General features: G+C 55.2%; 42 protein-coding genes, 1 pseudogene and 1 riboswitch. Of the genes and pseudogenes, 10 read left to right on the top strand and 33 right to left on the bottom strand.

The annotated features are described in order from the left end of the window. Positions 1-312 precede the first annotated feature (312 nt). The 5 genes from OEL83_17635 to OEL83_17615 form a co-directional block, all read right to left on the bottom strand. A complete protein-coding gene (locus OEL83_17635) occupies positions 313-1,155 on the bottom strand; it encodes a 4Fe-4S binding protein (GenBank protein ID MDK9708867.1) in 843 nt (280 codons plus the stop codon). Then, complete coding sequence (locus tag OEL83_17630) at positions 1,152-1,745, bottom strand: 4Fe-4S dicluster domain-containing protein (GenBank protein MDK9708866.1); 594 nt, start codon at positions 1,743-1,745, stop codon at positions 1,152-1,154. The genes OEL83_17635 and OEL83_17630 overlap by 4 nt, the downstream gene beginning before the upstream one ends. After that, a complete protein-coding gene (locus OEL83_17625; GenBank protein ID MDK9708865.1) occupies positions 1,742-2,047 on the bottom strand; it encodes a chaperone NapD in 306 nt (101 codons plus the stop codon). Before OEL83_17625 ends, OEL83_17630 begins: the two co-directional genes overlap by 4 nt. A 65-nt stretch (positions 2,048-2,112) precedes the next feature. After that, positions 2,113-4,500, bottom strand: coding sequence for a molybdopterin-dependent oxidoreductase (locus tag OEL83_17620; protein ID MDK9708864.1), 2,388 nt, complete (start codon positions 4,498-4,500; stop codon positions 2,113-2,115). Positions 4,501-4,535: 35 nt separating this feature from the next. After that, entirely contained in the window at positions 4,536-4,913 is a 378-nt protein-coding gene (locus OEL83_17615; protein ID MDK9708863.1) for a multiheme C-type cytochrome, read from the bottom strand. 465 nt (positions 4,914-5,378) lie between these two features. On the opposite strand from OEL83_17615, the gene OEL83_17610 reads away from it, so the two are divergent. From OEL83_17610 to OEL83_17600, 3 genes are all read left to right on the top strand, one after another. Further along, positions 5,379-6,983 (top strand): ATP-binding protein, encoded by a 1,605-nt coding sequence (locus tag OEL83_17610; protein ID MDK9708862.1) that lies wholly within the window; start codon positions 5,379-5,381, stop codon positions 6,981-6,983. Beyond that, complete coding sequence (locus OEL83_17605) at positions 6,961-8,298, top strand: sigma-54 dependent transcriptional regulator (protein MDK9708861.1); 1,338 nt, start codon at positions 6,961-6,963, stop codon at positions 8,296-8,298. The genes OEL83_17610 and OEL83_17605 overlap by 23 nt, the downstream gene beginning before the upstream one ends. Before the next feature lie 110 nt (positions 8,299-8,408). After that, positions 8,409-11,882: an ATP-binding protein gene (locus tag OEL83_17600; protein MDK9708860.1), complete on the top strand. Its 3,474-nt coding sequence runs from the start codon at positions 8,409-8,411 to the stop codon at positions 11,880-11,882. 251 nt (positions 11,883-12,133) lie between these two features. Here the strand turns inward: OEL83_17600 and nrfA are convergent, their stop codons facing one another. Continuing rightward, entirely contained in the window at positions 12,134-13,645 is a 1,512-nt protein-coding gene (nrfA, locus tag OEL83_17595) for an ammonia-forming cytochrome c nitrite reductase (protein ID MDK9708859.1), read from the bottom strand. Positions 13,646-13,864: 219 nt separating this feature from the next. After that, positions 13,865-14,782, bottom strand: coding sequence for a chemotaxis protein (locus OEL83_17590; protein MDK9708858.1), 918 nt, complete (start codon positions 14,780-14,782; stop codon positions 13,865-13,867). Between the two features lie 212 nt (positions 14,783-14,994). Here OEL83_17590 and OEL83_17585 point away from each other — a divergent pair, with 212 nt between their 5' ends. Continuing rightward, positions 14,995-15,972: a quinone oxidoreductase gene (locus OEL83_17585; GenBank protein MDK9708857.1), complete on the top strand. Its 978-nt coding sequence runs from the start codon at positions 14,995-14,997 to the stop codon at positions 15,970-15,972. Positions 15,973-16,017: 45 nt separating this feature from the next. Here OEL83_17585 and OEL83_17580 read toward each other — a convergent pair whose 3' ends face one another. Then, positions 16,018-17,601, bottom strand: a complete 1,584-nt coding sequence (locus OEL83_17580) for a hypothetical protein (protein ID MDK9708856.1) — start codon at positions 17,599-17,601, stop codon at positions 16,018-16,020. Between the two features lie 17 nt (positions 17,602-17,618). Continuing rightward, positions 17,619-19,049, bottom strand: a complete 1,431-nt coding sequence (locus OEL83_17575) for an MBOAT family protein (GenBank protein ID MDK9708855.1) — start codon at positions 19,047-19,049, stop codon at positions 17,619-17,621. 354 nt (positions 19,050-19,403) lie between these two features. Here OEL83_17575 and OEL83_17570 point away from each other — a divergent pair, with 354 nt between their 5' ends. After that, entirely contained in the window at positions 19,404-21,869 is a 2,466-nt protein-coding gene (locus tag OEL83_17570) for a bifunctional aconitate hydratase 2/2-methylisocitrate dehydratase (GenBank protein MDK9708854.1), read from the top strand. Positions 21,870-21,913: 44 nt separating this feature from the next. Here the strand turns inward: OEL83_17570 and OEL83_17565 are convergent, their stop codons facing one another. Together OEL83_17565 and OEL83_17560 are read right to left on the bottom strand one after the other, a co-directional pair. Then, positions 21,914-23,839, bottom strand: coding sequence for a potassium transporter Kup (locus OEL83_17565; protein ID MDK9708853.1), 1,926 nt, complete (start codon positions 23,837-23,839; stop codon positions 21,914-21,916). A gap of 55 nt (positions 23,840-23,894) precedes the next feature. After that, a riboswitch (cyclic di-AMP (ydaO/yuaA leader) is annotated at positions 23,895-24,033 on the bottom strand. 267 nt (positions 24,034-24,300) lie between these two features. Beyond that, positions 24,301-24,588 (bottom strand): annotated as a pseudogene (locus OEL83_17560) (YajD family HNH nuclease). Between the two features lie 214 nt (positions 24,589-24,802). Between OEL83_17560 and OEL83_17555 the strand changes: the two are divergent. The 4 genes from OEL83_17555 to OEL83_17540 all read left to right on the top strand — a co-directional run bounded on the left by OEL83_17555 (position 24,803) and on the right by OEL83_17540 (position 28,258). Then, positions 24,803-25,030, top strand: coding sequence for a hypothetical protein (locus OEL83_17555; protein MDK9708852.1), 228 nt, complete (start codon positions 24,803-24,805; stop codon positions 25,028-25,030). Positions 25,031-25,722: 692 nt separating this feature from the next. Continuing rightward, entirely contained in the window at positions 25,723-26,670 is a 948-nt protein-coding gene (locus OEL83_17550) for a 2-dehydropantoate 2-reductase (GenBank protein MDK9708851.1), read from the top strand. Positions 26,671-26,812: 142 nt separating this feature from the next. Further along, complete coding sequence (locus OEL83_17545; GenBank protein ID MDK9708850.1) at positions 26,813-27,268, top strand: universal stress protein; 456 nt, start codon at positions 26,813-26,815, stop codon at positions 27,266-27,268. Positions 27,269-27,271: 3 nt separating this feature from the next. Continuing rightward, a complete protein-coding gene (locus OEL83_17540; protein ID MDK9708849.1) occupies positions 27,272-28,258 on the top strand; it encodes a hypothetical protein in 987 nt (328 codons plus the stop codon). Positions 28,259-28,360: 102 nt separating this feature from the next. Here OEL83_17540 and OEL83_17535 read toward each other — a convergent pair whose 3' ends face one another. Both OEL83_17535 and mraZ read right to left on the bottom strand, forming a co-directional pair. Beyond that, entirely contained in the window at positions 28,361-28,780 is a 420-nt protein-coding gene (locus OEL83_17535; GenBank protein ID MDK9708848.1) for a hypothetical protein, read from the bottom strand. A gap of 57 nt (positions 28,781-28,837) precedes the next feature. Next, positions 28,838-29,299, bottom strand: a complete 462-nt coding sequence (mraZ, locus tag OEL83_17530) for a division/cell wall cluster transcriptional repressor MraZ (GenBank protein MDK9708847.1) — start codon at positions 29,297-29,299, stop codon at positions 28,838-28,840. Between the two features lie 791 nt (positions 29,300-30,090). On the opposite strand from mraZ, the gene OEL83_17525 reads away from it, so the two are divergent. Beyond that, positions 30,091-31,068 (top strand): class I SAM-dependent methyltransferase, encoded by a 978-nt coding sequence (locus OEL83_17525; GenBank protein MDK9708846.1) that lies wholly within the window; start codon positions 30,091-30,093, stop codon positions 31,066-31,068. A 42-nt stretch (positions 31,069-31,110) separates the two neighbouring features. Here the strand turns inward: OEL83_17525 and OEL83_17520 are convergent, their stop codons facing one another. From OEL83_17520 to OEL83_17425, 20 genes are all read right to left on the bottom strand, one after another. Then, entirely contained in the window at positions 31,111-33,957 is a 2,847-nt protein-coding gene (locus OEL83_17520; protein MDK9708845.1) for a PAS domain S-box protein, read from the bottom strand. A 164-nt stretch (positions 33,958-34,121) separates the two neighbouring features. Beyond that, positions 34,122-35,537: an FAD-dependent oxidoreductase gene (locus OEL83_17515; protein MDK9708844.1), complete on the bottom strand. Its 1,416-nt coding sequence runs from the start codon at positions 35,535-35,537 to the stop codon at positions 34,122-34,124. 11 nt (positions 35,538-35,548) lie between these two features. Then, complete coding sequence (gene gltB, locus OEL83_17510) at positions 35,549-40,015, bottom strand: glutamate synthase large subunit (protein MDK9708843.1); 4,467 nt, start codon at positions 40,013-40,015, stop codon at positions 35,549-35,551. A gap of 17 nt (positions 40,016-40,032) precedes the next feature. Further along, positions 40,033-41,199 (bottom strand): radical SAM protein, encoded by a 1,167-nt coding sequence (locus OEL83_17505; protein MDK9708842.1) that lies wholly within the window; start codon positions 41,197-41,199, stop codon positions 40,033-40,035. 268 nt (positions 41,200-41,467) lie between these two features. Then, complete coding sequence (locus OEL83_17500; GenBank protein ID MDK9708841.1) at positions 41,468-41,986, bottom strand: rhodanese-like domain-containing protein; 519 nt, start codon at positions 41,984-41,986, stop codon at positions 41,468-41,470. Beyond that, on the bottom strand, positions 41,983-42,456 hold the full coding sequence (locus OEL83_17495) for a DoxX family protein (protein ID MDK9708840.1): 474 nt from the start codon (positions 42,454-42,456) through the stop codon (positions 41,983-41,985). Before OEL83_17495 ends, OEL83_17500 begins: the two co-directional genes overlap by 4 nt. 272 nt (positions 42,457-42,728) lie before the next feature. Next, a complete protein-coding gene (hypD, locus tag OEL83_17490; protein ID MDK9708839.1) occupies positions 42,729-43,841 on the bottom strand; it encodes a hydrogenase formation protein HypD in 1,113 nt (370 codons plus the stop codon). 65 nt (positions 43,842-43,906) lie between these two features. Continuing rightward, positions 43,907-44,158, bottom strand: coding sequence for a hypothetical protein (locus OEL83_17485; GenBank protein MDK9708838.1), 252 nt, complete (start codon positions 44,156-44,158; stop codon positions 43,907-43,909). Positions 44,159-44,428: 270 nt separating this feature from the next. Beyond that, a complete protein-coding gene (locus OEL83_17480; GenBank protein ID MDK9708837.1) occupies positions 44,429-45,781 on the bottom strand; it encodes a Ni/Fe hydrogenase subunit alpha in 1,353 nt (450 codons plus the stop codon). 3 nt (positions 45,782-45,784) lie between these two features. Beyond that, entirely contained in the window at positions 45,785-46,726 is a 942-nt protein-coding gene (locus tag OEL83_17475) for a methyl viologen-reducing hydrogenase (protein MDK9708836.1), read from the bottom strand. A 68-nt stretch (positions 46,727-46,794) separates the two neighbouring features. Continuing rightward, a complete protein-coding gene (locus OEL83_17470) occupies positions 46,795-47,211 on the bottom strand; it encodes a hydrogenase iron-sulfur subunit (GenBank protein MDK9708835.1) in 417 nt (138 codons plus the stop codon). Between the two features lie 23 nt (positions 47,212-47,234). After that, the gene (locus OEL83_17465) at positions 47,235-50,291 is read right to left on the bottom strand and encodes an FAD-dependent oxidoreductase (protein ID MDK9708834.1); all 3,057 of its coding nucleotides are present in this window, start codon (positions 50,289-50,291) and stop codon (positions 47,235-47,237) included. A 116-nt stretch (positions 50,292-50,407) separates the two neighbouring features. Further along, positions 50,408-51,859 (bottom strand): heterodisulfide reductase-related iron-sulfur binding cluster, encoded by a 1,452-nt coding sequence (locus tag OEL83_17460; protein MDK9708833.1) that lies wholly within the window; start codon positions 51,857-51,859, stop codon positions 50,408-50,410. Further along, a complete protein-coding gene (locus OEL83_17455) occupies positions 51,856-52,365 on the bottom strand; it encodes a hydrogenase maturation protease (protein MDK9708832.1) in 510 nt (169 codons plus the stop codon). The genes OEL83_17460 and OEL83_17455 overlap by 4 nt, the downstream gene beginning before the upstream one ends. Before the next feature lie 523 nt (positions 52,366-52,888). Continuing rightward, positions 52,889-53,536 carry a flavodoxin family protein gene (locus OEL83_17450; GenBank protein ID MDK9708831.1) on the bottom strand — a complete coding sequence of 216 codons (648 nt, stop codon included), beginning with the start codon at positions 53,534-53,536 and terminating at the stop codon, positions 52,889-52,891. A gap of 245 nt (positions 53,537-53,781) precedes the next feature. Further along, complete coding sequence (locus OEL83_17445) at positions 53,782-55,317, bottom strand: transposase (GenBank protein ID MDK9708830.1); 1,536 nt, start codon at positions 55,315-55,317, stop codon at positions 53,782-53,784. Between the two features lie 184 nt (positions 55,318-55,501). After that, positions 55,502-55,918: a hypothetical protein gene (locus OEL83_17440; protein MDK9708829.1), complete on the bottom strand. Its 417-nt coding sequence runs from the start codon at positions 55,916-55,918 to the stop codon at positions 55,502-55,504. 102 nt (positions 55,919-56,020) lie between these two features. Beyond that, positions 56,021-56,395 (bottom strand): hypothetical protein, encoded by a 375-nt coding sequence (locus OEL83_17435; GenBank protein MDK9708828.1) that lies wholly within the window; start codon positions 56,393-56,395, stop codon positions 56,021-56,023. 232 nt (positions 56,396-56,627) lie between these two features. Further along, the gene (locus OEL83_17430) at positions 56,628-57,080 is read right to left on the bottom strand and encodes a hypothetical protein (protein ID MDK9708827.1); all 453 of its coding nucleotides are present in this window, start codon (positions 57,078-57,080) and stop codon (positions 56,628-56,630) included. A gap of 188 nt (positions 57,081-57,268) precedes the next feature. Beyond that, the gene (locus OEL83_17425) at positions 57,269-57,466 is read right to left on the bottom strand and encodes a hypothetical protein (GenBank protein ID MDK9708826.1); all 198 of its coding nucleotides are present in this window, start codon (positions 57,464-57,466) and stop codon (positions 57,269-57,271) included. Positions 57,467-57,671: the final 205 nt, after the last annotated feature.

The raw sequence follows: 57,671 nt of genomic DNA, 5'->3' as shown, positions 1-57,671 counted from the left end.
TGGTACCAGAAGAAATATTCGTTGTGGTTACAAACATTGTTTATTTTCATATCCAGCCAGAAAAGTTATAAAAATAGTTCCTGTGACAGGCTACTCGTAAAAATCGTATATTTCAAATTTTTTTATGTTGTCAGGTATAACATGCTCATAATCCGGCAACTGCTCTCCTCCTTTCCGGAATAGTGGTGCCGGAGAGGGTTCTTTATCCTTATCAAAGCGGCATGGAAAGAGTCGTCTGAGAAACGAACGTACGATGCCAAATAGCTCCGCTCTTCGCAGTTACTGAAACAGCCGTTTGACCTGAAACCGCAATCACAGCCAACGAAACCGCAGGGCGTCATGCCGGCAGCTATCGACGCACTCGCCGCAGTTCCAGCAATACGCCGACATCCCTTCGCCGGCGGTTGGCTGCAGGCCCATCGGGCAGGTTTTGCTGCACTTTTCACAGGCAACGCAGGCATCCGGCTGAAAACTTACCCGTAAGCGCCTTTTCCGACCGAGAAAGGCAAGAAGGCCGCCAAGAGGACAGAAACTGCGGCAGAAAAACCGGCGAGTCAGCAACTCAAGAAGGACGACGACGATGATCAGGACACCTTCCAGGGCAAGTTTATGGAAGAACACCGCCATCATGATCTCCCGGCCGACAAGCCCGGGCGGCGAGAGAAAGACAAAGAGGGGGGCGCCGAGGACCAGACTGGCGATCAGCTCGGCAATGAGGGAAAACCACAACACCTTTTTAGCGACAAGCAGTTTATTTTTTAGAAATGGCCTGGCCGAGACCCGGCGACGCAGCCGATCAACGCATTCCAACAGAAAGGAAATCGGGCAGAGCCACGAACAGAACACCCGGCCAAGAAAGAGGGCGATGGTCACCGGGATGGCCATGCCAATAAGAGACGGCAGATACAGCGACTTGGTGATCAACAGACTCTCCAGGCCCTCCAGCGGCGAGACGAACCACAGCTTGCCGACACCTAAGGACTGATACCAGCCCTGCACGAAGTTTTCGTGCAAGTAAAAATTGATAAAAGGGTTGATGGCGACCAGGAGAAAGGCGCCGGTGAGAATGGCAAAACGCCGGGAACCGTAACGGGTCCTTGCGCCGTTTACCTGCCTTGGTGCGGGCGGCAAGGCGCCGCTTTCTTCCTGTATCATCCTGTCACCTTGCCAGCGGCAAAGATCGGTTCGATATTCACCGCCTTTTTGCCGTCCGGGGTATTTACCGGACAGGCATTGGTGCATAGGCCGCAACCGGTGCAAACTTCCGGGTTTATGACCGGCCGCAGCTGGTCGAGGCGAATCGCCTTGTCGGCATAGGGGCATTTGTCGTAGCAGGTCCGGCACAGGGTGGTGCCGATCCAGGCGGCGCAGATGAAGCGGTTGACCACCGCCAGGCCCATACGAGTGTCCTCCTGGCGGATGCGCTGCAGGCTGCCGGTGGGACAGACATCGACGCACTTCATACACAGATAACAGGGAATCTTCTCCACCTCGATAAGCGGTGTCCCCGCTGACAGCCCGGCGCGGATGTCAAGCATACTAATGCAGCGATAGGGACAGACCTCGACACACCGGCCGCAACGGATGCACTTGGCCGGGAAGATCTCCTCCGGCACCCCGCCCGGCGGCCGGAGGCGGTTGGTGGTAACCGGGGAATCCAGCATCTTTGCGGCTAGCGACTGGGGCGCAAACGACAGCGAACTCAGTCCGGTACCCAGCAACCCGAGAAACTGGCGGCGTCTCACTGTCCGCCCGCCAGGGGTTTGCGGTAACCAAAGGGCCGCGCCACCGGACGGCCGTCAGCCATCTCCTCGGCCTCGTCCTCGGTGTTCAGGTAGGTCATGCCGACGTGGAGGACCAGAGGGTCCTTGTTAATCCGGTCAATGAGCTTTTCCATCTCCTCCGAGGTCTTCGTTTCCAGAACGGCAACGATATTGCCCTGCCCGTCATCGCCATGTACCTCGATGCCCGGCACCGCGGCCAGGGCATGAAGCACCCTGGCCTTTTCTGCTGGCCTCGATGTAATCACCACACCGCTTATCGGCATATGGTCTCCTTATAAAAGGTAAATCCAGCCGGAAGGCGTCAAGCGCCAACCGGCCGGGAAAGGTATCAAACGATATACGGTTTCAGCGGCTGCGGGCCGGAGACCTTTTTCACCTGCACCGCGCAGATCTTGAATTCAGGCTCCTTCGATGCCGGATCGACGGCATCCTTGGTGACCTTGTTGATCATCCGGTCCGGATGCTGATCATGCCAATAGGCAAAGACCATCCCCTCCACCGGCCCTTCATAGACCTTGGCCGGCAGGAGGTTGACGCCGCGCCGCGACTTCACCTCGACCATGTCGCCGGGTTTGATGCCGAGGCGAGCGGCATCTTTCGGATTGATCTCGACGTAGGCATAGGGGTTGGCACGCAGCAGCTCCGGCACCCGCCCAGTCATCGACATGGTATGCCAATGATCGATAATCCGTCCAGTGGAAAGATAGAAGGGATATTCGCTATCGGGGATCTCCTCCGGATCGGCCTGATCGCGGTGCCAGACCCAAAGGGTCCGGTCCTCGTGGGCCGGGCCGTAGAACTGGTACGGCAGATCGTTTTTCGACAGGCTGGTGGCGAGCGGGTCGCGGCCCTTGACAAACTTCTTCACCGTGCCGCCGGTGAGGGCAAACTCGGCGGTCGGCGCCGGCCACTGCACACCGTCGGCCATTTTTTCCAGCACCTCGTAGGTGGCGCCGCGCAGGTCGTTGTCACGGTTCGCCGTCAGCTTCTGGGTATACTCATCCCAGATGGCCTTGGGCAGGGCGTAGCCCTCTTCCAGGCCGACAAAGGGCTTGATGCACTGGTCGATGACCGGGTCGTTTAACTTTACCGCCAGCTTGGCCGCCCACTCCCGGATCATCCACACCTCAGGCTTGGCCTCGCCGGGGGAATTAATGGCCTTTTTGGTCAGCTGCGAACGGCGCTCGGTGCAGCCGTAGACGCCGGTTTTTTCGAAATGGAAGGAGGCGGGCAGCACCAGATTGGCCTTCTGGGTGGTCAGGGTGTGGAAGATGTCGGAGCAGACGATGAAGACGTCGTCACGGTCCATACCCTTATTGTACAACTCGCAGTTCGGCAGGCTCTGCACCGGGCTGGTGCAATTGACCCACAAGGCCTTGATCTTGCCCTCGTTGATCGCCGAGAACATGGCCATGGTATGCAGGCCGGGCTTATCGGGAATGCGTCCTGCCGGAATCCCCCAGGCCTCCTCCACCTGGCGGCGCATCGGTTCCGCCTCGACCGGCCGGTGACCTGGGAGGATATGGCAGAGGCCGCCACCCTCGCGCACCCCGCCGCAGGCATTGGGCTGGCCGGTGAGCGACAGGCTGTCGGCGCCGTCCTTCATCAGCTGGCCGGTGAGGATATGCAGGTTATGCATGAGATTGTTGGCCCAGACGCCTTGCTTGCGCTGGTTAAGTCCCATGGTCCACAGACTGACCGTGCCCTTCGAACCGGCAAACCAGCGGGCGGCGGTGCGCACTTCGTCCGGCTTGAAGCTGCCGCCGCAGGCCCGCGCCGCCTCCTCCGGGGTGTATTTGGCGAGGTGGGCGCGCAGCTCATCAAAGGTCGCCGCCTCGCCCTTGCCCTTACGGAAGGTTGCGTAGTTTTTCAGGAATTCCTCGTCGTAGAGTTTTTCCTCGACAATGACGTGGGCCATGGCGTTCAACAGGGACAGGTCGGTACCCGGCTTGAACTGCAGGTGCAAATCAGCGATCCGCGAGGTCTGGGAGATACGTGGATCGACGTTGATGACCTTAACCGTGTCGGGATTATCGAGCTTGCGGCGCATAATCCGCCGGAACAGCACCGGATGGGCCTCGGCGGTGTTCGAGCCGACGATGAAAAAACAATGCGCCTTCTCCAGATCGGAGTAGCCGCCGATCGGCTCGTCGGCGCCGAAGGAGGTCATATAGCCGCCAACCGCGCTGGCCATGCACAGCCGGGGATTGCCCTCGACGTTATTAGATTGCAGGCCGCCGCGCATGACCTTCTGAAAGAAATAGGTCTCCTCGGTCAGCGCCTGACCGGAACCGTAGTAGGCCACCGCCGCGCCGCCACCGGCCTTGAACGCCTCGGCGAACCTGCCGGCGGCGATATCCAGGGCCTTATCCCAGGAGATCTCCTGGAATTTGTCGGTCTTCTTCTCCCGAAACAGAGGCTTGGTCAGGCGGTCGGGGTGGCGCATGCATTTCCAGAAGTGCATGCCCTTCATACAGACGTAGCCGAAGTTGGTGCGCGACTCAGGCACGCCGCGCAGCCCCATGGGCACGCCGTCCTTTACCCCCAGTTCCACCCGGCAGCCGACGCCGCAGAGGCGACAGCTGCCACGGTGCCAGACTACCCCTTCATCGGCCCTGGCAAGACTAATCGGCGCGATCGGCAGATTCATCCCCACATACGAGGCGGCCGACAGGGCCGCCGCCATTTTAATAAAATCCCGTCGTGTTTGCGTCATTATGATCTCCTTCCTGCCTTCCGGCGAGGCAATGGTTATTTCTGCTTCTTGAAGGTATGCGGTGCATGACAATCCCAGCACGGCGTATCCTTCTTACATTTCTCCAGCATGTCGGTGTGACAGGTACCGCAGGTTGCCTTGGTGGGCGTAAGGGTAAAGGTCTCGAAGGTGCCGTGGCATTGATAGCACTTGACCATGGCCAGGCCGTGCCGCGAGTTGAACCACTGCTTTTCGATCTCCGGTGTTGCCTCACGGTGACAATCGGCACAATCCAGCAACATCTCCTGCTCCGACAGCTGCGGATGGGCAGCTTTTTCCTTGTCCCCGGCCTGAGCCGAGATCACCAGCCCCGCCAGTCCCAGCAGGGTCATGATAAACACTGAAAACAATACGCTTTTTTGATTTTTCACCATATGCCTCCTCATAAAGTTCCCCTTTCCCAATGGTTATGCCGCCTGGCCGGTATAAGCGCCCGGCCGGCTCCCCTTCGAATGCTCAGCTCGTTTGCGAGTACAAAGAAGTCTCCCTATCTCCCTTCTTGTGCAATCTCCGTTCCAAGAGCGGTTTGGAAAGATTCTGCAGTCATTGCAGCCTGCGGCCGCCGGTTGCTGCTACCATCCGGTAACATTCCCTTGCCCCAGCCGCTACCATCCGGTAACGAGGTCTTTGCATCATTCTGTGGACGGCGAGAAAAAGTCCTCCGTTTCCGGCCGGAGCAGAAGCCTGAGATAGCATCTTCCCCAAACAGCCATCTTCCTTTATATAGATGGATGCGCTGGCGCGAAAATTGCCTCTCTCAGAGCAGCTGCCCATCGTAGCCAACGGCAGTTTCACAAAAACAAACAGACCATTCTTAATACCGACATTGTGAAAATCTCATGATCAAACCCTTCACCACCCACCTGTCGCTGCGCAGCAAGTTCATCATCTTCATCGGCGCCATTATCTCGGCATTCTATCTCTTTATGCTGTATCGCACCGCCGCCTTCGACGAGAAGATGATCCTCAAACAGGCGGAGCAGCAGGCACGGATGCTTTACAAACAGATTCTCCTGACCAGGCAGTGGGCGGCTGATCACAATGGGCTCTTTGTCCTTGAAGGCAAAGGAGTTGGCCCCAACCCCTATCTTGAACTGCCGGAGGTAACCGACGCCCAAGGGCAAACCTACTACCTGCGCAACCCAGCAATGATTACCAGGGAACTTTCGGTTTATGCCAAGCGGGACGGTCTCGGCCATTTCCGTGTCACTAGCCTCAAGCCGGTCAATTCCGAGAACCAACCCGATGACTTTGAACGAACCGCCCTCCAGTCCTTTAACGAAGGGGCCGAGGAGTTCATCGGCGTCGACGAAACCGATCTCGGCCGGGTGGTACGCTTCATCGCCCCCCTGCGGGTCAGTACGGCCTGCCTCGGCTGCCACGCCCGACACGGCTATGCCGAGGGCGATATCCGCGGCGGCCTGTCGATTACCATCCCCATCAACTGGGCGCACGACTTGATCACCCGCAACATCAACTCGCTGATTTTTATCGGTGTCGCCAGTATCCTGATCGTCACCATCGCCCTGTTTCTGATGTTCGAATCACTGATCGTCAGGCGAATTCGCGGCCTGTCGCAGGCGATGGAAAGATTTCCCGACGACCCTCCGGAGAGGTACCTGCTGCCATCGGTATTCAAGGACGAGCTGGATAGTGTCAGCGGCACCTTCGTGCTCTTTTGCGACCGGCTGAAGAAATCCCAGGACGAATTGTTGCGGGCCAAGGCCCAGACCCATCTCAGCGAGAAGATGGCATCCCTTGGCATCCTTACCGCCGGCATCGCTCACGAGGTCAACAACCCCCTGGGCGGCATGCTCAACTGCGTCAAGTCGATGCGCGAGACCCCCGGCGACCGCCAGCTGGTCGAACGCTATCTGCCCCTCCTTGACAAGGGCCTCCGGCAGATCGAGACAATCATGCGCCAACTCCTCAACTTCGGCAGGACCGAGCCGCTGAATATCCGCAGGGTGAATCTCCAGGTGCTTTTTGACGAGTGCACCCTGCTCCTTTCCTACAAACTGAAAAACATCCAGCTGGAGTCCAGTATCAAGGTCACCAGGGACTACATGCTTGATGCTGAGGCCCTCAAACAGATCATCATCAACATCGGCCTGAACGCCATCCAGGCGATGCCGAGTGGCGGTAAGCTGACCATCACCTGTCATGAATCGGCGGAGCAACTGACCCTGGCCTTTATCGATACCGGAGTTGGGATATCGGCGGAAAACATGCCGCATATCTTCGACCCCTTCTTTACCACCAAGGGCGTCGGCGAGGGCACCGGCCTGGGACTTGCCGTCACCTATTCCCTGGTACAGCGGATGAACGGCAGCATTGCCGTCGACAGCACGCCCGGCCAGGGCACCGCCTTCACCATCACCCTGCAGGTCTCCGAAAACCTCCCCCAGAAGGGCAACGACAATGCCACGAATACTCCTTGCTGAAGACGACGAGATCATGCGCATCTCGATTTACGACCGCCTGCGCAAATACGGCTGGCAGGTTGACGAGGCGGAAGACGGCCTCAAGGCCATGGCCCTTTTTGAAAGAAATCAGTACAACCTGATCATCTCCGACATCCGCATGCCCGGCATGGACGGCCTTGCCCTCCTCGGTCAGGTACGCAAACAAAATCCGGAGACCGACGTCATCATCATGACCGCCTACGGCTCCATCGACGATGCCATCAACTGCCTGCGCACCGGTGCCGCCGATTATATCCTCAAGCCCTTCGACCTCGACGACCTGATCATCCGCGCCACCCGCCTCCTCAGCCATCAGGCGGTCAGGGCCCGCTGCGAGGTCCTTGAGGCCACCTGCCGGCAAACCCATGACAAGGAGCTTATCGGCAGGAGTCCGGTGATGCAGCAGGTCTACGCCCTCATTGCCCAGGCGGCGCCCACCAATGCCACCATCCTCATCACCGGCGAATCGGGCACCGGCAAGGAACTGGCGGCCAGGGCCATCCATAAGGCCAGCCCACGCCGTGACAAACCCTTTGTCTCGATCAACTGTGCAGCCATCCCCGAGGGCCTCATGGAATCCGAGCTGTTCGGCCATGAGCGGGGGGCCTTTACCGGTGCTGATCTGCGCCGCAAGGGCAAATTCGAGTTGGCCGACAACGGCACCCTGCTTCTCGATGAGCTGGGCGATCTGCCCGGCCCCCTGCAGGCCAAACTCCTCAGGGTCCTGCAGGAAAGCCAGTTTGAACGGGTCGGCGGCAGCAAGTCGATCCGGGTCGATGTGCGGATTCTCGCCTGCACCGCAAAAGATCTGCAAAAAGAAGTCACCGAGGGACGGTTTCGCCAGGATCTCCTCTATCGCCTGCAGGTTATTCCGCTCAGAATGCCGCCGCTGCGCGAACACAAGGAAGACATCGACGAACTCTGCGCCGCCTTTTTACAGGAATTCAACGCCCTGCACGGCCGTTCGGCACGGATCACCAGCGAGGCCCTGCAGTGTCTGAAGCAGTACGACTTCCCCGGCAATGCCCGGGAGCTGCGCAACCTCATGGAAAGGGCCTCGGTGCTCAGCCGCGGCCCGGAGATCACCCCCGCCGACCTGCCCTTTGAACTCACCCAGGCAGCGAGCCAGCCCACCGCCGATCTCAATCTCAGCGCCCAACTGGCCGTCGCCGAGAAGGCCTTCCTGCAAACCGCCCTGCGACAAAGCCACGGCAACCGCACCGAGGCAGCGCAACTCCTCGGTATAAGCAGGAAAAACCTCTGGGAAAAGATGAAGACCTACAACCTGGAATAACCACGGGGGCGGATTGTTGTTTCTCGGTTTTTTCCTGTAATTTACCACCGCCTTTGTGATACCCTTGCCTTAGTTACAACAAGCAGATTTTTTCAAGGGAGAGCGGCGGGGTGGATGAGGAAAAGGCAAAAATTGACGCATCACAGGGTTCTGGGAGATTCTTCCGGCTACCGCAACGACCGATTTTTTATGGCATCCGCCAGAAACTGATCGCCATTTTCGTCGTTATCAAGGTCTTGCCGCTTATTGCCCTGGCCCTCTTTGCCGCCAACCAGATCGGCATGCTCGGCGATACCGTCAAGGAAAAGTCGGAAGAAATGGTCGGCGACACCCGCAACCTGGTGACCACCATCGGCGGCCTGGCCTCGGAGAACTCGGTCAGGGCCCTCGACCTGAAATCGCGAGAGGCAATCGAACGGCTGACCACCGATACCGCCCTGGCAGTGGCCGATTTTCTCCATGCCCGGGATAATGACATCCTTCTCGCCTCGGAATTGCCGGTTGATACATCGAATTACCAGCAATTCCTGGCAATGCGCCTGAAAAAGGTCATCTTTCACCGGGACTGGGTACTCAATCAGGACGGCAACCAATGGGTCCCTCCCCCGGATGACACCGAGCCTGCCCCGAATGTCTCCGCCTCGACTGCCGACAACGAAAGGGATTTCCACTATCGCCAGCCACAACGTTTTCCAATCTCGCTGAAACTGCCGCTGTACCACGAAATCACCTTTATTGATCTGCAAGGCCAGGAGAAGATCAAGGTCTCCAACTCCAGCCTCCTCGGCAGGGAATTGCGTGACGTCTCCAAACCGGAAAACACCTGGTGCCGCGCCGAGACCTACTTCGCCGAGCTCACCAAGCTGCTCCAGGGGGAGATTTACGTCTCGCAGGTCATCGGCCCGTATCTGCCCTCGCCGGTCATCGGCCCCTATACCCCAGCCGCGGCAGAGAAGAAAAACATCCCCTTTGAACCGGAAAAAGCCGGCTACGCCGGCAAGGAAAACCCGAGGGGCAAGCGGTTCCAGGGCATCATTCGCTGGGCCTGCCCGGTGTATCGGGACGGCACCCGAATCGGTTATGTCACCCTAGCCCTTGACCACACCCATGTCATGGAATTTACGGATCATCTGATGCCGACCGATGAGCGGTACTCGGATATCTCCGATGCCGGTGCCGGCAACTATGCCTTCATGTGGGACTTTGCCGGGCGGAATATCTCCCATGCCCGCGACTACTTTATTGTCGGCTATGACCCTGAGACCGGCGAACAGGCAGTGCCCTGGCTGCCCTCCGAGCATTACCAGCTGTGGCTGAGTCAGGGCAAATCATTCAGCAAATTCGAGCAGTTGGCCCCGCGATTTCAGCAGCAGTCACTGCAGAAAAAACCAGCCAAACAGCTCACCGACGCCGGGATGCTCGGGCTTGACTGCCGCTATCTCGACTTCGCACCGCAATGCACCGGCTGGAATGACCTGACCCAGCACGGCGGGTCGGGATCCTTTCTTATCCTCTGGAGCGGCCTGTGGAAGCTGACCACCGCCGCGACCATTCCCTACTTCACCGGGATGTACAAAAACACCCCGCGAGGCTTCGGATATGTGACCATCGGCGCCAATGTCGACGAGTTTCATGCCGCTGCCACCGAAACCGGCACCCGGATCAATGCCCTCACCAAGGAATATGAGGAAAACCTCGATCAAAGAAAGACCGGCATCCTGCAACTCATCGATTCTCTACTTGGTACCACCATCAGTAACCTGACCATTTCAACCGCCTTGATGGTGGTAGCGGTCGTCCTCATTGCCATCTGGATGGCATCGACCTTTACCGGCAAGATTACCGCGATTATCGATGGCATAAAACGCTTTCAGGCGGGAAACTTCGAGGCGCGGCTGCGGGTTACCAGCCGTGACGAGCTTGCCCAGCTGGCGGATGCCTTCAACGAAATGTCGGATAATATCCAGGATTCGATAACTGAAATCCGTACCGCCAAGGAAAGTGCCGAACAATCGGACAAGGCCAAGAGCATGTTCCTCGCCAATATGTCCCATGAGATCAGGACCCCGATGAACGCCATCATCGGCATGAGCAGACTCGCCCTCGACCGCAGTGAAAACCCCGAGCAGCAGAAACTGCTTGAAGCGGTGAAGTCCTCCGCCGATTCTTTGCTGTCGGTGATCAACGATATCCTCGATTTTTCGAAGATCGAGGCCGGTCAGCTCGATCTCGACAACCACACCTTCTCCCTCCACTCCCTGGTGCAGTCGACCATGAAATCGGTGTCGGTTCTGGCCGAGGGGAAAAACCTGGAGGTAGGCTACGGTATTGCTGAAAATGTCCCGGATTTCATCCGGGGCGATCAGATGCGCCTGCGCCAGATCCTCCTCAATCTGCTTGGTAATGCGGTAAAATTCACCAAGAGGGGGCTGGTCAGTCTGGAGATCAAAAAAACCGGCGAGACGGCGGGACAAATTCGTCTCAGTTTTACCGTCCGCGACACCGGTATCGGCATTGCCGAGGAACACCTGGAAATGATCTTTGACAGATTTTCCCAGAGCGACGAGTCAATCTCCAGAAGACATCAGGGGGCGGGGCTCGGCCTGGCCATCAGCAGAAAGCTCTGCCACTTGATGGGTGGTGATATTATGGTAACCAGCGAGGTTGGCGTGGGGAGCACCTTTATCTTTACCCTGCTGTTTGATGAACCGGCCGCAGAGGAAAAAATAGCCCAGGAAACACCGGTTGATCCCGAGGCGGCACATGCCCGCTGCCTGCACATCCTGCTGGTTGAGGACAGCGAGGTGAACAGGGATCTGGCGCGGATGGTGCTTGAGAATGAAGGGCACTCGGTGACCACCGCCGAAAACGGCATGAACGCCCTGCAAAAACTCGGCGAAGTGGAGGTCGACGTCGTCCTCATGGATATTCAAATGCCTGAATTCGATGGCTTTACCACGACCCAGATCATTCGTAGCTGCGAGACCGGCAGCCGCCTCGTGCGGCCCATCCCCGAAGGAATTGAACGCAATCTGCGGGATCGCCTGCACGGACGGCATCAGCAAATTATCGCCCTGACCGCCCATGCCATGCGTGGCGACAAGGAAAAATGCCTGCTGGCCGGGATGGACGATTACCTGACCAAGCCCTTCATGCCGGACCAAGTAGCAGCGGTTCTCCAGCAGCGTGTGGTTGCTACGGTGCCGAAACCGGCGGCAAACACCGAGGCCGGTCCCTCCATAGAAGCTGGATACCGCCCCGGCAGCCTGTATGAAAGGGCCAGGCACAACCTTGCCGCCGCCTACTCCTTGGACGACGAGAAAATTTCCGGCCTGCTGCGGAGCAGTAGTACCGTTACCCAAGACACCCTGGCCAAGATGTTTGACGCTGCAATCACTGGAAATTTGCCGGAACTGCGTTCCCTCGCCCACTCTTTAAAAGGACTTCTCCTCAATCTTCGCCTCCATGAAGAGGCAGGGCTTGCGGAAAAACTGCAAAACAGCATTGATGCCGGCGAGGAGATTGACGCCCTGGCAATCGTTCAGGAACTGCGCAAGGCCTTGGAGGATTTTACCGGAGAATAGTCCAGGACCTTTATCCTCCGGATATCCCGGCGATCCTGCAGGCAAGGTCGTAGGTGCTGAAGGGCTTTTGCAGGGTGGGGATTGCCTCGTCATGGATTTGCTTGGTGACGGGAAATGTTATCCTCTGCGTGGAGTTCAAAGGCTGGAAGCTGGGCAAGCGGCAAATCGAGGACTGCGGGGAAAAATGAAACCGCCCGGCGCAAGCTGTGTGAACGCTGCGCCGGACGGTTGGCTGGCTGGGCAATTGCCCTTTATTTGGTGTAGGAACTCTTGTCGCTCATACCTTTGCGCGAATCCATATTCAACCGGCCTTTAGCCACCGCTTCCTTATTCCATTCCTGGAGGAGGGCACCCTTGAAGGCTTGTTTCTCGGCTATCTCTTTCTCCATATTGATTCCGGCCAGGGCCTGCGCCTTCTCCTTGGTGGAGAAATCGGGAACCTGATAGCCAACCACCCCGTGCTTGGCGAGCACCGCCGCCAGTTTCACCCGAGCCTGCTGGGCCTTGTCACCCGCCTGGGCGAGAAGACGCAGGGTCTCTTCCGGGTTATGGAAGTAGCTGCCATGTCCGGCGATGGAATAATCCCAGCGCCACTGGCCATGCCGGATGTCCTGGAGAATGTCCTTCATCTCCTCGGCAGTAGCACCGGCTTCCCAGGCCTTGCCGGCCTCAAGGTGGGCCTTGGCCAAACCGTTCATCGCCAGATCCATCAGCTCGTCCTTGCGCTGCAGCTTGATGGTCAGCCAGTCCTTGAACTCTTCTTCCGACTGGTCGTGACAGTTCAGACAGGTGTTGGCGATGTTGCCGTCGAGCGGGCTGGCAATGCGGTGGTCGGAGAAGGTGACGTCGCCGTCCTTCTTCGTCGGCATATGGCAGTCGGCGCAGGACAGGCCGCGGCGGCCGTGGATGCCGCTGACGAACAGCTCATAGTCAGGGTGCTGGGCCTTGAGCATCGGCGCCTTGCTGATGGCGTGGGTCCAGTCGGAGAAATTGATGGCATCGTAGTAGGCCTCGACATCCTCACCCTTGAAGCCTTTATCCCACGGGAAGGTGACGGTCATGGTGACCTTCTTGTCACCTTTGGCATCGGCCTCTTCAGTCTTCTTGAAGTAGTACTCGGAGTGGCACTGGGCACAAACCAGTGAACGCATATCGCTCTTGCTGACCTTGGCGACATCGACTCCGGTGGCGGCAAGACCGCGTTTCAGATAATCGCGGGTCAGGGTCAGCTCACCGGTCTTGCTGTCGTGGCAATCGCCGCAGCCGATCGGATTGACCACCTCACTGCCGTATTTTGCCCATTTCCCGGTAAAATATTCCTTCTCACCGACTTCTTGAATCAAACGGGGCACATCGGGCGACTTACAGGTCCAGCAGGCGGTGGGCAGCGGGCCAGTGATCGGGCTTACCGGCGCGCCGGTACGCAGGGTGTTGACGTTGTCCTGAATGGCATAAAAGTGACCGCGCGGGGCGTTATAATCCTTGGCGAAGGGATAGCCGGCCCAGAGTACCGGCAGCTGCGGCTTTTTCTTCAGCATGTCCGTCAGCTCCTCACTCTTGCTGGTCTCTTTCCAGGTGGCGTACTGGCGGGGATAGTGCTTCGCCCACTCCTCGTTTTTCGCCTCAACACCCTTTTCCTTCACCACCGGATTCTTGCTCTCAGCTTTTTGATCGGCCGCACCGGCCAGATACGGTGAGCTCAGCAGGGCAAGCGAGGCAAACGTCGCCAGGGTGGCACGCAACAGCTTCTTCGATGTCTTCATTCCTTCCTCCTTTGATTGTTAATCAGTACCGACTCTCCTAAAAAATCAGTTCCCCCATTGAAGCAAAATACATTCCAGAACGCAAGTAGCGGCAACAGAAGGGAAAGCGACGGACCGTAACGGCCAATCGCTACCAACCGGTAGCACAAGCGGGCTCTCCTGTTACCGTTTGGTAACACAAAGGTTTTTAAAACAGCTCTTTCTCTCCCCTGTCGGCTATCAGGGCGCCAATCCGCATAAGGTGGCGATACGTTCGGCAAGGAAGGCCGGATCAAATTTGGCGACAAAATCATTGGCACCGACCTGTTTTGCCTTGATCAGATTGGTGGGGTTGCTCATCGAACTATGCAGCATGATCTTCAGATCCCGGAAGGCCGGGATCTCCCGGATCGTCCGGGTCAGGGTGAAACCGTCCATACCGGGCATTTCAATGTCGGAGATGACCATGTCGACCGGAACCCGGCCTTCTCCCTGACCGGACCCGAGAAAGTCGAGTGCCTCCGATGCCGACTGCACGGAGGTATATTTGCAGCCCAGCGTATCGAGGAGGGTTTGCAGCATGAGCAGGGCGGTTCGCGAATCATCCACCAGCAGAATGCGAAGTGACGACCAGTCACGGCTGTCACCGGTGCGCGCCGGTCCATCCAGGCCCTTGTCAAGACCTACCACCTCGACCAAAATTGTTTCAATATCGAGGAGCATGACCGCCTCGTTGTCGTCATTATAGGCAATCGCCACCAGGGATTTGGCCCGCACCCCCTTGGGTTTGTGGATATCGCTCCAGCTCCTGGTCATCAGGGTATCCGGCGAGTCGATGATAAAGGCGGTGAGCTGCCGGTTATATTCGCAGATGATGAGATAGGCCAGCTCGTCGACGGTGTTTTTGGCCGGCAACCCTACCGCCTGCGACAAATCGATGACGACAATTGCCTTACCGCGAAAGTCGACAACACCACGGATCGCCGGATGCGACTCGGGCATGCGATCGATTCGTTTCGGACATTCGACAATCTCGATGATCTTAAAGACATTTATGCCGTAGAGCTGCTTATCGGTCAGGCGGAAGACGAGCATCTCCATCTGATTTGACAGTGACAGATTGGTTCGTTGTACGGCCTCTTCGATACTTGACGACATGGCGTTCTCCTTTCCTAAAAAACCGGCATCCCTTGAAGACTATCATAAAATTTCCATGATGACGTAGGGGATTCTTAAATTTTTCGCGACAACCAGAGTGTAGAAAACGGGATTAAAGAAAGGATTGCCGGCTTGACGGGCCGGCAACCCTGTTGCACCATATGGAGACAGGAATATCGCCACCCGCCAAAATTTCACCGAGGAGAAAGTCCATGCCCCATGCAATCAGAATGTATTCGACCGGCGGCCCGGAGGTCCTTCAATGGCAAGCTTATGATCCAGGGCCACCGGGGCCGGGAGAGGTGCGGCTGGTCCATGAGGCCATCGGTCTCAATTTTATCGACGTCTACCACCGCAGCGGCCTGTATCCCCTGCCAGCGCTTCCGGCAACCCCCGGACTTGAAGGGGCCGGCCTGGTTGAGGAGGTCGGTGACGGGGTTAGCGATTTCCAAAAAGGTGATCGGGTCGCCTACGCCGGCGTACCACCGGGGGCCTATGCCGAGGTACGCTGCATCCCCGCCCACCGGCTGGTTAAACTGCCCGAGACCATTACCAGCCGCGATGCGGCAAGTATCATGCTGCAGGGCATGACGGCGCGCTATCTGTTGAAAGGCTGTTATCCGGTTGGTCCTGGAACTACCCTGCTCATCCATGCGGCGGCCGGCGGTGTCGGCTCACTGGTCTGCCAGTGGGCAAGGCACCTCGGCGCCACCACCATCGGCACGGTCGGCAGCCCGGAGAAGGCCCGCCAGGCCGAGGCAAACGGCTGCACCCACACCATCCTCTACGGCCAGGAGGATTTTGCCGCCCGGGTGAAAGAACTCACCAAAGGACAAGGAGTGGATGTGGTCTACGACTCGATCGGCCGATCGACCTTTATGAAGTCCCTTGATTGTCTGCGGCCCATGGGCACCATGGTTTCCTTTGGCCAGTCCTCCGGCCCTCTGGGACCATTTGACATCGGTCTTCTTGCCCAGAAGGGCTCGCTGTTTTTGACCAGGCCCAGCCTGATGCACTACACTGCCAGGCGCGAGGATCTCCTGGCCCACGCCGCCGATCTTTTTGCGGTCGTTAGCGCCGGGGCGGTAAAAAGCCAGATCAGGCAGGAATACCCCCTGCGCGACGCTGCCCGGGCCCACCGCGATCTTGAAGAGCGAAAGACAACGGGGAGCTCGATCCTTATTCCCTAGAGGGATTGTTTTAACGGATTGGGTGAAGCCCCTAAATAGGTATACTTAAGGGGTCTCGACCAGAGTGAACTGACGGAGGACATATTGGCCGACAGCGGAGCCCGGATCGATCCGCAAGGCGTCAAGACGGATGGGGGTATAGATCCGAAAATGGATGGTGTTCTCTCCCCGCTCCAGTTGCGCGGTATAGAGGTTCTTCCCGGAAAAAGCCTTGTCGCCAGGGGTTTTATAGTAGAAGGCAAAAGTCGTTTGCACCGGGCTGTCAATGACGCATTTGATATTGACAACCCGGCTTGACAGGCGGTTGCCCGCAGAGAGGAGCAACTGCGGATCGCCGCCCGTCGCTTCAAGGGCTATACCGTTTTTGTGGGTCTTGTCGATGCGTAAATCTTCGCTGGCAAGCAGATGGGATTGAAGATTTTCGTCAGTAATATCGAGGGTTGGCTTGGTTTCCAAGAGTTGCCTGTCAACCATCGGCCCCAGAAGTTCCTGGCTCACTCCAAGAGCAATATCCATCCGCCGGGCGACATTCAGATCAATAACAACATCCGGTTTTTCCTTGCGAATCAAATCGGTAACATCTTCGAAACGAGCATCGTTGACGCGGATGATCTTCTTAAAGTGCATGGCCAATAGATCCGACAGGGCCGAGCCGAATGAATCGCAGATAAAGATCGCCGTCAGATCCCTGCCTTCCATGCCATTAACAATAAGCTTCCCGGTTCGAAAGCGCTGCTGCCCGATAGCCTTCATGGTCTCGAATTTGACCTTCTGCCAGTGGCCGGGCGTCATCGATTGGGGGGGAACGAGAATCGGGTTCGGCTCGTGGTACAAATCCCGCAGATTGAGAAGAAGAGACATATCCCCCCCCTGTAAAACACCCATCTTTTCCTCAAATTCCTCGCGGGGGAGGGGTTGAAGCCCAGGCAGTTCCTTACCAAGGTGGGTCATGATCGCCGAATAGGCGGCATATCCTCCCACCGCATTCCAGTGGGTGTCGGACTTGTGATAGATTCGCTCCTTTTCTTTTGCAGCAAGAAGCACCGGCCGGAGGTCGATGTTTCCTGGAAACGCCGGGTCAGAGGCCAGTACCTCCTGAAATCTTTCCAGGGTGTTCACCCGCTGTCTGCTGCTGATTCTCTCCGGCAGAAACTCCGGATAGATCATTGATTTGTTTGGTGGGATCAGAAAAAGATAGTGGATGCCCTGGGCAGCAAGCCAGTTCTTCCTGTCTTCAAGGACCTGCTTCCACCGTTGCAGGGTCTCCATTTCCCTGTATTGAAATCCGGTGAAATCGACAAGCTCATTATCGCCGGCAAAAAACAGCCAGCCTTCTTTACCGATAACCACCAGCCATTTGGGCGATGTCCGGAAGACCGTTACCAGTATCTGGCTGTACATCCTGACAAAAGTCGATCGCAGACCAAAATGATCGTTAAAATATGCATCGAACTTTGCAGGAAAGGCCTGTAACGACGCAAGGGTCGGCTTGAGTGCCGGAAGCTCCGCCAATTGCCGCTTTTCTTCGAAAGATACCTTGGCTTTATCGCCAGTTATCATCACCGTAGCGGGGGTGAAGATGAAGAGCACAAAGAGTATGGCCAACGGCGCTGATTTCCAATTTTTCATCGACGCTTGCACGATGCCTAAAACCTGAAATATATAAATGGATTATACGCCCCAGTCGCCAGAGAACTGACACTGAGCATAAGAAGCGCGCCAAGGAGTACGGTCTTGACAATACCTACCACCCCGCTACCGGTGGCGATCGCGGCAGCATCGCCCTGTGAGCCGCGAAAGTAAATGCTGGAAAAAAGCGGTGTGCAGCACACTATCGCTGACAGATAGACGCTGTAAAAATGTGGAGTGAGCTGCGAGAACACCTTGTAATTGAGAATATCGGTCGCCGCAAAACCGAACATCACCGCGATAAACTTTCCGGCATAATCCATCGATTCGGCACGAAAAAACACCCAGCCGACAAGGACAACCAGGAGCGCGTACGATAACCGGACAAATGCCGGTGTGCTTTTCAGGACAGTCCCGAACCGGCCCCGTTCCAGGGCAAGGAAAAAGCCGTGAAACAGGCCCCATACCAGAAAATTCCAGCTCGCCCCATGCCACAGTCCACAAATAGTGAAAACGATGAGAAGATTTACCGCGGTGGCCGTATCCCCCCGGCGATTGCCACCCAGCGGGATATACAGGTAGTCCCTGAACCAGGTCGACAGAGAGATATGCCAGCGCCGCCAGAACTCCTGGATAGATTTGGAAATATAAGGGAAGTTGAAATTTTCGAGAAAGGTAAAGCCGAACATCCTGCCAAGGCCAATAGCCATGTCGGAATACCCGGAAAAGTCAAAATAGATCTGCAGCATATAACTGGTAGCACCAATCCAAACCGCAGCGGTCGACAGCTCCTGCGTCGGCAGGGAAAATACCGCATCGGCCATCTGCCCGAGGGGATTGGCCAAAAGGACCTTCTTACCAAGGCCAAGGATAAATCGTTCAATACCGTGGGAGAAGCCGGCAAGAGTGACCTTACGGACACCAAGCTGGAAGTAAATATCCTTATAACGTACAATCGGCCCGGCTATGAGCAGTGGGAAGAGGGCCTTGAATAGTCCAAGTTTCGGGAGGTTGGTTTGCGGGGCAATCGTACCCCGATACACGTCAACCAGATACGAGATGATCTGAAAGGTAAAAAAAGATATTCCCAGGGGCAGATGCACCGACCACTGGCCGGCGGCGGGAGGCAAAGAGACAAGTGCCCCGAGATTTTTCATGATAAACGGAGAATACTTGAAAAAAAGCAAAGGCAGCAGATTGAGAAAGACACCGAAGGCGAGAAGTCGCTTGCGAGCCCTGCCGGTCTTGTTGGTAAAGGCACGGCCGATAAAATAATTGACAATAATCGAGGTAAGCATGACGGCGGTATAAATCCCCTCGCCCCATGCATAAAAGAACAGGCTAACCAGAAGAAGCTGGAGGTTGCGCCACCGGTGCGGTAACAGGTAGTAGCTGACCAATACCAGCGGCAGGAAGAGAAAAAGGAAAACGATTGAACTGAAAACCATGGCAAATATCTGGAAAAACCGGAGGTAAGTGACCGGGGAAAGGTGGCGAAAAGACAGCCGCCACGAGGAATATAACACATAATGGCTATCCCGATTCAATGCCATTCCCCTTTGTGCGGGCTAAACTACCCGGTCAGGTGTGATTTTGCAATTTTTTTGTGGCAATCGGCACCCCTCAGCGCAGACACCCTTCACCGTGCCTTTCTTTTTCTTGGCTTTTCTATCGCTGGATAGGGTATAGGTAGCCGATTCTCCATTAAACCTGAGCCCGATAAACCGGCCCTCTGGCAAAACCGGAGGCTTGGCGCAAAGGGTCTCACACTACTTTTTACCCATTCAAAAGTGAAAACGCCCATGATCACAGATTATAAAAACACCGCGCTTGCAAGAGATACCATGTCCGTCCCGCCCCTACCGCTTACCGAGAACCAGGTGCACGATGTGACGGCGCTTCTGGAAGATGAACACCCGGAAAGCGATTTTCTCCTCAAGTTGCTGCGGGAACGGATTGAACCCGGAGTAGGCAAGGGCGCCCGGGTGAAGGCCGAATGGCTGGAGGCCGTGGCCCTCGGCAAGACAAAAAGTCCTATACTGGTACCGCAAAAGGCCATCGAACTGCTGGGGACCATGGGCGGCGGCTACAATGTTGCCGCCCTGGTGCGTCTTCTCGAAGTCGAAGCAGCCGCGGCCGACGCCGCCCAGGCGCTTAAAGGACTGATCAAGGTCTATGAGGCCTTCGACCGGGTAGCGGAACTGGCCAAGACCAACAGCCACGCCCTGGCGGTCGTCAAATCCTGGGCAGCCGCCGAATGGTTTACCGCAAGCCCGGCGGTACCGGTGACCATGCATCTCACTGTCTATAAGGTCGACGGCGAGATCAACACCGACGACTTCTCACCCGGCAACCAGGCCCAATCGCGGGCGGATATCCCCCTGCATGCCACCTTCTTCGGCAAGACCCGCTTTCCCGGCGGTATCGAAAAAATCGCCGAACTGCGGAAATCTGGGCACTCGGTTGCCTTCACGGGTGACGTTGTCGGCACCGGGTCGTCACGCAAATCGGCGATCAACTCCCTGGCCTGGCATATCGGCGACGACATCGCCTACACCCCCAACAAGCGCCGTGGCGGAGTCGTCCTCGGCAGCACCATCGCCCCGATTTTCTATGCCACCGCCCGTGACGCCGGAACCCTGGCCCTGGCCGGTGATGTCCGCGAACTGGCAACCGGCGAGGAGATTATCCTTGATCTCACTACCTTTAAGCTGACCACCACGGCCGGCAAAGAGATCACTTTGGACCCGCCGCCACCAAGCCTCCTCGACGAATACCGGGCCGGCGGCAGGCTCAACCTGATCATCGGCAGAAGCCTCACCGCCGCCGCCTGCAAAGTCCTGGGCCTTGCCGAACCGCAGATCTTCGTCACCACCACCAACCCGGCCCCGAAGCCAGGCCAAGGCTACACCCTGGCGCAAAAGATGATCGGCCGCGCCTGCGGCCTGCCGGGGGTTTTGCCGGGAACAGTCTGCCAACCGAGAATCACCACCGTCGGTTCCCAGGACACCACCGGGCCAATGACCATGCAAGAGATTGAGGAACTGGCCTGCCTGCGCTTCAAGGCCCCGCTCTTTATGCAGTCCTTCTGCCATACCGCCGCCTATCCGAAAAAGTCGGACCTCGGCCGCTGGCAAAGCATGGGCGAGACCGCTGTCAGATGCGGCGGAGTGGCGCTGAAGCCGGGTGACGGCGTCATCCACCCCTGGCTGAACCGCATGCTCGTCCCCGATACCGTCGGTACCGGCGGTGACTCCCACACCCGTTTTCCCCTCGGCATCTCCTTTCCGGCGGGATCTGGCCTCGTCGCCTTTGCCGCGGCCCTCGGCTTCATGCCGCTTGAAATGCCGCCCTCGGTGCTGGTGCGCTTTACCGGCAAACGCCTGCCAGGGATCACCGTCCGCGATATGGTCAACGCCATCCCCTATTTCGCTATCGAAAAGGGCCTGCTGACCGTCGCCAAAAAGGGCAAAAAGAACATCTTTGCAGGGACTGTCCTGGAGATTGAGGGCGTCGATGACCTCAGCGTCGAGGAGGTCTTTGAAGTAACCGACGCCTCGGCCGAGCGCAATGCTGCCGCCTGCACCGCTGCCCTGCCGCTTGCCGCGGTGGTGGCCAATGTCACCGCCAATGTCGTGCTGCTTCGCCAACTGCTGGCGGATGGCTATACCGATGCCGACGCCCTGGCGCGGCGGATCGAGGCAATGGAGAACTGGCTGAAAAAACCCGAGCTGTTGCGCCGTGACAACCACGCCGAGTACCTGGCCACCCTGGAAATCGATCTTACCCGCATCACCGAACCGCTCCTCGCCTGCCCGAACGACCCGGACGATATCCGGCCCTTGAGCGCCGTTGCCGGGGCAGCCATCGACGAGTCTTTTATCGGCTCATGCATGACCCATCTTGCCCACATGAAAAATGCCGCCCAGCTATTGAACGGCGCCGGTTACGCCAAGGCCCGGATGTGGCTTGCCCCCTCAACGCGCATGGACCGCGACGCCATAAAAGACGACGGCAGTCTCGCCACCTTCGCCCAGGCGGGTTGCCGGGTGGAGATCCCCGGCTGCAGTCTGTGCATGGGCAATCAGGCGCGGGTCCAACCGGGGTCGACGGTGTTCTCGACATCGACCCGCAACTTTGATAACCGCCTGGGGGACGGGGCGCAGGTCTATCTCGGCTCAACCGAGATGGCGGCCATTGCCGGTCTTCTCGGCCGTCTGCCGAGCACGGAGGAATACTTTCAGCTGGTCAAGAAAGCCTCCTGTTAAAATGCCCTGCAAGGAGGGGGGGGGTGCGCTCTGCCGCGCACCCTTTACAGTTCAACCTGATTGCCCAATTCAACCACCCGATCCGGCGGCAGGTTAAAAAACGAGGTGGCGTTCCACGAGTTTCGTGACATGAAGTTGAACAAATGTTTGCGCCATTGCGCCATGGGGGACGAACCGGAAAGAAGAATGGTTTCCCGGCCAAGGAAGAAAGAGCTTGAATAGATATCCACCGGCACCCCTTTATCATTGAGCAACTCAATGATTTTTTGCATGTTCGGCGTTTCCATAAAACCATAGCTGGCTAAAATCCGGTAAAACCCTTGCCCAAGCTCCTGTACCGCCAATCGGTCTTTGGCGGGCACAGTCGGGGTTTCCGCCAAGACAATCGAAACGAGGAGAATCCTTTTGTGAAGTGATTCCGTATGCTTCAGGTAGTGAACAAGGGTGTGGGGGATGCCTTCCGGCGATATTGACATGAAGACCCCGGTACCCGCAACCCGGGAAGGGCTATGCTCGGCAATATCTTTTAAAAACACATCGGCCGGCAGCTGCATCAGGCTGTAATACTTGGCCAGCAGGGCACGTCCGTCCCGCCAGGTGACCATGCACACCGCTATAAAAGTGGCTATGCAGATGGTGATCCACCCGCCATCGACTATTTTCAGCAGGTTCGCCCCGAGAAAGGCGCTGTCAAAGAACAAGAAAAGGGCCAATAGAAGCGCACTCTGCCATAGCGGCCACTGCCATTTATACCTGGTGATTTGAAAATACAGCAGTGTGGTGATGGTCATGGTACCGGTAACCGCAAAGCCGTATGCGGCGGCAAGCTTGCTGGACTCCTGGAAGATCAGCACCAGCGACAGGGTGGCCAGCATGACCATCCAGTTCACCGTCGGCATATAGATCTGTCCCTTGGCAAATTGCGAGGTATGAAGAATCCGCATGCGGGGAGCAAAACCCAGCTGGATGGCCTGCTGGGTCAGTGAGTACACCCCGGAAATCATCGCCTGGGAAGCAATGATTGTCGATATGGTGGCAAGACCTACCAGGGGATATAACAGCGTTTTCGGCGCCAGAGCGAAAAATGGGTTGACCGTGGCGATGCCCGCATCCTCGAGAAGCAAGGCGCACTGGCCAAGATAATTGAGCAGCAGCCCCGGCAGAACAATGCCGTACCAGGTGAGGCGGATGGGAAAGCGGCCGAAATGGCCCATATCGGCATAGAGTGCCTCGCAGCCGGTGATACATAGCACCACCGAGGCCAAGGATACAATACCATGAATGTGGTTGATGGAGAAAAAATGGAAGGCGTGATACGGGTTGAGGGCAGCGAGGATCTGAGGCTGTTTGAGAATCGCCTTCAACCCCAGAATTCCCAGAGTGCAGAACCAGATCACCATCACCGGTCCGAACAATCGGCCGATCACCGCGGTACCGTACCTCTGGATGGCAAAGAGCGTTACCAGGATCAGCACGGTGATCGGTACCACGTAGTGGGCAGCGGCATCGGTGGCCATATTGATGCCCTCTATCGCCGAGAGAACCGAGATCGCCGGAGTGATCACTCCGTCTCCGTACAACAGGGATGCCCCTGTCGCGGTAAGGATGGTCAGCACCGCCCATTTCCGTTTATTTTGCTTGAGCTTGCCGCGCAGGGTCGCAAGCAGAGAAAAGGTACCACCCTCGCCTTTGTTGTCGGCCTGTAATACGAATATCACATATTTGAGGCTGACGATAATAATCAGCGACCAGAAAACCATCGACATGATGCCGAGAACGTTGGCCTCGGTAACATCCATTCCGTGAGATCCGGAGAAACATTCTTTGATGGTATAGAGGGGGCTGGTGCCAATATCGCCATAAATTATCCCGAGCGCTGCAAGGGAAAGGCTGGCACGGCCAAGACCGGCAGGACCATGACCTGTACTGGGCAAATCAGCCGACCCAGTAGCGGCGGACGTAGCTTGCATATGGCTGAAAATCTCTAGTTTAATGGTGACGGGAAAAGCCTCCACAAACCAGAGAAAGCTCTCCCTTCGATGCCTACGAGGTTAGCTGACGGGCTCGGGCCGAAGAGTTTGCCCTACACCGATAATCCGGTGATACGCCCCAACAACGTGGTTCCCCCGTTCCCATCCTTTACAAATTGAGGCTCGCCTCTTCGAGAAACTCCTTGCACGAGGACGGCAAAGATTTTTCGTTTAGAAAGGCGTACTCCTTAGTGGGATTAGGCTGTTAAACAACAAAGTAAGCACAACAGGAGCAGTGCCAAAGAGAACCTGCCCGTGCTGTGGCCAATGATATAACTATTTTTTAAAAAAACGAGAAAAATAATCTCTATAGGGCAGTCGGCCAGTGGGGGGGTGGCAGCACTGCAAAAGAGTGCAGCACAGCGCCGTAGATACAGTTCATCCTTGATTTCGAATCAGAATTACTTTTTTAAGAGCTTTTCAAGACCGGCAAAGGGTGTGTGGGTCGTGGTTGGACCTTTCTCATGGTCTGGGTTTTCGGTGGGCAGCCATTCTGCATCCAGGGAGCGAGAGTGTTCATTATCATGGCAATAAACGCATAGAAGCTCCCAATTACTGCCGTCGGGCGGGTTATTCCTGTAATTGTGGTCCTTGTGGTGAACCGTCAACTCCCGCAATTTTTTCCCCGTAAAGTCACGGCCACAGCTGGCGCAGACCCACGGCAGGATCTTTAGGGCAAGTTCTCGGTATTCCACTTTTTTCATAGTCTTTTTTCCGGTGTAGGAAATTGCCTATAAAGATAAACACGTACACCGGTAATTATAGATTGAACAGCGTACGTGTCCGTAGGTTTCTGCCAAAAATCAACATAGTCTCATCGCCCCCGAGCTAAACATTCCTTCATTGCAAGAGGGCATTCCGGAAGAGCGTTCTCCTCCCTTCACCGACGGCAGGAAGTGCCGCATGGAAGCGGCACTCCGCGGGGAGCCATCGGCAAAACGCCGTTTACCGGGGTTAAACCTTTTTTACCGGTTGTTTTTCGGCCTTCTTTTTATCGCTTTGTTTATGTTTTTCGTTTACCTGTTTCTGGTGTTTTTCTTTATCCTTTTTTCCACCTTTGTCACCCATGACAAATCCTCCGTTGCTGTTGTTTACCAATGTTTGACAACCGTGCTACGGGCAATAGCTTAGGACATTGCCGCATAGCTCCACCACATGTTTGCCGCCATCAACTCAATCCTCTGAATGGATGCCGGTAGTGTGCACATCAGTGTATTGTAAACTCAGTAATGTTCGTTCCATTTGGCTTATCCGAGGTTTCATAAAACAGAAAAACAGCTTTTGAAACAAGCATGGCCAAGCATTTACCAAGGGCAAAGCCGGCGCTGAAGAGATCGATCACAACCTTATTCGATGCAATAGTCCACATAGGCGGTACGGTGATTGTCAGGCGACGGTAACTGGAAAACGCCTCCTTCAGTGACCAGAAGCGCATCCCTATCTTGGGATGCTGAAATCCCACTATGCAAGGCTACCATTTCACTCTGATTTCTGCAATTTTTTCCTGCACCGCCAGATGAACAGGACTGGCTATCCCCTGGTACCTTTACCCGCCAAAACTCCCGGTGAAGACCAGTATTCCAGACCAACCGGATTCTTCTCCCCACCAGTTGCATTCCTGCAAAACTCCGCATACAATGAAGATTATAAAAACAAATTAACACCCTTGGGGGATGTGTGCATTCATGGAATTCATTACTAAAAATAGCAAATGGATTGCCAAGATATTAGGGTGCCCATGTCCTCTCTATGCCATTTGATCATCTTGGGTGGGGGGCTGCGCCTGCAAGTCTCCACCCTGATACTTTCTTCTGGAGGTCATCATGAGGATTGTCATTGTCGGTAGCGGCGCGATAGGCAGACTTTTCGGCTCCTTCCTTGTGCGGGGGGGAAATGAAATCACCCTGATCGATATTGACAGGAACACCCTCGGCGCCCTCCAGACAAAGGGGATTGGCCTTCTTGACCGGGACAGTGAACATCCTGAGGAGGTGCAACTCTTTCCGGTCAATGCCTTTTCTTCTGCCAAGTCACTTACCGGGGCGGATCTTGTTCTTCTTCTTGTCAAATCCCAAGCAACCCAAACCGCTGTACAGGACGTGGCGCACCTTATCTCCGACACCTGCCCGCTTCTGTGCATCCAGACCGGCCTTGGTAATTTTGAGACCGCCGGCAAGATTGTTCCGGAAAAGAATATCCTCCTTGGCATTACCTTCATGTCCGGAACCGCCCTCAGTGATGGCCGGGTAAAAAAAGGCGGCTTTGCCAAAACCTATATCGGTGAGAAGAACGGCGCCATCACCCCCCGGCTTGAGGCAATCGACAAGGTCTTTAACCAGTGCGGCATCGATACCCAGATGGTTAAAAGGATCTTCGGCAGACTGTGGTGCAAGGTCATCATCTATGCGGCCATCAATCCGGTGTCGGCAATTCTCCAGGTACCCAATGGCTCGCTGACCTCGAAGGCAGAATCGGTATCCCTCATGAAACGCCTTGTCGATGAAGGCCGGGCGGTCGCCCTGGCCAAGGGCATCGACCTTGTCTCTGATAATTTATACGAACTGCTTGAGGAAGTCTGCTCCACCAGTTCCAACAACCTCTCCTCCATGCTGCAGGATATGCTCAACGAGGTTGCCACCGAGATCGACGCCCAGAATGGCGAAATCTGCCGCTATGCCGAAGAGGTCGGGATCAAGGTGCCAACCCACCAGACGATTCTGGAGCTGATCAAACTCCTCGAATGCTGGAAACCCGGCGGCAGCCAGGCATAACTCGCGAGGAGCAGTGGGCATTTTTCGGGTACGCACATTTCTTGTTGCCGGACGACATGAACGAGGTTGAGCTGGGTACCCCAAATTCATGTCCAATGGAGCTTTTACACAACCACCATCTAACCTATAAGGAGAACGGACAATGGGGAAATGGTACAACATACTGGTTGCGGTGGACGCCATGGAATCTTCCCTGACCGCGGTCCACTACGTCGGAAAAGTTGCCGGGGGTATCCATGGCGTCTCCATCTGTCTCCTGCATGTGTACCCGGAACCTCCCCCGGATTTTTACGTGAAAGGTGGTATACTTGAGCACTACCAGGACAAACGGACGAGCAGGGCCGAACGGGTCTTCCACCATTGTACGGAAATTCTCATCGCCGCAGGAATCGACAAAAAGGCCATCTGCAGCACGACGCAAATGGCGGAAGGTAAAACCATCAGCGAAACGCTGCTCGAGGTTCGCCGCGAGGGCGATTTTGGCACCGTCGTTACCGGCAAGCGTGGCGTTTCCAAGGCTGAGGAATTCCTTTTTGGCTCAATTTCCAACGCCCTAGCCAGACATTGCCAGGATTTTACGGCTTGGATCGTGGGGTAGCGCATGATCGATTGGAGCCAGATACCCGGCCATATCCTGCAGCAATTGCAGGACCACCCTGCCTTGAAAAACTCGCACAGGCAGCCGATAGTCTATACGAACACCAGTGATTTCACGAGAATAGACTATGGAGATATCATACATGTCGACAATCGCTATTTTCTCGTCGTTGGCTATACCAAAGAGGGACGATTCGGCATTGATGATCAGCCGAAACAGTGGGTCCCCAAAGTAGTCGACCTGGAATCGGGGCAACGGTATATCCTAAAACTGGTCTTTCACGAGAATTTCACCATAAAATTCGGAGAATTACAGGTAACCTGCTATCGCAACCCGGAGAAGGAATCGCAGGTTTTAGATCTGGTGCGCGGCAACCGGCTGTTTATGCAGGGATACACGGCCCAGGATGAAGTTGGCAACCTCGTGAGGATCCTCGATGTCATCCAGGGTACACGCCTTGACACCACTATCAGCCGCATTCACTGTGACTATACAACCTACTGGGAAACCCATATTGAAGGAATTCTCCGCCACTTCTTGCGCTCGGTCGAGGCAATTATTCTCCTCCATAACCATGGCTTCAAACACGGTGACATCCGTCGCGACCACATCATCGTCGATGGGCAAGACGGCACCCTTCGCTGGATTGACTTCGATTACGATTTCTACCTCCCGGAAAGACCGTTCGCCCTCGACCTGATCGGGCTCGGCAACGTCCTGTTGTTCATCCTCGGCAGACGCAATTACCGTCCGATCGATGTCCTTGAGGATCCTGATATGGGTGAGGCTGTTCTAGAAACCCTGCATGTCAACGACCTTGCCCTGCTATCCCGCGATCGCATTTACAACCTTGGCAAACTCTTCCCAATTCTGCCAAAATGCTTCAATGACGTCCTGCTCCATTTCAGCGTCGGCACCCCGGTCATGTACGATTCGGTTACGGAATTCTATGATGATCTGAGTGAATGTGTCGAGCGGATCTTCGGTTAACACCTCTTTAAAGGGGCCCCCGGTGGTTCTTTACAACGTATAGCAAAAGGGCATGGCTTGGTTTGACAGGCAAGCAGCTCACCCCATCTTGACGGCCAACATTCAGAAAACCTGAACCTGTTCTTTGCCGGGGACATACAGAGATAGTTTCTCCGCGGCCATTATTCGCACGCGTTCTACCGAGGATAATTGCGTTTTCTTTGCCACGAGGTCGATCTGGGTGTCGATGCATTGATGACGGACATTTTCTGCACCACGAACTCTTCTTTCAAGATTTTGATTGGCATGGGCAAGCCACAAATGCCCTGCCAGGACCACCGGCAAAAGAACAAGCAACAGCTTCCCCACTGAAAGCCACAATCTTTTTTCGCCTGCCAGAGAGTACGCCCTTTGATTGAACAGCTCCTGATGAAAAGACGACCGCGGTGTCGGCCGGAAATACGTTTGAGCCGGATTATGAAAGTTCAATTGCACCTCCTCGATGGCCGTCTCGCTCCCTTCCCGAAATAGTCGCCGAGCCACAAATGGTTTTCTTCCCGACCAAAGCAGCAAGACTTGACTTTTCTTTGTCGACCGCCATCAGATAATTCCCTTGTTTTTGATTCGTGCCTTGTGTGATCCAAAATGTTCGCGACCAGCCTCGCGCTCTACTTCCCAGACTTCCTTGCTCCACACCTCAATCCGGTCAATCATCCCTATCAGGACGACATCTCTTTTCAGGCCAAGATCTGCCCTCAAGACCGGTGGAAAGAGGATTCTTCCCTGTTTGTCAACGACGCATTCATGACTTTCGGACTCGAAGTACCGTATGATTCTCTCCAGATCCTCGAACTGTTCGCCTCCATCCTCTGCCCGCAACTTATTTTCGAGAATCTCCCATTCCGGCAAAGGATAGGCACGCAAATGGCTGTCCCAGGGGATGGCAATAAGGACCTCTGAGGAATACTGGCGAAGCACGTCTCTAAACCGGCTGGGTAAAATCAACCGCCCCTTCTCGTCGAGCGTATGATCGTATTTCCCCCGAAACCTGCCACCAGCCATACCCCTCCTATTCAATCCATTTTTTTCCATTATCGACCATAATAATCCATTTATATCACTAACACAACTTTTTTTAACAGTATAATAATGTAAGATCAATGATATAAACAGATTTGCCTACAAAGCACACTAATCTTCCACAAAATATCGGCACCCCAAAATCATTATTATGATAAATATAGATATCATACTGTTATATATATTTTATTTACATCATCACTCTCGGCCAGGAAAACCATTGTCCCTGGTAGTGGAACGATATGGATTATAATGGAGGTTATATTGCAGTGAGTTGGGCAATGGGGCTAACGCCTGGAATCTCAGTTCCTAAACGTTATCTTTGATGGGTGAATGAAAGATCTTTAACTCTTCCAACAACCGCAGATGTATCAATTTGTATTTTAAGACAAAGGCTTGCTCAACAGTTGATCAGTGTTTTTTGTATATACTGTCCCCCAATTTTTTAGTTAAATTTCTACAGCGAAATGAAACTGATTGGAATAGACTACCAAGGCTATAAAATAGAACACGATTTCAGCTCCTTCCCGGTTTATCATAATTTCAAAGATTCACGTTCCCAGAAAAAACGGGCACTAAGCAAAGATGAGTACACAATAGGCCGGTAATACTATCGGGCAGCACTGTGTCCCTGGAAGAAGCATTGAAAACAGGATATCTGCAATTCAACAGAAAAAATTATCTCGGGTTGGCGTAGATCTAAGGACGCCACAGATCATAACCCAAATCGCCCCGAGTCATATTCCCGTTGCAACCGCAAGGAGACCGACACATTGAAACAGGAAATACGTACCGTCGACATCCTGGAAATTCCCACGAAAGACACCTTCAATGAAGAAGGGTACCTGAATAATAATCTTGATATAAAGGAGGCTGTGGCCGCAGGCACAATACGGTCCGGCCGCCACCATTTTCTACGACATGGCCTTAAGGAAAAACGGGCGCAGATACGAATTGTTGCCGATTACGAGCCGGAGATCCGGGCGATCCGGAAAGAAAAGACCGAGAGAATACAAAAAATCCTGAAAAAAGATATCAACATTGAGCTAAACGATAATCTCGTCTTCGATTACACGGGAATAACTCGAAAAGAAAAATTCGGCTTCTCGGAAACTGAAAATGTTTCGGCCTTTTTTTATGACCAAACCCCTCTTGATATCATTAATTCCCTCCCGGATGGCCTCATCCTGGACTGCGGGGCCGGGTTCAGGCCGGTGTATTACGAGAATGTTGTAAACTATGAGATTGTTCCGTATTCAACCACCGATGTCGTCGGTTTTGCTGAAGATTTACCGTTTGCCGATAACTCGTTCGATGCGGTCTTTTCCTTCGCCGTACTTGAGCATGTAAAGTTGCCCTTCGTTGCCGCGGCAGAAATGACCAGGGTACTCAAGCCCGGCGGAACCCTTGCGGTCTGCGCGGCTTTTTTACAGCCGGTGCATGGCTACCCTCATCATTACTTCAATATGACCAGCATGGGACTCAAGGTTCTTTTTGAAGAACAGATCGATATAGAAAAGCAATTCGTCAACAGTGGCACCGGCCCGATCTGGACCATCGCCTGGATGCTCCGTAACTGGTCAAAAAACCTTGGTAAAAAAGAGAAGCGGCAATTTCTCGGAATGAAGGTTGCCGACCTCATAAAGCACCCTTTTGAACATCTCGACAAACCCTTTGTATCGTCTCTTCCGCAGGAAATTAACTTTGAACTGGCGAATGCCACCCTGCTCGTCGGCAAAAAGAAGTCGTGAGCGGCCTACCCTGCGCGGATAATCCTCCCTTCACCCGGCATCTCAGTCCAGTGCCTCCCTGATCTTTGCCGCCAGATCCTGCAGATTGAATGGTTTTTGCAGAAAGTGCACGCCTTCGTCGAGAACTCCATGATGGGCGATGACGTTGGCGGTGTACCCGGACATAAACAGCCGCTTGATGTCCGGATGGAGACGCAGGACATTTCGTGCCAGGTCGCGGCCATTCATCTCCGGCATGACCACATCGGTCATCAGCAGATGGATCCCCCCGGAATAATCCCGCGCCAATCGCATGGCCTCACCCGGGGTGGCTGCCGCAAGAACGGTGTAACCGAGGGTGTCAAGCATGGCTTGGGTGAGTTCGAGGATCATCGGTTCGTCCTCCACCAGCAGGATGGTTTCGTGGCCTCTCTCAGTCCCTTCCATCTCTTCAATCCTTACCGGCCTTTCTCGTTCCTTTTGGTATGGCGGCAGGTAGATTCTGATCGACGTCCCCAGCCCAGGTTCGCTGTACACCGTGATAAATCCTTTATTTTGTTTAACTATTCCATAGACAGTGGCCAAACCCAAACCGGTCCCCTTACCGACTTCCTTGGTTGTAAAAAAGGGCTCAAACAGATGGGAAAGGATCTCCTTATCCATGCCACAACCATTGTCGCTGACCGCCAGGAGGACATACTCGCCCGGCAAAAAGCCGGCGTGCTTGCTACAGTAAGCCGGATCAAAAGAAGCCACTCCCGTTTCGATGGTGACCATACCGGTGTCGCCGATTGCATCCCGGGCATTGACACAAAGATTGACGAGGATCTGATCAATCTGCGACGGATCCATCTTCACCGCGTCCAGGTCCTTGCCCGGCACCCAAACCAGTTCGATATCCTCGCCGATAAGACGCACTACCATGCTCAGCATGCTCTCAATGGTCTCGTTCAAATCAAGAATCTTCGGAACCACCGTCTGTTTCCGGGCAAAGGCCAGAAGTTGCCGGGTAAGATTGGCCGACCGCTCGGCGGCCTTGCGAATGCTCGCCAGATTCTCATGAATCGGATTGCTGCTATCGAGCTTCTTCATGGCCAGTTCGGTGTGACCAAGGATAACCCCGAGCATATTGTTAAAATCGTGGGCGACACCACCGGCCAGGCGGCCGACCGACTCCATCTTCTGGGCCTGGATAAGCTGGGCCTGTAGTTTCTCCTTTTCCTCCTCGGCACGCTTGCGGTCGCTGATTTCATGAAACATTACGGCAATCCTACCCGGCGCCATCTGAAATACATAGACCTCAAAGGCGCCGCTGACGTTGCCATCGGCATAGTCAATATGCTCGGCCTGCCAGCTTTCGCCGTACCGTGCCGCCCGTAGATAGCGATACGGCACTTCCAGATGTTGCGAAAGCGGGAAGGCTTCCTCCAGCGTCTTGCCAATGAACTGGCTGTTGTCGACCCCTAGCAGCCTGTCCGCCGCCTGGTTGGCACCGACAAAAAGCATCGTATCGTCATCCTGCAGTTGATACAAATGGATACCCATGGGCGAGGCCTGAACGATGTTGCGAAAGGTTTCTTCGCTTTCGCGCAATGCCTCTTCGGCAAGCTTATGCTCTGTGAGGTCAATGGTATAACCAGCAAGGAATTTCTTGTTGTCCCGGAGGATGGGGAATTTGATGGTCGTGTAGTAGCGGCCGTTCAATTCCTCATCAAGGCGTAGGATCTCGCCCCCGGATACGACCTGCCAGTCATCCTGAGAAATCTTGGCGGCAAATTCAGCTGGAAACAACTCATCCATGGTCTTGCCGGCCATCTGCGAGCCGGGAATACCGATCATCTCCCGATAGTTTTCGCTCGCCCTGAGAACGCGGCTCTCGGTGGGGGTAACCGCCTTAATAAAGGCATATATGGGAGAATTGCTGATGAATGCCCCCAGCAGCTCGTTGATTGTCAGCAGTTCTTCTTCCGCCCCTTTCTGCTCGGTGATATCGATATTGATCCCCAAGATGCCGAGAGTTCCGGCCTCGTCACGAATCGGCGCAACTATCTGATGGTATTGCCGTCTTTCCCCATCTTTCAGGGTATAGACACAATCCTCCTCGACACTTCCCCCGTCCATCACCAGCTTGTTGTTGGCGGTCCACCGGGCAACGGTTTGTTCATCAAAATGCCAATCGAGCCCGGATTCTCGCGACAGATCTCCCCAGAGCCGAATGGATTCATCGCTTTGCATGATAATCCGTTGCTGGGTGTCACGGGCCCAGAAATCGAAGGGCAGGTTGCGGAGCATCGCACGTAATAGAGCGTCTTTTGCGGCCAATTCCTCCTCGGCCCGTTTCCGGCCGGTGATATCTCTCGCCGCGGCATAGATCAGCTTACCATGGGGCCGGGAACGCCATTCTATCCATCGATAGCTGCCATCAATGCCCCGGTAGCGGTTTTGAAAATTCAACACCTCTTGATTATTATCCAGCTGGAGGATCGCCTGAATGGTTGCCTCGACATCGTCCGGATGAACAAACTCTAAAAACTTGCGGCCCTCCAGTTCAGTCTCGGAATACCCGAGAACCTTTTGCCACTCCGGGTTAAGGCGAATAAAATCGCCGCTGGTATTGGCAACGCAGAGAAGGTCGAGGCTGAGGGAAAAAAATCCTTCCAGAGAATGGAATCTTTCCAGCAGGTCCTCTTCACCGGTCGCGGAAGCGCCGGTATAAGAACGATCTCCCGCGCCTTCAGGCCGCACGGCGCTTTCGCCGGAAGAGCCTCCCCCCGGTACCGCCTCCTCGCCGAGTTTTCGCCTCAGTGCCGCATTTTCAGCGATGAGCCGGAAATTTTCACTCTCTGCCGCTGCCAGCCGCTCTTCCAGGGCAATAATGTTTTCAACAAGGGACCGGTTGTGTTCACCCATTGCCCTCAGACCTCCTTGAAACGCGTCTAGTCGACAAACGATTAACGGTAATAGCCGCCAAACACCCCTGAAGAGAAATGGGGCGACCCAATATAAATCCCTTTCCTGTCTGCATTATCTTGAAACTGCACAGCTAAAGTCAAGACACCGAATACTCTTTTCCCCTACACCCTAAGCCAATCCAGGATCCCCTGCGCCGCCATTCGCCCCTCGGCGATGGCGGTGACCACGAGGTCGGAGCCGCGGACGGCATCGCCACCGGCAAAGACCTTGGGATTGGTTGTTTGATAGGGATAGCTGCCCGAGGCCTGTGCCTGGATAAGGCCACGACCGTTCAGGATAACACCGTTGTCAACGAGCCAGGGCGGCGGACTGGGCCGGAAACCAAAGGCGATGATAATACTGTCGGCCGCAAGCACCGTCTCCGTCCCGGGGACAGGCTCCGGCTGCCTGCGGCCACGGGCATCGGGTTCCCCCAATTGGGTGGAAACCACCCAGACGCCGCTCGCCCTGCCGGCTGCGTCGACGACGATACTGAGCGGCTGGAGATTCCACAGAAACTGCACGCCTTCATCCTCGGCATTTCTTACCTCGCGCGCCGAACCGGGCATATTGGCCCGGTCGCGGCGATAGGCGCAGGTGACCTCGGCGGCGCCCTGGCGAATGGCGGTGCGCAGGCAGTCCATGGCGGTATCGCCGCCGCCGAGCACCACAACCCGCTGGCCTGCCAGATTAATGTAAGGATAGCGGTCGCGTTTCACCCCCATGCGCTGATCGGTGTTGCCGATCAGGTAATCAAGAGCCTTATAAACGCCCGGCGCCTCTTCATTATCTAGCCCCGCGCGCATAGGAGTATAGGTCCCTGTGCCGACAAAGACTGCGTCATAATCGCCGAGCAGCTCGGCAAAGGTCAGGTCGCGGCCGATCTCTATCCCAAGACGGAACTCGATGCCCATCTCGACAAATACCCTGCGCCTGAGCTCCATGACCTTCTTTTCCAGCTTGAAGGACGGGATGCCGAAGGTCAACAGGCCACCGATCTCCGGATGGCGGTCAAAGACCGTCGGTACGACGCCGTTGCGGATCAGCACATCAGCGCAGCCAAGACCGGCCGGCCCGGCTCCGATCACCGCCACCTTTTTGCCCGTCGCTTTCACCCGGCTAAGATCGGGCCGCCAGCCCATCTGCAGGGCGGTATCGACGATGTACTTCTCGATATTGCCGATGGTCACCGCCCCGTAGTCGTTATGGAGGGTGCAGGCCCCTTCGCACAGCCGGTCTTGGGGGCAGACCCGGCCGCAGACCTCGGGCAGACTGTTGGTCTGGTGGCAAAGCTCAGCGGCCTCGATGATCCGCCCCTCGTTTGCCAGACGCAGCCAGTCGGGGATATAGTTGTGCACCGGACACTTCCACTCACAGTACGGATTGCCGCAGTCGAGGCAGCGGTCGGCCTGCATCTGTACCTGCCGCTTCTCAAAGGGCTGGTAGATCTCGACGAACTCGCGGCGCCGCCGCTCGATGGCCTTTTTATGGGGATCGACTCGTTTGACTTCGATAAACTGATAGAGATTCTGGCTCATTGCGTCTTCCTTTATTGCACGACTGCGAGGGTTTCGCGCGGCGAATTGCCGCGATGGCCGAGTAGGGTCGCGACATCGGCACTTCTTGGCTTAACGAGTTTAAAGAGCGCCGCATAGTGTTCGTCAAAACCGCTGAGAATCCGCTCGGCCCGGGCACTGCCGGTTTCCAGGAGGTGGTTGTTGATAATTCCCCGCAGATGCTCCTGCAGCACTGCCCTGCCTTCCAAGGAAAGCACCTCGACCAGCTCCGGATTGACCCGGGCGGCAAAGGCCCCCTTCTCGTCCAGGACGTAGGCAAAGCCGCCGGTCATCCCCGCCCCGAAGTTGACGCCGGTCTCGCCGAGAATCGTGACAACACCGCCGGTCATATATTCGCAGCCGTTATCGCCGATGCCCTCGACCACCGCCTTCGCCCCGGAATTGCGGACGGCAAAGCGTTCCCCGGCCTTGCCCGCCGCATACAGCTTGCCGCCAGTCGCCCCGTACAGGCAGGTGTTACCGATAATGGTTGCCTCATGACTCTTGTAGGCAACGCCCAGCGGCGGACGCACCACCAGTTTGCCGCCGGCCATGCCCTTGCCGACATAATCGTTGGCGTCGCCGGTGAGCACCAGGTTCAGGCCACCGGCGTTCCAGGCGCCAAAACTCTGGCCGGCGGTGCCGGTGAAGTGCAGGGTGATCGGCATATCCTCCATGCCTCTATTGCCGTACCGGTCGGCAATTAGCCCGGACAGCCGCGCCCCCACCGTCCGGTCGGTATTGCGGATGACATAACTGCCGCCGCCCCCGACACCGGTCTGCACCGCCTCCTCGAAACGCTGCACCAGCTCTAGGTTCAAGGTCCCCGGATCATCCGGCACATTATTCTCCCGGTGGCAGAGACTGCTACCCTCGGGCGGCTGGGTGGTTGCCAGGATCGGCAGCAACACCAGTTTTTTCTGCCGTGGGGTCATACCTTCCACCTCTTCGAGGAGATCGGTTCGGCCAATCAGGTCGGTGAGCCTGGCCACGCCCAGTTCAGCCATAAGCTGCCGCGTTTCCTCCACCATAAAACGAAAATAATTCATGACCATGGCCGGCACCCCCGCGAAATATTCCTTTCTAAGCGTCTCGTCCTGGGTGGCGACGCCGGTGGCGCAGTTGTTGAGATGGCAGATACGCAGGAACTTGCAGCCAAGGGAGATCAGCGGCCCGGTGCCGAAGCCGAAGCTCTCGGCACCAAGGATCGCCGCCTTGACGATATCCCGGCCGGTCTTCAGACCGCCGTCCACCTGCAGGCGCACCTTATGCCGCAGGCCGTTGGCAACCAGGGCCTGCTGGGTTTCGGCAAGGCCCAGTTCCCACGGACAGCCGGCGTACTTCACCGAGGTGAGTGGGCTGGCGCCGGTGCCGCCGTCATAGCCGGAGATGGTAATGAGGTCGGCATAGGCCTTGACGACGCCGGTGGCAATGGTGCCGACACCCGGCTCAGAGACCAGCTTGACGCTCACCAGGGCCTGCGGGTTTACCTGTTTCAGGTCAAAAATCAGCTGGGCCAGGTCCTCAATCGAATAGATATCGTGGTGCGGCGGCGGCGAGATCAGGGTCACCCCCGGCACCGAATAGCGGAGGGCGGCGATCTGCGCCGTCACCTTATGGCCGGGCAGCTGGCCGCCCTCGCCGGGTTTCGCGCCCTGGGCCATCTTGATCTGCAGGACCTCGGCGTTGACCAGGTAGTGCGGCGTCACGCCAAAACGGCCGGAGGCGACCTGTTTGATCTTCGATACCCGTTCGGTGCCGAAGCGGGCCGGGTCCTCGCCGCCCTCACCGCTGTTGGAGTAGCCGCCGAGGCGATTCATGCCGATCGCCAGGGCCTCGTGCGCCTCCTGACCGAGGGCGCCTATGGACATGGCGGCCGAGTCGAAGCGGCGATAAAAGTTCTCCGCCGCTTCGACCTCCGTCATGGCAATCGGCGTTGTCCCCGTTTTCAGGTGCAGCAGGTCGCGCAGGCAGGCTACCGGCCGGTTATCGACCAGTGAGGAATACACCTGATAATCGGCAAAATTGCCGGTGCGCACCGCCTTTTGCAGGGCCTGAACGATATCCGGGTTGTAGGCATGATACTCGCCGCCGTGGATATACTTAAACAGGCCACCGCGGCCAAGGGGCTTGTGAACACGCTGCCAGGCCTCTTTCGCCAGCCGCTCCTGGTCCTCCTGGAAGTCGGCAAAGCCCGCTCCCTCGATGCGGCTGACGACGCCGGGAAAGCACAGCTCGACCACCTCGCGGCCAAGCCCCACCGCCTCAAAGAGCTGCGAGCAGCGGTAGGAGGCGATGGTGGCGATACCCATCTTCGAAAGGATCTTCAACAGACCCTTGTCGATCCCCTTGCGGTAGTTGCTTATCGCCTGGCGCAATTCGCCCCCCATGGTCCCGTCGCTTATCATCCGCGCCAGCGATTCGTACACCAAGTAGGGGTAAACGGCGGTCGCCCCCATACCCAGGAGAACGGCAAAATGATGGGGATCGCGGACCGAGGCGGTCTCGACGATAATATTGGTGTCACAGCGGCGGTTGTGGTCGACAAGGATTTTTTGTACTGCCCCCACCGCCATGGCCGCCGGCATAGGCAGGGTTTCCTGATCGATGGCGCGGTCGGAGAGGATCAGCAGTACGGCGCCATCTTCAGCTGCCGCCAGGGCCTGCCGGGCGAGCTCCGCCACCGCTGCGGCAAGTCCCGTCGCCCTCCGGTAATTGAGGTCGAGCACCACGTGTTTATAGTGGGTCTGATTGAGGTCTTTCAGTTGCTGGAGGTCACTGTAGACCAAGACCGGCGACTGAAACATGACCCGCCAGGCATGGCCCTCCGCTTCGTCAAAGACGTTTTGTTCGCGGCCGACACAGGTGGCAAGCGACATGACATGACGCTCGCGCAGCGGGTCGATGGGCGGGTTGGTGACCTGCGCGAACATCTGCCGGAAATAGTCGTAGAGACTGCGCTCCCGCCCGGACAACACCGCCATCGGCGCGTCGTCACCCATGGAACCCACCGGCTCCTGGCCGGTTGCGCCAAGGACTGCCACCATCTGCTCCAATTCCTCATTGCTCCAGCCAAAGAGCTTTTGGTAGAGCAACAGCCTGTCGTCGTCCAGCTCTCGTTCTCCGGTCGGCAGCCCCTCTTCGTAGTCAAAGGAGCGGAGATGCCGACAGCATTTATCCATCCATTTTTTGTAGGGGTGGCGACTCTTCAGCTCCCGGTCGATATCCCAGGAGGTCCAGCGGCGGCCGGTGAGGGTATCGATGACCAGCAGCTCGCCGGGGCCGACCCGGCCCTTTTCGATCACCTCGTCCGGTTCATAGTCCCAGATGCCGACCTCGGAGGCCAGGGTAATGAGGTTGTCCTTGGTCACCACATAACGGGCCGGGCGCAGGCCGTTGCGGTCCAGACCGCAGGCGGCAAAACGGCCGTCGCTCATGACGATACCCGCCGGGCCGTCCCAGGGCTCCATGTGCATCGAGTTGAAGTCGTAGAAGGCGCGCAGGTCCTCATCCATATCCGGATGCTGCTGCCAGGCGGGCGGGACGAGGAGGCGGAAGGCGCGAAACAGATCCATGCCGCCGGCAAGAAACAGCTCAAGCATATTATCAAGGGCCGACGAGTCGGAGCCGGTGCTGTTGACAAAGGGCGCCGCCTCGGCCATGTCCGGCAGGAGCGGCGAACGGAACTTGTAGGACCGCGACCGCGACCACTGGCGGTTGCCGGTGATGGTATTGATCTCGCCGTTATGGGCGAGATAGCGGAAGGGATGGGCGAGCGGCCACTTGGGCAGGGTGTTGGTGGAGAAGCGCTGATGAAAGAGACAGATTGCCGACTGCATGCGAAAGTCGGCAAGATCCGGAAAAAATTTCGGGAGATCGACCGGGCGGCATAGCCCTTTATAAACGATAACCAGACCGGAGAGGCTGGCGATATAGAAATCCGGGTCGCCCACCACTCGCTTTTCCACCCGCCGTTTCACCATATACAACCGGCGCTCCAGATCCTTTGAGCCCCAGCCGAAGGGACCGTTAAAGACCACCTGGGCAATGGTCGGCATGGTGCTGCGGGCAAATCGGCCAAGCACCTCCGGATCGACCGGCACCTCTCGCCAACCCACAACCGACAGGGTCTCCCGCGCCAATTCCTCGTTTATGACCGCCCTGGCGACACCCGCCTTTGCCCCTTCCCGACTGAAAAAGACCATGCCCACCCCATACCGGCCGCCAAGGGTCCAGCCCTGTTCCTGGGCGATGGACTGGAAAAAGGTGTCGGGTTTTTGCAGCAGAAGGCCACAGCCGTCGCCGGTGCGGCCATCGGCGGCAATACCGCCACGGTGGGCCATGCGGGCCAGCGACGAGATGGCGGTGCGCACCAGCTTATGGCTCGGTTCGCCGGTGAGATGGGCCATCAGGCCAAAGCCGCAGTTGTCTTTAACCACATCGGGATTATACAGGCTCATTGTCTTCTCTCTATTCTTCAGATAAACCGCTTCATCATTTCATCAATCGCCGCATCGACAGTGTCCGGGGTAATTCCAGCCCTTTCGCAGGCTGCAAGGACGTGCTGCCGCTTCGCCCCATCGTCCATATCGCCGACGCCGCGAAAAAGCCCCATCCGCCGCCCGACCTGATAGACCATCTTCTCCCCCGGCGACAAGGAGAGAAAGGCCTTGACCAGCCCGAGCATCTTCTGTTTATCGCCCGGCAAGGTGCCCCGCACATCCTCAAAGAGGTTGAGGATGTGGTCGCTGACCAGGGTGCTGGTTATGCCGTCGAGGGTCTCTAGAAAAACCAGAAGCTCCCGGGCGGTTTCCTCGTCAGTCAATTTCACAAAATCGCCGCGTTGATACTCCTCATGCAGGGCCACATGGTCGGGGATGGCCAGGCTGCGCAGGCGGATAAAGTCCGGGTTGATCTGATTCAGGGCGTCGGCACTTTGCCGGGCGTGGTCAAGTGACAGATCGCGGCCGCCGAGTCCTGGCATGATGTATTCGGACAGTTCCATCCCGGCACCTTTGACCTTCTGTCCGGCAAGGATATGGGTCTTTTTATCGACCCCTTTCTGCACCCGGGCAAGGACCAGATCCGAACCGGATTCCATGCCGATATGGATGCGTGACAGGCCCGCCTGCCGCAGCAGCCGCAGATTGTCGTCGCTTATCCGGGCGATGGTATGCGAGCGGGCGTAGGAAGTTATCCGCTCCACCCAGGGGAAACACTCCTTCAATTGGCGAACAATGGTCAGCAGGTGCTCCGGCTTGATGACCAGGCTGTTGGCGTCCTGGAGAAAGATCGATTGCATCCCCCCGACCGCCCAGTGCAGGGCGGCATTGAGGGCCGCATGGTCGTCAACTCCGTCCATGGCCCGCAACCGGGCGATGTCTTCCGGGTACACCTTGCCCCTCGCCGCGGCGCACTTCCTGATCTCCAGGACATAGCGATGGACGCGGCGGATATCCTCCAGCACATGCTCTACCGGCCGCAGGGAAAACTCCCGACCTTTATACACCGGGCAGAAGGTGCAACGGTTCCACGGGCAGTTGCGGGTGATGCGGATGAGGAGACTGCCGGCCTCGCTCGGCGGCCGGATCGGTCCCTGCTCAAAACCGTGGTAGCTGTCGTTTATGGTATTGATGGCGCTCATTATTCACTCGGGGAGGTTCACTCGGCGTTTATGCCCATCTGCAAGGAAAGAACGACTCTTGCTGCACCTCAACTATAAAGATGAACGGGCCGACAAACAAGACGAAAGACCGTTGACAAAGATTTACCCGGTATAAACCTCTCGGCGGCGCTCCAGGAATCACAACGCAAAAAGGGACAGGCAATCCAATGGATTACCTGCCCCCTTTTGTTATTCCCCGCAACAGCGGCTATGCCCCTGCCCGGAACCACTTGGGCGAGAGTCGTAATTACTCCCCGGTCTCGACCTGGTACTCGGCACCGCGCCAGGCGAAGATGCCGCCCGGATGGCGATACACGTTGGTGTAGCCGAGTTTTTTCGCCCAGACGGCGCCGTTATGGCTTCTCGTGCATTTGACAAAGCCGCAGTAGAAAATAATCTTTTTGCCCTTGTCGGCGCCGAGGAGTTTCTGAAAATCCTCCAGGCTTTTTCCTTCCGTTTCCTTGCTGTCCCAGTCGTTCATATCGGCAATGGGAAAGGCAAACTGCTTGGCCTTGGGGATATGCCCCTTCTTGTAGCTCGCCTCAAAAGGCATGGTGTCGATCAGCAACACATCCTCTCCGGCCTTTTGAATCCCTTGCAACTCCTCCGTGGTGACGATGCCGTAGCCGCCCTTCACCACCTCCCGCGCCAGCTTGACAGCCAGTGCCTCTTTCTCCACCTCTTCCTTGAAGTTATCGGTACCCAAGGCGTAGGCTCCGGTAGCAGCAAGGACAGTGAGAATTACCGCCAGTACGATTTTTTTCATTGTTTTTCTCCGTGAATTTGAAAAGGACTCCGTTTTTTTCGATGGTACCAGAATGAATAGATAAGCGGCAGACACATGCCGACGTCGCGCAGCAGGGCAGTGCGCAGACCATGGAAGGCCGAATACTCGGGATCTTCCGGGCCAAAGCAGCCGCAGTCGATATCAAGCCCCACCCAGATTGAATAGGATAAAAGGGCGATGAACAGTAGCAGCAAGGCCATGCTGCCGACTTTGCTGGTCCAGCCATTGCACAACAGACCGATAGCCAGGACGACCTCGATAACCGGCAAAATGATCGCCACCGGAAGGATCAGGAAATCAGCGAGGATGCCGTAGGCCTCGATGATTTTGGCAAACCCCTGCACATCGAGGAGCTTGGGCACGGCGGCATAGCCAAAAACCATGGCAATGCCCCATCTGGCCAGTCGATCACCCCACAACAGGGTCTTGTGCCACTCCACGCCTTTCATTGTCCCACTCCACAATCAAGCCCCGCTGCGACGCCCCTATGCGCCATCAATGTGCCTCGTTCGGCAACACCTTGCCCGAAATCAGCCCTCAAGTCCAATTGGTAAAAACAATCAAAACCCGGCAACCCATAGATCGGTTCGATCAATGACCGGTAAGGGCAAGGGCAGGCGACAGGGGAAAGGCGAAAAGCGCAGGAATTCAGCACCGCTCGGCGGGCGGCCGCACAGCGCCGGTGCAAAGAGGCCGGGCGGGTGGTGATCGGCGGTTGAAATCAGACAGGCAGGACGTGGCTCCGGCTGGACTGCAGGTTGTATTTATAATAGGAATGGCAGATGCCTTCATCGGAAATCATGCAGGGACCGACTGGGCTCTGCGGAGTACAGGCATTGGCGAAGGCCGGACAGTCCGGCGGCAAACCACGTCCGGAGATGATGGCATTACACTGGCACATACAGGACTCAAGCCCTTCTTCGAAGCGGACGTTGAACCTCTTGGTGGCATCAAAGAGCGATAACTCATCACGGATGACAAAACCGCTGCGCTCAATCGTCCCCAGGCCGCGCCAGTCGGTATCGACGGTGAAAAAGACCTCGGAGACCATCCGCCGCGCCTTGCGGTTGTCGGCGGAGGAATATATAAAGGCGGAATGGTCATCGAAGATCGATTCGCCGTTTCTGATCTGCTTGACCAGACTGAGCAGGCCCTCCAGGATATCAATGACCTCAAACCCGGCTATATAGCAGGAAAGATTGTGCTTCTTTGCCAACTGGGTATAGGCCTTGGTGTCGGAGATGGTATTGATGTGATCGGAACACAACAGGCCGCGAATCCGCAGCTCCGGATCGAGCATCAACAGGTCGATGGTCGGCGGCAACAGCCTGATGGAGGGAATAACGCAAAAGTTACAGATACCGAGGCGGGCGGCTTCGAGAATGGTCTCGGCAACGCTCGGCGCGGTCGCCTCAAAACCGACCGCCGGATAGACCACCGTATAGGTCGGCTCCCGGCGGGCGATATCCAGGGCATCCATCGGCGAGGTGATGATCTCGATCCGCGCCCCCTTCTTCCATATCGAGGCAAGGGATTGCTTGCTGCCCGGCACCCGCAGCAGGTCTTCGCAGGCGGCGGTAATCACCCTGGGCTGCATGGCGATCTTGATGAAGGCGTCGATGTGGCCGGCCGGCATAACACAGACACTGCAGCCGGGGCCGGAGACCAGTTCAAGCATCGCCGGCAGTTTCTCACGAATGCCATATTTAAGGATGGCCCGATTCTGGGTGCCACAGACAACCATCAGGCGCATCGGCCGATCAACGAGCCTGTGCAACTCGGCAAACAGCGTCTCTTGAAATCCCTGCCCCCTCTTTCCATCACCGGCTTTCATTCTCTACACCTTCTGCGAACAGAGAAAACGGTTACCCATTTCACTCGCGTCGAAACCACTAGCTTCTACGAGGCATCATTCTTGGCCTCGGCTCCGGCCTTCATCAATTTATAGCTGTCACTGTCGACAACCCGTTCATTCTCGATCTTATCTATCTCGGCCCGGCTTACATGAAACTTGCCGCATGCCGGACAGCTGCCATCGAACTCTTCACCAACGGCACGGGCCTTTAATTCATCAATGGTCATGTGATCGAGTTTGCCACAGGATCCACTGGGATTTTCCGCCCTAACCTGCATCCTTCTGCTATTGGCCATGGTAATTATCTCCTGCTCTGATCGTTCTTTGGGTCAGTCGAGAGAGCCACAAATCAAAACGTTTTTTATAGTACAATATCGACTCCCCCCTCACAAGGGGGGATCGGTATCTCGGGGAATTTCCTTCCTATTAAAGCAACATAAAGCCAACAGGCCCTGTCCGGCGTTCTGAAACTAGCCGACAATTCTGTCGATCTCCTTGCCCTGCGCATCAACGATAGTCACTGCAACCGGAATGCCGCCATCCAGGCGGTGCGTGGCGCAGGACATTCAGGGGTCGTAGGCGCGCACCGCCATTTCCACCTGATTGAGCAGGCCCTGGTTGTATACCCCGTCCTTGATGAGGGTGGTTGCCGCCTGCTTGACGCTCATATTCATCGGCGCAATATTGTGGGTGGTACCAACGATGAGGTTGGCCTTGGTGATACAGCCGTTATCATCGGTGGTGTAGTCATGGATAAGGGTTCCCCGCGGCGCCTCGACGATGCCGACACCACGGCCGGCCTGCGGCTCGACCTTGGCGCGCACCTTCGGGTCGGTAATGCCCTCCCACTCCAGCAGTTCGATGGTCCGCTCGCAGGCATATACCAGCTCAATCAACCGGGCATAATGATACAGCAGGGTCTGCTGGGCCGGCCGGCCGAAAGAGGCCCGGAAGGCCTCGAGCGCCGCCTGGGCCTTCGGTGTCGAGATCTGGTCGCAGACATTGATTCGCGCCAGGGTATTGGACCGGTAGATACCCTTCGGCGCGCTAAGGGCCATATCAAACCCCTCGTTCCACGACTTGGCGTAGGGCATCTTCGAATAGCCCCAGGGCTCAACGTGCTCGCCGAGATAGGTGGTGTAGTCGTCGCCTTCGAAATCAACATAACTGCCGTCCGCCTTCATCAGCCGCTGCACGCCGTCGTAGAGGCGCAACGAACCATCGGCCCGGTCGACCGTGCCGAGAAAGCCGGTCTTGATGGCGCCAAGAGAACCAATGGCCTCGGGATACTTGGCGAAGACATTGTGGATGGCATAATCGAGGGCATAGCAGGCAAAGTCAAGAAGGGTGCGGCTGCCGGCAAGCAGTTCCTGCCGCTCCGCCTCAACCATCGGTTTGGCAAAGCCCCCGACTACGCCGGCAATCGGATGAATCGCCTTGCCGGCGAACTTGTCGAGCATCATCTGGCCGAGCTGACGCATCTTCACCACCTGCCCCGCCAGCTCCGGTGCCGCCTTGACGATGCCGATGACGTTGCGCACCGAATGGTCGGCATCCGGCCCGAGGACAAAATCGGGGGCGGCGAGAAAGAAAAAGTGGAGAATCTTGTCATTGATATGGGCCATGACCTGGCACATTTCCCGCAGTTTGGAGCCGGTCTCGGTGGGCTTCACTCCGAAGGCGCCATCCACCGCCTTATTCGAGGCGAGATGGTGCATCCACGGACAGATACCGCAGATCCGGTTGACGATACGCGGCACTTCCTCGGCCGACCGGCCCTCAATAAATTTCTCGAAACCGCGCAATGACTGAATGTGCAGGAAGGCATCCTGGACATTGCCGTCATCGCCAAGATGAATGGCAATCTTGGCGTGCCCTTCGATCCGGGAAACCGGGGCAATAGTTAACACCTTTCCCATCTTCTAATCCTCCTTATCGGCCCGTTTTTTCATCGGCCGAAGTAGTCCATGCGCCCCTGAGAACCTCAACAGGGACCTGCGATCGACCACTGATTTATAGTCAATACCATTACTGGCAAGAGCGTTCATCATATCGAGCAGCTGATTGCCATCTTTTCGCACCGGCCCGAAACAGCCCCGGCAGGGCACCCTGGCACTGATGCAGCTCGGAGCGCCCCGCTTGGCACAGCCGGCGGCGGTAACCGGGCCCATACACAAATATCCCTGTTCCAGCAGACAGCGCATCTCATCGACCGGCGCCCCCGGAGTGAAGGCGGCATTGGTGAGAAACCTCTTGATCTTGTTGACCTCGCCCTTGCCTTCCCTCTTAGTCGGGCAGGTATCGCAGACACTCTTGCCGGGCAACACCGGCGGCCGGCCTTCGATCAGGGACATCAGCACCTCGGCGATCAACTCCGGATTTGGCGGACAGCCGGGCAGCTGCAGATCGATCCGCACCTTTTCGTCGCAGGCATACACCCGGTCAAGGGGCGCCGGCACCTCAAGGGTGGGAACCTTCGCTCCCGGATCGGTGCTGACCGTCTGAAAAATCTCCTGCCAGCTCTCCTCGCGGTCCCGGCCATTCATCAGGGCGGGAATGCCGCCGTGGGTGGCGCAGGTGCCAAGGGCGATGAGCACCTTGCACTTGCTACGCATCTCCTCCAACACTTCCAGATGTTCATGATTGCTGACCCCGCCGGTGACAATGCCGACAACCGCCTCGGGAATTGTCAAGGTCACCCCTTCGCCGCACTGGCCAAAGTACTTATGATCCATCAGTACCGGGGCGTGAACGATTTCAAGGGCCTCGGTTATCAGCGGCACAAGGGCTTCGCCGATATTCAGGATGGCAATCTCGCACCCCGAACAGGAGCCCAGCCACTCCAACGCAGTAGTTACACCCATCTCCTTCTCCTTTTTTATACCGCAAGGGCATAAGTTTCGTACGAGCAGACTAGCTGCTCAACTCAGCTTTATACCGCACCGGCACTGCTGTCTACCGGCCCCAGTTTTCTGATCCGGGCGGTCATATCGGTCACCGCTGCGACAAATTTGTCCGGTTCCGCCGAAGAAACCCAAGTAAGACTGAAGCGCTCGGCGTCATAGCCAAAATCCGCCAGCAGTTCCGCCAGCATGTCGGAACGGGTCATTGTTTTATAATTACCATCCTGGTAATGACATTCGCCGAGGTGTCAGCCAAGGACCATGACTCCGTCGGCACCCTGGGCCAAGGCATCCATGACAAATTCGGGATGCACCATGCCTGAACACATCACCCGGATAATCCGCACATTATGCGGATACTGCATCCGGGCAGTGCCAGCCAGGTCGGCTGCGGCGTACGAGCACCAGTTGCAGCAGAAGGCAATAATTTTCGGTTCAAAACTCATAACATCTCCCCTGTATAATCCGTTTAAACCGCCAAAGCGGCTTGAATCTGGGCACTGATCTGTTTCATGGAGAAACCGGCAACCAGGACGCCCCGCTTCGGACAGGTCCCCTGGCAGAGTCCGCAGCCTTTGCACTGGGCCTTATTGACCCTGATGACCTTCCCCGCCTCACCGTCGGCCGCCGCCCGTTCCACCAAAGTAATGGCATTATACGGACAGACATCGACGCACAGGGCACAGCCGTCACAACACTCCTCAACAACGGTGGCCTTGATGGCGTCAAGCGACACCTGGGTCTTCGACAGCAGGGTTGCGGCCCTTGCCGAGGCGGCGAGTGCCTGGGCCACCGACTCCTCCACCGGTTTCGGGTAGTGGGCAAGGCCCGCGACAAACATGCCATCCGTCGAAAAGTCAACGGGTTTCAGCTTAGCGTGTGCCTCCTGGAAAAAGCCGTGGCTGTCAACCGGCACCTTGTAGAGCTTGCCAAGTTCGGCGGCATCCTCTTTCGGGCGGATCGCCGTAGCGAGAATGACCATGTCGGCCTTGATACACAGCGGCTTATGAAGGACATGGTCCCAGACCTCTACGACGATCTCCGTGCCCTTTTCGGTGACTTTCGGCTTACCGTGCAGCTCGTAGTTAATGAAAATCACTCCGATTTTTCTTGCCTGGCGGTAGAGGGCCTCGCGCTGTGCGTAGGTGCGAATATCGCGATACAGCACATAGACGTTGCGTTCCGGATTTTCCTTTTTCAAGGCCATGGCCGACTGGACCGAATGGGTGCAGCAGACCTTGGAACAATACATATGCTCGCCTTCCCGCGAGCCGACGCATTGAATGAAGACGAAACGTTTTGCCTGTTTAACGTGTTTTTCCTTCAGTTCGAACAACTTATCGAACTGCACCGAGGTCACCACCCGGGAAATGGTGGCATAGTTATATTCGTCGGGGAGATAGGCCTCGCCGCCGATGGCCACCACCCCGGCCCCGTGCTCGATAACCTTGGTGCCGCCCCTGCCGGAGATGGTTGAGCGGAAATTACCGACAAAACCCTCCACCGCCGTCACTGTACTTTCCTTATGGACGGTGATCAGGTCGTGAGCAACGATCTTGTCGATCAGCTTACCAACCTGGGTCGGCACATGCTCACCCGACCAGGTGTGTTTCAGATGCAGGGCGTTGCCGCCGAGAATGCCGGTCTTTTCCACCAGATGCACCTCGAATCCCTGCTTGGCAAGATTGAGGGCGGCGGTCATCCCGGCAACCCCGCCGCCGATGACCAGTCCCTTCTGGGTGATCGGCACGGCAATGGGTTTCAGGGCATCGCCGAAGGTAACCTTGGCGGCGGCCATCCGCACCAGGTCCTTGGCCTTGGCGGTTGCGGCCTGGGGATTTTTGCCGTGGACCCAGGAATTATGGTTCCTGATATTGGCCATTTCCACCAGATATTCGTTGAGGCCGGCGGCCTTCAGGGTCTCGCGGAACAGCGGCTCGTGGGTGCGCGGCGTACAGGCGGCAATGACGATCCGGTTGAGATTCTTTTCGCGGATACGCTTGACAATCATCTCCTGAGTGTCCTGGGAACAGGAGAAGAGGTTGCGCTCGACGTAAACCACGTCCGGCAGGGTGGCGGCATAATCCTCCACCGCCTTGACATCGACAATACCGGCGATATTCGAGCCGCAATGGCAGATAAAGATGCCGATGCGCGGGTCCTCACCGGAGATGTCCTTTTCCTCCGGAAAGCTCACCTCGCTGGTCAGTTCGTATCTCCCCGGCGCCAGCAAAGCGGCAACCGCCGCCGCCGCCGCCGAGCCTTCGACCACCGACTGCGGGATGTCCTTTGGCCCGGCGATGGCGCCGCAGGTGAAGATCCCTTCCCGTGAGGTCTTGACCGGGGCGAAATCGGAGGTCGCGGTAAAGTTGTCGGCGGTCAACTTGATGTCGGCGGTGCGCGCCAGCTCCAGCACATGTTTCGGGGTCTGCAGACCGACGGAGAGGACGACCATATCGAAGAATTCTTCAATCTGCCGGCCGCTTTCGTTGACATAGCGGAGGCGCAGATCATCGCTCAAGCCATCGGTTTCGACGCCGTTTACCCGGCAGCGGATAAATCGTACCCCGGAATCCTCCCGGGCCCGCTCCAGGTATTGATCAAACTCCTTGCCGTGGGTGCGCATGTCCATATAGAAGATGGAGGTCTGCAGCCCCGGCACATGGTCCTTGGCGATAACCGCCTCTTTAATGGCATACATACAGCAAACCGACGAGCAGTAACCGTTGCCGCAGAGATTCTCATCGCGCGACCCGACGCATTGCAGAAAAGCGATCTTATTGACCGCCTTGCCGTCGGAGGGGCGGATCAAATGCCCTTCGGTCGGCCCGGAGGCAGCCAGATAGCGTTCCAGCTGCAGGGAGGTGATGACGTTTTTATAGACGCCATAGCCCCAGACCTTGGCGCCGGCCGGATCATAGGCCTCAAAGCCAGTGGCCAGTACCACCGCGCCGACATTGATGGTATGGATCTTTTCCGTGTCATTGAAGTTTATCGCCCCGGCATCACAGACTTTTTCGCAAAAGCCGCAGGCACCCGGTTTCTGCAGACGAATGCAGGCGTTGCCATCGATCTGGTATTTGAGGGGCACCGCCTGGGCGTACTTGACGTAGATCGCCTTGCGCTTGCCGGTTGCCGCATCGTATTCGCTGTCCACCTTCTTTGGACACTTGTCGGTGCAGGCGCCGCAGGCGATGCACTTGGTCATGTCCACGTAGCGGGGTGATTCTTTGACCGTCACCGAGAAATCCCCGGCGACACCGTCAATCTTGGTGACCTCGCTTAAGGTCATCAACTGGATATTTAAGTGCCGACCGCACTCGACCAATTTTGGCGCGATAATTCACATCGAGCAGTCGTTGGTCGGGAAGGTCTTGTCCAGTTGCGACATGGCCCCGCCGATGGCACCGGTTTTCTCTACCAGATACACGTAGTACCCAGAATCGGCGAGGTCCAGGGCAGCCTGCATCCCCGTCACCCCACCGCCGATAATCATTACCGACCCAATTTTCTTTGTGTCCAGCATGACTGGTTTCTCCTCTTCTCTATAGCAATATTCCGCAACCATGCGGGATACATGGGTTTTCCTGGTAATCCGAGAGATCTTCTCCCTCGCCAACCATGACCTTATCGGGCAATGAGCTACTGCTTATTCGGCAGAATCAACGAATCGGCAACCAGCTCCCAGATGTATTTGACGTCGACATCCAGATCATATTCCTTGTTGAGGGACTTGAGGATCTGATCACGGCAGTTATGGCAGGGGGCGATGACCAGTTTTGCCCCGGATTCATTGAGCTGCCGGGCCTTGATCCGGCCATAGAACACCCGCTCCTCGGAAAACGGCATGGCCCAGGCGCCGCCACCGGCACCGCAGCAGTAGGCACCTTTGCGGTTGGGGTGGAGTTCGCGGACATCATCGCAGCAGGCGCGGGTAATGGCCCGGCCTTCTTCGAAATAGGCCTGACCGAAGGCCTTCAGGGACTTCCGGCCATAGTTGCAGGGATCATGATAAACAACGGCCATGGGATGGATGGCCTTGTTCAGCTGAATCCTGCCCTCCTGGATGTATTCAAGGAGCAGATCGAATACGGTGACGATTTTAAATTCATTGAGTGCTTCGGGGTACCACTTGTTCAACCCGGACCGGGTTGCAAAATAGGCGTGGCCTCACTCCGGGAGGAGGAGAACCTTGCAGTTCAGCCTCCGCATATTGTCGACAATCCGGCCGACCACGGTCTTCATCGCCTCGTCGTCGCCGGAGAACAGGCCCCAGTTGACCCCCTCCCAGTTTTCGGAGGAGATGGTAAAGGACTCGCCGGCGGCGTAGAAGATCTTCCACCACCATTTCAAGTCGTCCGGTTCGCCGAAGGGTTCCTTGCTATTGATCGTCACCAGCAGCCTCGCCCCATGGACATCGATGGGGGTCTTGAAGCCCGGGCAGCATTCCTCGGCGAGTTCCTGGCCGAGATCTTCACAGAGAAAGAGAAAGTCGTCTTTGGGAATGCCCAGGTTATTGCCGCGTTCAAGGCACATGGTGACCCCTTTATGAATGGGGCCGGGGACAAGGGCTCGTTTGCGGGTGCCGCGAATCTTGCGCATCAAGGCGACAATCTGGATATTGGCGGGGCAGGATTCCTCGCACTTGCCGCACATTGTGCACTTCCATGGCCAATTGGAATCAATCAGTTCCTGGTCCATACCGAGCACCGCCATGCGGACGATCTTGCGCGGATCGAGGCCGTCAACCCCGGAGATCGGGCAGGCGCTGGCACAGGTGCCGCAGGTGAGGCAGGCATCGGCCCAGGAGGGATCGACGGCCAGCCTGCTCTTGGCGCCGATAATCTCCATCGGTTGCACGTCGGTCACCTCCAGGGTCCCGAGGGCCTTCTGGCTGACATTGTTGGCGGGGCCGACATGCGGTTCGCGGCCGAACTTTTCGCAGAGTTTCTGGTAGTCATGAAATTTCATAAGGTACTTGCGGCCGGGGCCTTCCTTGGCGGGAAGGGTGCCGGCGTTGATCCAGTTTCTTATGGTATTTCGATGAACCCCAAATTCTTCTGCGAGGTCGCTGACTTTAAATTCGTACATCATAAAAGGTCACCTCGTTTTGCTCGAAAAGAAAGAATTTGTGAGAGTTTTTCGCATGTTTCGGTAACGGCCCCGGTCATCACCGCTGACAAACCGGGGGCAATCTCCTCGGGGATGAATTCGATCTGCGCCGCAATAATCAGCACCTTGATGCCAGTGTGGTCAGCGAGTTCCTGCAACAGGTTGACGGTCGGGAATTGGTGCAGGGAAAAATCGTGGATCTTCTTGGCTGGAATCTCCGCGGGCAGAATCTCGAATACCTCGCCCGGCTGACGTCCGGGAAAATCCACCGCATCAATGATGACGATGGTTTGCGGCCGGCCCTCGTCGGTCAGTAGATAATCAAAGAGATACTCGCGGACACAGGTCCCCGCATCAATCGCCTCGATACCTTCGGGAAGATCATAGCCGGCCTTGAGCCGTTCGATCACCGCCGGGCCATACCCGTCATCCCCCATTATGAGGTTGCCGCAGCCGAAGATCATCGTTGTATTTTGGGTTGGTCGCATTGTGCAAACAGTGCCTCATTTGGTCTTTGGGAACAAATACCATCCAGCTTGAGGGAGCGCAAGGCGGTTTTTCCGCAAAAAGCGCAACGATTGCGGCATGGTTTTGAAACCATTAGCATATTGTTCACATTTATTTTACCTTGATACACCGCGCACGAAGGTGAAAATGTCCAAAATACCTCCTGATAAACGGGCACTTCCGGCACTATCTCATGGCGTTTGTATATGAAGATGAAACCAGTATGAGGGGAGGAACAAGGCGAGAAGCAGAAAGCGCCGCAGCTTGAGGTACCGCTTGGTGGAGAATCAGAATAAGGGTGTGGATAACATGCCACCCCTGGTATCGCGGGAACTTGGCCGAGAAAAGGAGGCCAAGGAATGGGTTGATTTGTATAATAATGGTACGTGCGATTTGTAATAGAATTGAGTTGTATGTGATTTATTTATTCATTGTTTCTAACGCAGGGCTGTGGGGCGCGCAGCTTTTAACGCACCCCACGCCAGCGGATGGTTAGCAGATTTTTTATTCTGATGCTATTCTGCGACCTAATTCAAAAGCTCGTTCGCAATCCAGCGGGAACACCTCTTTGTGGCGTTTTATTTTTTCTTCCTTGTCGAATATTTCATGTTCGTACTTGTCATAGTCCTTGTATTGTAATGTATCTGTAGATAGCAGCATCTCGCATTCACCGAAAGTTGTCTCAAGGCTCATTTTTGTATTAGAAAAATGTTGTTCATACCCTATCGTTTTGAGCAATTCTTCCGGGGCATTCATGGTATAAATTAAAGCAGTTCGAATTTTTCTTGGAAATAATGATATTTTATCTTTTGAGTATTTATAATAGGGAAAGATAAGCCTTTCTAATAGTGCACGCGTAGCCGCTGATTCGGCACTGAAATATATAGGCGTTCCTATGACTAAAGCATCCGCACTCCTTACTCGCTCGAGAACTGAAGTAAGGTCATCCTTCACAACACATAATCCATCCTTCTTTCTACTGATTTTCTTGCATGCAAAACAGCTTATACAACCAGAATAGTTCAGATCATAAAGCTGAATAAGTTCTGTGTCTGCACCTACTGAAGCAGCTCCTTTTAAGGCATTCTCAAGTAAAGTGACTGTGTTCCATTTCTTTTTTCTCGGACTACCATTAAATGCCATTACTTTCATATTTGCCCCCATATAATTGTGCTTTGCACGTTATAATATGATAATTTTTGAACGGCTAACGAGTCTGTAGAAAAACTCAATTTTCAAAATCCCATATTCTCAGATGCTGAGATAACTCAATCGGAAATAGAGAAAACCGAAAATTATCTTTAACTGTCCTCTGTTTTCCAAACTTCATTCCCAACTACTTATTTCCTGAAAAACATGGCCTTATAAACGCCAATCCTACCTCTTTCTGTGGGTCCTTATGCAAACCCCACCCCATACCTGAATATCTTTAGCAGATTATGGACAATGCAGAAAAGATTCCATTGGGTGTTGACCTTTGCCTTACCGCGTAAAGTAAATCTATCAAGGCCAAGGGCTGAGCGGATGTGGGCAAAGGGTGGCTCGCCCACGGCCAGGCGCATGCCGTAGATGGCCCTGCCTTTGGTGGAGTCGATTTTCTCTTTCATCTTCTCGGTGAAGCGTTGCTCCCCCTTGGCTGATCTGCCGGTGAAGAAAACCACCTGGCGTATTTCGGTCTTCTCCGGCTTACGGAGGCAACGAGCGCGAAGCTTGCAGGGGACACATGCCGACTTCGGCCCTTTGAACTTTATCGCCTTGAAGTTCTTGACGGTAATATCATATCCGCTGCGGTACAGACGGTTGCCGGCCGGGCAGACGCAATAGCTGAAGTCTTCGGGAAAGGTGAAGTCGGCGGTGGTGAAGAGCTTGCCTTTCAGTGGTTTTGTGATCTCTTTTTCCTTGTGGCGAGTAGCGGTAGTGAAACGAGGATCTCTTTTACGGAAATTTGGATCGGCAACATAGGCGTCGATGTTTGCCGAAAAGAGCGCCTCCATGTTCTTCTCCGAATGGTAGCCGCTATCGGCGGTCACCTTGGCCTTGGCAAGGACATCGCCATCGTGGCCAATGGCGGAGAAGTTGTCGCGGATGCCGTTGACGGATGGGAGCAGAAGGTCATGTTCCTGTCCCTTGCCAAAGGCCTCGGCGCTGACGATCACCTGGGTTTTCTGGTCGACGGAGGCCACTCCGACATAGCCCTGGATCACCCCCTTCGAGGTCTTCATCTTTGCTGATTCGTTGTCGGTGATATTGCTCTTTACTGGCTTGCCGCCACAGCCTGTCCGGTCGTCATTGTTATCAAGCCACTTCTTGATCTTGGCCACATTCTTCTGCAGCTTGGCTTTATACTGGTTTTCTCTTGCCTCTTCACAGGCCTCGGTTTGGGTTTGATCCTGGGCTTGGTGTTTCTCAACCATCCTCGTGATTGCCGACTCCATTTTCTCGATCTTCTTGGCAAAATCCGCCCTGGTGCCGCTCCATTCTTTCGAGGCCTTGCTGGGCAGTTTGCAGCCGTCGATGGCAAACATATCCTTGCCGATCAGCTGCTGGTGGTCACAGACCATGAGGACCTGTAAAAACAAGTGGATTACTTCCTTGTTCATTGAGGCGATAAAGTCGGCGATGGTGGTGAAGTGAGGTTTGCTGCCTGCCGACAAGGCCATGAAAAGTATATTTTCCTCACAACATCTTGCCATCTTCCTGCTAGAGCTGATGCCACGAGAATAGGCGAATAAAATGACCTTTAAAAGAATACGCGGGTCGTAGCCGGGTGCCCCGGTTATATCGTTGTTTAATCGGTCATCGAAAACCGATAGGTACAGTTCGTTATCGATGAGATAGTTGAGAGTGTATTCGAAGGTACCCGGGCTCATTGTTTGTGGAAAAAGACCGGAATGAATTGTCCTTGGGCGTAGGAATATGGCTTCATTGGCCATGGAATCCTCAATTTAGATAGATTGAGCGGTATGATTGTGAATTTCCATGGAAATATACCATCAATGTGCTGATTTTGCTAGGGGTTTGACCTTTTTCTACAGATTCAACGCTAAGTTAAGCGGCGACGAGCACGGCGTCCGAGCAAAAACCAGTGTAGCGTTCTTAAACGACTGGCTAGATATTTTATTTCATTTGTTGGTCATTGGTTATTATTTCGTAATTCTTATTTTGAGAGTTACTGACCAATTTTGTGTTTAGATCAGCAATTAGTTTGTTTAATTCCAAAACCTTTTCATATCCCATGTTTTTATAAGACACATTCAACTCACCAATTGTTATCGTCATTTCTTGATCTTTTTCGTCTGTTTTCCGAAATATTATTGCGAAGATAATGACTGTGAAGAAAATTAAAGATACTCCTACAAGACCAGTTTGGATTTTCCCACTTAAAAAAGGAGATGTAATATCAATATGGCCACTGTCTCCAATTTGTTTAAAAATCATTACTACGCCGGATACAGATAGGATAATACAGACTATAACAGCTAGCATTCTGTCGCTAATTTTTCTAATTAAATTTTTTAATGTTATGTCAGGCATATATCATCCTTGTTCAGTTCAGGACATAGTTAATATCTAACGTGAAGTTCTGCGGGAGCCGCACTTTTTGCGTGGGCCTCAAAAATAATTTGTTATGAATTTTTATATGTCATCTTTAGTGACTTCTCTGTGCCATTCAGCATGACAAGCCCTACATAGCATACTTTTTGGCCAGTCCTCAGCATCAGCAAAAAATTTCTTTGGCCCCCAATGATGAACTTCAACATGAGTTAATTCTCTACACCTCTCGCATACATCCAGATTAATATCCATTTGAAGTATTGGATCGCTATTTACTATTTCTATTGGAACATTTTTAGCTTTTTCATAGTATTGTGTTAATGCATTGCAACTTACACATGCATATGGATATCTTGGCCTTTCGGCAGAATCAATAATTTTAACAATTTTCCAATTTGAGTCCGCATTACAATAAGGACATTTGATTGATTTAAAGTCTTCAAGCTTATTCATCATTTTTTTAAAATTCTTAAACGTGCTGGTAATCCGCACCGGGCCACTGACGCTCAAAAAAAACCGCGGCCTTCCCGGTGTCGGCTAAACTAGGTTGTTGAAAAATTGGATGTATTTCTATACATCTACAATTAAAAGGTCGCTGTCCCTATTTCCCCTTTATTTTCCCCTTGTACTGTTCGGTATCATCCAATGATTGTTACCATTTCCAAAGATCTCTTTACCAAAATAGCCATTACTTAACTCCAGCGAGCATTTGACAAAATGATTCCTGAATTCCATCAGCACTTCCGACTAACCCAAAAGAGAGTGTTTTGACAATCTCTACCTTAACTCTACCAGATTCTTTTTCTTCTTTTACAATAATGTTTGTTGGTACTGTTTTACCCTCTCCAAAGAGCACAATTTGTGATGCACTAATATATCCAGAATCTTTGCTTGTTGAAACAATTTGATAGCAACCCATAGAAGTGATTGAAGTAAGGACTTTATCGAATACAACATCTTTAGTTTTATCTTTGAAAACTTCATATGTTCTGAATTGTTTTCCACTTCCAAATGCACTACCTGAGCTTGAAAAATTCACAACACAAGAGCGATTATCATTTTTGTAGGCAAGGCTCCTTTCCATGGCGCATCCTTGCGATAGCGTGGCACCTAAAACCAACAACAAAAAAATTTTCTTCATTCTCACTCTCCTAGAATTTATTTTAAACATCCGCATGGATTTGATGGATTTGGTGTTTGTTCAGTTCAGCACGTTCCGGCTCACCGGACCTTCGCAGTTGGCGGGGTCCGTGTGTAGGCGGTGGTTGGGCAATTATTATTTTTTCATGTTGAAACTATTGATATTTAGCAGATTTTTATCAAATCGATCTACTTTCTCTTTTTGACAATCGCGCCTAGAATATAAAGAGCAATATATAGACCGATTCCAGCTACACCCATTCCCAAACCAAGATTTGCAATCACTTCTATATTTTTTACTATACCTCCAACAAAGGATACAAATCCTAGGATGACCATAGCTGCTGGAATAATTTTAGCCTTGTCTATTAAATGTGGTGTTTCCATGATATCTCCTTTTGAATTCTTACTAGTTCGATTTTTTTAAAAAATAATTAAATAAAAATAAATCTTTATTCCATGCACAACGTGGAGTTCACAGGGAGCTTTGGAGCGCAGCGGAAAAGGTTCTCTGTGGAACGATTTGTTAACTCAAATAATTTTCTTTTTCTTTTGATTCTGTTGCTTTTATTTCTGCTGTTTTTAATGCTGT

This window comes from Desulforhopalus sp. (genome assembly GCA_030247675.1).
Classification (GTDB): Bacteria; Desulfobacterota; Desulfobulbia; order Desulfobulbales; family Desulfocapsaceae; genus Desulforhopalus_A.
Note: the sequence above shows the minus strand (reverse complement) of the source record. Positions and strands in the feature narration are given on the sequence as shown.

Bases quoted from the DNA above. Each gene is read 5' to 3' on its own strand.
- OEL83_17610 (MDK9708862.1), top strand. From the start codon at position 5,379: ATGATCAAACCCTTCACCACCCACCTGTCGCTGCGCAGCAAGTTCATC.
- OEL83_17580 (MDK9708856.1), bottom strand. From the start codon at position 17,601: ATGAAAAATTGGAAATCAGCGCCGTTGGCCATACTCTTTGTGCTCTTC.
- OEL83_17480 (MDK9708837.1), bottom strand. From the start codon at position 45,781: ATGGGAAAGGTGTTAACTATTGCCCCGGTTTCCCGGATCGAAGGGCAC.
- OEL83_17555 (MDK9708852.1), top strand. From the start codon at position 24,803: ATGGAAGCGGCACTCCGCGGGGAGCCATCGGCAAAACGCCGTTTACCG.
- OEL83_17590 (MDK9708858.1), bottom strand. From the start codon at position 14,782: ATGTCGTCAAGTATCGAAGAGGCCGTACAACGAACCAATCTGTCACTG.
- OEL83_17445 (MDK9708830.1), bottom strand. From the start codon at position 55,317: ATGGCCAATGAAGCCATATTCCTACGCCCAAGGACAATTCATTCCGGT.
- OEL83_17550 (MDK9708851.1), top strand. From the start codon at position 25,723: ATGAGGATTGTCATTGTCGGTAGCGGCGCGATAGGCAGACTTTTCGGC.
- OEL83_17425 (MDK9708826.1), bottom strand. From the start codon at position 57,466: ATGGAAACACCACATTTAATAGACAAGGCTAAAATTATTCCAGCAGCT.
- OEL83_17605 (MDK9708861.1), top strand. From the start codon at position 6,961: ATGCCACGAATACTCCTTGCTGAAGACGACGAGATCATGCGCATCTCG.
- OEL83_17475 (MDK9708836.1), bottom strand. From the start codon at position 46,726: ATGGGTGTAACTACTGCGTTGGAGTGGCTGGGCTCCTGTTCGGGGTGC.
- OEL83_17575 (MDK9708855.1), bottom strand. From the start codon at position 19,049: ATGGTTTTCAGTTCAATCGTTTTCCTTTTTCTCTTCCTGCCGCTGGTA.
- gltB (MDK9708843.1), bottom strand. From the start codon at position 40,015: ATGAGCCTGTATAATCCCGATGTGGTTAAAGACAACTGCGGCTTTGGC.
- OEL83_17545 (MDK9708850.1), top strand. From the start codon at position 26,813: ATGGGGAAATGGTACAACATACTGGTTGCGGTGGACGCCATGGAATCT.
- OEL83_17505 (MDK9708842.1), bottom strand. From the start codon at position 41,199: ATGAGCGCCATCAATACCATAAACGACAGCTACCACGGTTTTGAGCAG.
- OEL83_17440 (MDK9708829.1), bottom strand. From the start codon at position 55,918: ATGCCTGACATAACATTAAAAAATTTAATTAGAAAAATTAGCGACAGA.
- OEL83_17430 (MDK9708827.1), bottom strand. From the start codon at position 57,080: ATGAAGAAAATTTTTTTGTTGTTGGTTTTAGGTGCCACGCTATCGCAA.
- OEL83_17570 (MDK9708854.1), top strand. From the start codon at position 19,404: ATGATCACAGATTATAAAAACACCGCGCTTGCAAGAGATACCATGTCC.
- OEL83_17485 (MDK9708838.1), bottom strand. From the start codon at position 44,158: ATGGCCAATAGCAGAAGGATGCAGGTTAGGGCGGAAAATCCCAGTGGA.
- hypD (MDK9708839.1), bottom strand. From the start codon at position 43,841: ATGAAAGCCGGTGATGGAAAGAGGGGGCAGGGATTTCAAGAGACGCTG.
- OEL83_17635 (MDK9708867.1), bottom strand. From the start codon at position 1,155: ATGATACAGGAAGAAAGCGGCGCCTTGCCGCCCGCACCAAGGCAGGTA.
- OEL83_17455 (MDK9708832.1), bottom strand. From the start codon at position 52,365: ATGCGACCAACCCAAAATACAACGATGATCTTCGGCTGCGGCAACCTC.
- nrfA (MDK9708859.1), bottom strand. From the start codon at position 13,645: ATGAAGACATCGAAGAAGCTGTTGCGTGCCACCCTGGCGACGTTTGCC.
- OEL83_17620 (MDK9708864.1), bottom strand. From the start codon at position 4,500: ATGACGCAAACACGACGGGATTTTATTAAAATGGCGGCGGCCCTGTCG.
- OEL83_17540 (MDK9708849.1), top strand. From the start codon at position 27,272: ATGATCGATTGGAGCCAGATACCCGGCCATATCCTGCAGCAATTGCAG.
- OEL83_17500 (MDK9708841.1), bottom strand. From the start codon at position 41,986: ATGAAAAAAATCGTACTGGCGGTAATTCTCACTGTCCTTGCTGCTACC.
- OEL83_17435 (MDK9708828.1), bottom strand. From the start codon at position 56,395: ATGATGAATAAGCTTGAAGACTTTAAATCAATCAAATGTCCTTATTGT.
- OEL83_17615 (MDK9708863.1), bottom strand. From the start codon at position 4,913: ATGGTGAAAAATCAAAAAAGCGTATTGTTTTCAGTGTTTATCATGACC.
- OEL83_17520 (MDK9708845.1), bottom strand. From the start codon at position 33,957: ATGGGTGAACACAACCGGTCCCTTGTTGAAAACATTATTGCCCTGGAA.
- OEL83_17515 (MDK9708844.1), bottom strand. From the start codon at position 35,537: ATGAGCCAGAATCTCTATCAGTTTATCGAAGTCAAACGAGTCGATCCC.
- mraZ (MDK9708847.1), bottom strand. From the start codon at position 29,299: ATGGCTGGTGGCAGGTTTCGGGGGAAATACGATCATACGCTCGACGAG.
- OEL83_17565 (MDK9708853.1), bottom strand. From the start codon at position 23,839: ATGCAAGCTACGTCCGCCGCTACTGGGTCGGCTGATTTGCCCAGTACA.
- OEL83_17625 (MDK9708865.1), bottom strand. From the start codon at position 2,047: ATGCCGATAAGCGGTGTGGTGATTACATCGAGGCCAGCAGAAAAGGCC.
- OEL83_17495 (MDK9708840.1), bottom strand. From the start codon at position 42,456: ATGAAAGGCGTGGAGTGGCACAAGACCCTGTTGTGGGGTGATCGACTG.
- OEL83_17585 (MDK9708857.1), top strand. From the start codon at position 14,995: ATGCCCCATGCAATCAGAATGTATTCGACCGGCGGCCCGGAGGTCCTT.
- OEL83_17450 (MDK9708831.1), bottom strand. From the start codon at position 53,536: ATGAAAGTAATGGCATTTAATGGTAGTCCGAGAAAAAAGAAATGGAAC.